The sequence below is a fragment of the Photobacterium sp. Ph5 genome, from assembly GCF_022129445.1.
Taxonomy (GTDB): Bacteria; Pseudomonadota; Gammaproteobacteria; order Enterobacterales; family Vibrionaceae; genus Photobacterium.
On record NZ_JADQAQ010000022.1, the window covers coordinates 1 to 57671 of the forward strand.

The window sequence follows — 57671 nt, forward strand, 5'->3', positions numbered from 1 at the left end:
ACTCGTGACCTCAACCTTGGCAAGGTTGCGCTCTACCAACTGAGCTAGTGTCGCATTATATTCTCACAAGAGAATGGAGGCGCGTCCCGGAGTCGAACCGAGGTACACGGATTTGCAATCCGCTGCATAGCCACTCTGCCAACGCGCCATTTTATTCTACCGAGAAGTGAGTTGCTCATCGGTATGGGGTGCATTCTACGTAATGTAGCTTTTGAGTCAATACTATTTTTTAAAAAATAATGCTAAGCGATTATTTTACAACCAAATTATACAGTTCAGCCTGCGGTTTAGTCATCATGAGATGTAAAAACATCATTACGCTACATCATATCTCGCATTGCTGCTGCTGGTATCACTGCTCTAGAATGGTTCTGTACTTTTAACGTCAACTCTTTCCCGAGATTCAGTGCATAGCGAATACTTTTGCCACTGATCCTTCCGGCAAGATATCCTGCAATAAACGCATTATCAGCAATATAATCAGCTGGCTGTCCTATTGATTGGATCACAGATATCTTCATCGATGTCTGAGGGGCTTTAAGATCACTAATAGGATAGTCCCTATATTGCTTAATGATCAATTCACAACAATTTGAATGACTATAACGTTCAATAAGACCAAGGCTTGAACCCCAAATTCGTTGCTCATCTTTAATCTCAATGAAAGCAATATCTATGTAAGGTAATAACTGACATATCCAGTATCTAGCTTGCTGTGGTGTCCACATATGAGGACGATATCGATTATCAAAATAGACTTTTCCACCATCTATTTTATATTTTTCTAGCAGTACCAATAACGTTGCTTTTGCTTCATCAGTTAATAATGCAAAACTCACAGCACTAATATAAATAGCATGATAATTATATTGACTTAATGCGACTTCAAGCGGTGATGACTCTATTGAAAAGTAATAACGAGCAGCATTATCTTTATTCCAAAAGTGACGATAACAATGCCCACCTCGATCTGTCTCTATATAGCAAAGATCAGGGAATTTAGTCGAAAGATACCGAACTAAACTTGTATCAATACCTTCTTGATGCCAGCTTGCTAATAGTGATAGCGATAACTTATCAGTTCCTACAGCGGTAGCGTAACTCACAGAAATAGCTCGAGACTGCCCAAGCCGAGACAAATACAATGCAGTATTGGGTACATCTCCACCATACGATGCATACTTAGTTGTGTTATTTATTTCAACAAGCGCTTCACCAAAGAAAACAATTCTCACACTGATACCCCATCGTCAGATATCTAAGATTATGCTTCCATTCATACTTATCGTTATGTCGTTTATTAAAGCCTAATACAAATACAACAAATATTGATAATACAATCATCTAGATTTTAAATATTTTCAGCTCATTATATGGAATAAACGTAATCTTCCTCATTGATAAAAATATATAATTAGAGCAAAGGCATTTCTGTCTCATTATTTCAAAGAAACACCTTAAATATGAGCAATTATCAGTGCTGTTTTTTGTAGGTAAGATCTCATCTTGATATATTTGTATTGCAGCACCTAGTACACAAGGTATGATATTTATTCGTTATTACGTTGTTTAACTAAGGGATTTAGTTTACATGGAAGTGTTAGATTTTATTCAAGCAATTTTATTTGGTCTCGGCGTTCTGCTTTTTGCAATGTCTGCCGGTTTTGCTGTTTCATTCCTAACAGTAAAACATGATGAGGTTGACGATGTATCTGAAAGCAAAATTGAAGCGAGTTTTTTCTCTGGTGCATGCCTTATCGGTAGTGGTTTTATCGCTTATCTCTTGATGTAATTCAATTTTCAGAATAATTTTACTCATCTTTAACGCTTGTACCCGTGACAAGCGTTTAATTCCTATTCCGTATGCTTTACCCTCATTTATACGTTAAACTTTCATCTATCTATTGCTCAATAGCTGTCTTAACTTTTAATAAGCAATAGAATATTGAATAGAATAATGCCAACTAAATATTTGCCTTAAATAACGGAAGATGTAATGGAAGCGGAACAAATAGAAATTCTAAATTTTATCTCACAATATCCGCCTTTTGATACTTTGCCAGAAGAGCAACTTCATCATCTTGCTACTGAAATTGAAGTCGCTTATCACCGTGCGAATACTATGATATTAAATACTGGCGATAGCATTCATGATCTGTTTTTAATCCGAAGTGGTGCTGTTGAAATATACCGCCGTAAAGGTGAACTCTACAACCGTCTTGATGAAGGTGATATTTTCGGTCAAATGGGCTTGTTAATGAACAACCGAGTCCGAATGCCAGCAAAGGCGCTTGAAGATACTCTGCTCTACTGTATTCCCAATAATCTGTTTATTGAGCTGTGTGATAAATACGATAGCTTTGCTGATTTTGTTGAAGTAGAAGATGGTGCCCGTTTACGTCATGCTGTATCAAGTCAGCATGATGAAAATGATCTCACCACATCAAAGCTAAGGACTTTAATCACTCGTGATGCCGTCATTATTGATCAAAATGAAACCATTCAAACAGCAGCACAAACAATGGCTGAAGAAGGCGTTTCTGCATTATTGCTCAGTGACAGTAATGCTACTGATGACGATGATGATAACGATTATGTCACTGGTATTATTACCGATAGAGATTTGTGCACTCGAGTATTAGCTGAAGGTGTTTCAACCTCGAACCCTGTTTCCTCTGTCATGACTGCAGAACCAATAACACTCGATCATAATGCTTATGTATTTGAAGCGATGTTGACCATGCTACGCTATAACATCCATCATTTACCGGTGCTTAGAAATAAACAACCTGTGGGGGTGATTAGTGTTTCTGATATTGTTCGTTATGAATCTCAAAATAGCTTACTGCTAGTAAGTAGTATTTATCAGCAGCAGTCTGTTGAAGAACTGATCCAATTATCAGCTCAAGTTAAAGACTGCTTTGTGCGTATGGTTAATGAAGATGCTAATTCGCATATGATTGGTAGTGCAATGGCAGAAATTGGTCGTAGTTTTAAACAGCGTTTATTAGAGTTAGCAGAAGAAAAATTAGGTCCCCCCCCTATCCAATACTGTTTCTTAGCCCTAGGCTCTATGGCTAGAGATGAACAGTTAATTGTTACAGACCAAGATAATGCCATTATTCTCGATAATTCCTTCGATCATGATAAGCATAATGCGTACTTTGAAGCTCTCGCGACTTTTGTTTGTGATGGCCTTGCTGCATGTGGTTATAGCTATTGTACTGGTGGTATTATGGCGACTAACCCTGAATGGCGTAAAACACGTCATGAATGGGAGCAATGCTTTGCTGATTGGATCGATAATCCAAAACCTCAAGCGCTATTAAATAGCTCTATCTTTTTTGACTTAGGTGGTGTTTGGGGAAGATTACGTTGGGCTAAACAACTTAATGGTTTTATTGTTCGTCGTGCTCGTAATAGCCCACGCTTTTTAGCTTGTCTTGCCCGTAATGCGATAAATCGCACCCCACCATTAGGTTTCTTTAAAGATTTCGTGATGGAAAAAGATGGGCGTCATAATAACTCAATTAATCTCAAACGCCGCGGCACAGCGCCATTAGCTGATTTAATCCGTGTGCATGCCCTTGCGGTAGGATCTCGTTCACAAAATTCATTAGAACGTTTAGACGATATTATTGAAAGTGGGATTTTACCACCAGGACGTGCACAAGATCTTCGTGATGCTATGGAATATATTTCATTAGTGCGTATTCGCCACCAAGCGCTTGATGTCGAAGAAGGACAAGAGCCCGATAATAGTATTGAGCCTGAAAATATGTCTGATTTTGAACGTCGTAATCTTAAAGATGCTTTTCAAATTTTAAGTAAAGCCCAAAACTTCGTGAAATATCGCTACCAAGCGACACGATAAGGGTAACTAAGTATGTTTAGAGAAGCATTTAAAAAAGCATCATCAGCACACTTTATTCGTAATACTCCTATTGTGGATTGGCAAAAGAAGTTTACAGAACTTGCCCATGATGCAAACGATCAACGCATTAAACAATATTATCAGCATGGTATTTTTAATGGCGATACCCCATTAAAAGAAATTGAATTTGTTGCTTTAGACTTTGAAACAACAGGGCTTAATGCTAATAAAGATGACATCATTAGTGTTGGGCTTGTTCCCTTCACCATTAATCGTATTTTTTGCAAACAATCACAACATTGGGTAGTAAAGCCAAAAGCAAAATTGGATGAAGATTCAGTTATTATTCACGGTATTACACACTCCGATGTTCAAACTGCACCAGATATACGTCGAATTTTAGAAGCTGTATTAGATTCTTTAGCTGGAAAAGTCGTCGTTGTGCATTACAAAGCCATTGAGCGACAGTTTATGGATAAAGCATTAAGAGTGCGATTAAACGAAGGTATTCAGTTTCCAGTTGTTGATACATTAGCCCTTGAGGCACATATCCAAAATCAGCAATACAGTGGTATATGGGCTCGATTAAAGGGAAAAAAACCAGGATCTGTTCGATTAGGAAAATGTAGAATTCGATATGGATTGCCTGCTTACCAGCCCCATCATGCATTAACAGATGCATTAGCAACCGCTGAGTTATTACAAGCGCAAATTGCCTATCACCTCACCCCTGATACGCCAATTAATCAAATTTGGGAGTAAAAAAACCGCAGTATGAATACTGCGGTTTTCATTATCATTGACGTCTAGATAACCATATACAATTACTTGTATTTCTCTGTTCTAAAGCCAAGTAATAAGCTTACGCACATCAACAATAATATAATAGTGAAAGGCAGTGCCGTTGAAATAGTACCCGCTTGAAGCGCTTGAATAGCCTGAGTACCACCAACCCATAGTAATGCAATGGCGATTAAACCTTCGATAACAGCCCAAAATACACGTTGTGCTACAGGGTTATCAACTTTACCGCCTGCAGTAATACTATCAATAACCAAAGACCCTGAATCTGATGACGTGATAAAGAACACCAATACAAGACAAACGGCAATCACAGATAAGATAGTACCAAATGGTAGTGCATCAAACATCTGGAACATTGCCAGTGGTACTTCAGTAATACCATTTTGACCTAAAGACCCAATACCATCCATCACTTGGTGAATCGCTTGACCACCAAATACTGACATCCAAATAGTTGTAACCACTGTAGGAACAATTAAGACTGCAATTAAGAATTCACGAACAGTACGACCTTTTGAAATACGCGCAATAAATGAGCCTACAAATGGCGACCATGAAATCCACCATGCCCAGTATACAATTGTCCAACCGTGCAACCAGGCTTGGTCTGTACGTCCATATGGATTACTTAGCGAAATGAAATTCTCTACATATCCCATAATTGTTGTTGGGATCGTATGCATAGAAACAGCAAAACCAACAGCACCAACGAAAACAAGAAGCACTAATGCCACCAGCATATTGATATTACTTAGCAATTTAACACCAGAATCAATACCTTGTGCTACTGAGTAAATGGCAATTAAAGTAACAACAACAATAATACCAATCTGTAACCCTAAACCACCGTGTGTACCAAACACATGATTAATACCACTTGCCGCTTGTTGAGCGCCAAGCCCTAATGATGTTGCTAGGCCAAATAACGTCGCAAGCACAGCGAGGATATCAACAATATGTCCAGCCCAGCCCCAAGTACGATCACCAAGGATAGGATAAAACACAGATCGAATAGAAAGAGGTAAGCCTTTATTATAAGCAAAAAATGCCATTGAAAGAGCTACAACGCCATAAATAGCCCATGGGTGTAAACCCCAGTGATACATAGTTGCACCCATTGCAACTTTAAAGGCTTCTGGCGTTTCAGGTGTTACGTTTAGCGGCGTTGAACCACCCCAACCGGTATAATAAGCTGTTGGTTCTGCAACACTCCAAAACATTAAACCAATACCCATACCTGCGGCAAAAAGCATTGATAACCAAGATAAGGTTGAATGTTCAGATTCAGCTTCTTTACCACCAAGTCGAATTCGACCATAAGGAGAAATGATGAGGCCTAAACAGAAGATAACGAAGAAATTACCAGCCAAAAGAAACATGGTATCGAATTTATTAACGATAGCATTTTTGACACTATCTAACGCTGCTTTTGCTGTTGCAGGATCGCTAATAAGAATTGCAGCTAAAAAGAGAACAATTAATCCTGCACTAACGCCAAATACCGCATTATGGACATCAAAGCCCCATTTTTGGACATTATCTTGTCCAATCGTATAATCGGTATTATTAATACTATATTTATCGTGCTTACTCATTTATTAAGTCCCGTTATGATTACAACTCAAACCAACAATACTTAGTCCTGTAAATAAAATTTGAGCCGCAATATATAACCATTTGATCATTATAACTGTCAATAGATAGCTTAATCGTCTAAAAACAATTCATTTATTATAAAAAAACAACCCATCCCATAAAAAATAGTGATAACAGTAAAAAATTTAGTGGCACTTTACATTGTGCTCTAATCACTACCCTATCTACTTTAGACTGTTTTTTTATCATTGACGGATAAATATAGAATTATCATTGCCGTTCTGTTTTTCTTTCGATTCATAAGCTTATAACTTAAGCTATAATTTATAAAACATTCAATCATCAACGTTATGTTACTCCTGTAAATAACTTCCTATTATTAATCACTACATAAGTTAGCAAAATAAAAATAGAGATTGAAAAATACCGATTAAGTAGAAATAGTCTGCGACTTCGTAATGCTATTTATCAATAATGTGAGAATATTTGCTTAAAAAAATAATCCAATGCTGTTTTTTTATACATACTACAATTAAAACACCCCCTCACTACGCGAAGTCTAAATGAATATGAGTACAACCTTTTTTACATGCAATCCCTGGTTGATCGCTTTTTTCAGGGGGAACTAAAAATAATGATTGCCCACATTCATTGCACTTAACCACTTTACCTTGCATGACTTTTTTAATAATAGCTTGTTGGTCACCAAACGATCGTTTAGCCTGTTTATTTAATTGAGAAAAATCGAGCTTCATAATACTGACTCTAATACATGGATATTCATAGATATAAAAAAGGGCTTTTCAGCCCATTTTTATAATTCAAAATCATCAAATTCTGTTGCTTCTACTTGACGCTCTAAAAAAGCAACTAAGTCATCATGACCACCGATATATTTACCATCTAAGATAATTTGAGGTACTGTGCGAACCGTTAGCCCTGTTTTTTGCTCAATAAAATCAACCATCACTAATTTTGATAAGTTTTTCCCCAAAACAAGTGTTGTATAGTCGATGCCACGATCATCAAGTAATACTTTTGCTTTTACACAAAACGGACAATTCGGCTGTGTGATTACTAAATTGTCGTATTGCTCAAGCTGTTCGATCGTTACATTTTTTGCTTCAGTCATAACAATGCCACTTCTTTATATGATATTAGTGAGTCAAGATAATTGAAACTTGCGTGAGAGTAAAACATCTACTTCACACCTGTTTACTATCTAAACAATATGTAATTTTAGTTGCATTGTTCATTTTCTATTCGCAATTACCCACTATAACCAAAAGAATAGAACTTACACTTTAACAATAAACACATAAGCCACTGTTTTATAAAATAAAAACCAATGACTCAAAAAAAATAGCATCGTATAAAAGTTAACAAATTTTAACCTTTAGCATGTTGATCATTCATCCAAAATAGATGATATTGAATACCTCATTACCGTTACCTGTTTACCAATTCCTTTTATATTCAGACACTAGCAACGGACAATCAAAAGCATCAAAACAAACAATAATAAAACGCTTTTTACACGGAATTTAACTACTCTGTAATCACAGAGTTAAGGAGAAAGTTGTGGATATCATCACTACCCCTACCCCACATACATATAATAAAGGTGAGCTAACTCAGTTGCTTGATATTGCTCGTAATGCTATTCAAGACCACTTTTCAGACCATACTATTGATGCACCTAGCCTTAATCACTACACCCGAAAGATGCAACAACATGCTGCATGCTTTGTCACTTTAGAAGTAAATAATGAACTCCAAGGATCTATGGGGACAACTATCGCTTCGCGCCCATTAGTCATTGAAGTACACAATAAAGCGATTGCTAGTGCATATGAGGATCGTCGCTTTATGCCTCTTTCTGAAGAGCAACTTGATCAATTAACAATTGAGGTCGAAGTATTATCACCACTTGAAACACTGGCAATTAACTCTCATCAAGCCTTGGTTGAACATTTACACGCATTCCAAAGCCAACAAGGTATCATGTTAATTGATCGCTACACACAAACAATAATGCTGCCAAGTGCGTGGCGCAGAGGGTTGACACCAGAGCATTTTGTACAACAATTAAAACAAAAAGCAGGTTGGTCACCTACCTACTGGTCTCCTAATATGATTGTTAAAACCTTTACCACCTGCGCACTTAAAGAAAAATACGCCAAAATTCGTAGTAAATATTTCTAATAGCCAAAGCAAGCAGCAGTAATGACTGTTGTTTGCTTATTCAGAACTTTTCAGTACTTTCTTCATCATATTTAGCCCATACTGTTTCAATCTTAATCAACTTTTATATGGATGAATAACTTATGGTTGCAATTTTACGTATATTTTTACTGAGTTCGTTAGTCATATTGACCTTAAATGGATGTAACAGCACGCCGAAAGTTGAGAAAAATGGTTGGGTAAAAATCGCCACAAAAACGGCTAATTTCAAAAATGAAGAAGATATTATTAATCTAAATACTGTTTTCTCTTCTCATAAATACGATGCGATTAAACTAACCTGCATTCAAGGTATCGTAAATATTAAAGATATTAATGTGGGGTATAGCGATGGTAAAACACAAACATTGCAAACACTAGGTGTCCTTACCACCGATAGTTCGACACGCCCTTTGATTCTAAATACCAAAGAACAAAAAATTAACAAGATCACCTTAAGTTATAATAGTTTAGGTAGCACTGCATTAAATGTTGCCGGTATGACTAAAAAAGCAAAAATTGAAATATGGGCTCGTAAGCCAAAAGAAACAAATTAATATCCCCTCATCAAATAGAATGAAGGTGAAAGATCAGGTTACTTGTATAAGTCACGAGACCTTTCACCTTTTATTTTTGCTATTTTGCTATTAAGCCATACGGTATACGTTTGAATATTTGAGGATGTCGACTTAACGTAGGTGCTAAATGCGTTCCTTTCCAATCTAGTAGCATTATCGCAAGCACATTTCTATGCTCTCCAGAGACTAAATCCATATCCCCCGTTACTGATGGGATCATTCCTTGTTGTGTATTTATTGCTTGCTGAATAACGTTGCGCGTTTTAGCTACTATAGGATCGGCGTCTAACCCTGCAAGTAAAAAGTTAATCCCAACCTCAGCAATAACATCTTCTTTTGTTTCGTTAATAATCTTATCTATATTTTTACGATAATAATCAAAAATCCATTGATAATCTTTTTCATGGATCGGCAGTTGATAATATTTTGATGCCGCAAAAATAATATGAGTTAACCCATAAATTTTATTATTGTACTGCTGAGAAGATAATTGATTGTCTTGACTGTCAGGATAGGTTTCACGAAAAGCAGTAATAAATTCATTCACAACTTCTTGTTCACCAAGTTGTCTTAGCCAGTAAACTTGGTTTGCAAGTTGTGCAGCCCAAGCTCGAATCATTTCAGGATCAGTAACGTATTTTTTAAAATCATAACGGCGGAGAGTTTTTCTTAATTGCGTATCATTTTGATGTTTCAAACCATATTCATCGGCTCGCGCCATTGAACCTAGCAACCCAACGCCCAAATATACGTATTCAGGCATCATTTGAGTTGCTTTATATCGACGTTGGCTACGTTCTTTAGGTGATGTTTTATAATTAGCTAATCGTATTACACTGTATTGATGTACTTGCTCAGGTGTTACAACTTCTGTCGAATAGCGATTTAAGTTACTCGCGACTCGTGCCATATCCTGCCATATCGCTGCTGCGTATTTAGGATCTAACGACTGTCGATACATACGTAAGCCGTAATGCCCCGCAGTAAAGGCTGGAAATGTATATAACTTAGGCTCAAACGTTTGGCGGATCTGATCAGCACTTTGTTGATATGACAGATTAAGTTGTAAGCTATTTGCCGCAACAGACCAAAAAAACAAAAGACTAAAAAACCAATAGCGACTCAATACCAAACGCATAATGACTAACACCTGAAGTAATAACGAGCATGAAGAGTAACATTATGCATTACTACCTCGATTAACTTTTGCATCTTAGTCGTTGATAATTAAAATTTGCCAACATGATCACATCGTCATCTAATCTACAAGATGAATATCAACCCACACCATTCGATGATCTGATCCTGCAGCAGGTTTTTCTCTACCTTTACAATCTAGAATAAGTTCACGTAATGGGTCATGTTTATCAGGCCAAAAAACACCGGTCTTTATCACTTCTACATTTTTAGATGGCAACACATAATCTAACCTTAATCCGGCTAAATGCGTCCATTCACTTTTACGCCCTTTACGTTTTTGCCAAGGGTAATAATGCTTCGCGCCTTCACTTTTAGGCGTCTGTTTACCACAACTTACGGTTGTATTGATTTTATCGTGTTTCAGTAAGTGTTTAATCGCGTCTTTAAATCCATCGCCATCATCAATATCAGCATTTAAGTCTCCCATCACAATAAAAGTATCATCACGTTTTAATCCACCTGTTTGATCATTGTCATCAACTAAATATGACGCATTATTAATAATATCAATTAATAGTCGGATTTCATCATGATTACGTTTTGCATTTCGACGTTCATTTCCATCAAACACTGGAGGGGTTGGATGACAGCACAATAAATTAATTGCTTTACCTTCAACGACAACAGGTACAACAACATGATTTTTAGAAGATAAACGTAATATATCCTGCGCTTTTTTTGAATAATAATCACCAGGCATCAAGTTATTCGGCATATCCTTCCAAAGAAAATGCTGCCATGTGCGAATATTATCTTTTTGTAATGGGTATTTAGATAAAATAACAAAGCCAAAATGACCATGAAATTCACCGAAGCCTTGGGCATCTTCTGGTAACGTGCATACACCATCACCGTTTAGATCTATTTCGGTTATTAGTCCGGTATTGGATGAAGGACAATAGCTATAAGGGTAATCGATCGCAGATTGTTGATATTGAGAATGAGATAAATAATGCTGAGAAAAATTATCAAGGCTGCCATCATCGCCCCCGTTACCAGGGTGATCAAATTCACACAGTAACAAAACATCAGCATTAACATGTTGGATAATAGCAGCGAGTCGCTGAAATCTTTTATTAGTTAAACCCGATGTTTGCTGAAAAATACGCCCTTGTTCCGGCTCAGACATCGCGACATTAAACATTGCCACACGTAAGGATTGTTTTGTTTCTAAAACGGTTGGTAAAAAATCTGCCACACGTTATCTCATTATTAATAAATAGAAAGTGGCATTGTAATCATCCAACCCATGTTTACAAATACAAACCATACGTAACTTAATTTTCGCAAATAGAAACTTGATTAAGACGATTTAACTAATGTATCTATCGCCAATCGGATCTGCTTTGCATCATACCCAGCTTGATACTTCATCGATCCTAGGTTATCTAATGCTAATTTAAAATGTACTCGACTTAGCCCATTTTGATGCTTCAGCCAATGACTAACTTCTGTTAAAAAAAAAGATGGGCGCATATGTGCAGCATGATACAAACGTCCGAGCCAAAACAAATCCCATTCGCTGTCACAGAGAACCAGTTCATATTGCCCGAGAATTGTATTCAAATGCTGGCATACATCAATGACTTGCATCCCCTGCTTTTCGAGCATTGAACGAGAGATCTTATGTATATTGCGTTGAACCTCTTGATCCCAATGAGACCATTTATCAGATGCTGATAACGGATTAATTAACATACTATTACTTGTGCCGTCAGGTAATGAATAACCAACCTCTATAGGGTAAGAATGTTCTGACAAACCTGATGCTTCAAAATCGACGATTGCCCACATTACACACTCCCTGTCTCTATATTTATGTTGTTAATCATTACCGTCCTTGCTATGACAACAACGATTTAACAAATATTTAAAATTGCTAACTTATTACTTTTTTAACTTTAGACCGTCTCCCTTAGTGCAACAAAATTTCATCACGAAAGATTACTTTTAAGACACACCGTATATGAGTAATAAGAAGACTACTTTTATTAATCGTTATTAAATACAGAAGCATCACTGCATTTAAGTCATATTTAACGATATAATTACGAGCACTATATTCTGACCTAAAAATGACTATGATTACTTCTCCCACTCCTCTTATTGGCTTTGCGGGCTTTAGTGGCTCAGGAAAAACAACGTTATTAGAAAAGGTAATACCATTACTCAAACAACGTGGTATTCGATTAGGCTTAATAAAACATAGTCATCATGACATTGAACCTGATGTACCAGGTAAAGACTCTTATCGATTACGTCATGCGGGTTGTGGTCAAACCTTACTAGCAACGAAATCACGTCACATGCTTTATTTTGAATACCCAGAAGATGAGCGTAAAGATCCTGAACTCAATGACTGCTTAGCTCAGCTTGATCATAGCAAACTTGATCTTGTCTTGATTGAAGGGTTCAGAGAGCAACCCTTTCCTAAAATTGAAATTCACCGTCCGTCTTATAATAAGCCTTTGTTATACCCTAATGATCCATACGTCATGGCGTTGGCTACCGACGACGATACTCAGGTATGTCCACTTCCACTATTGGACATTAATGATCCCGATGCTATTGCACAATTTATTCTTACTTGGTTAGGAAAAGGTTGTGATTAATAGCTATTCCCTATTTTGTCCACAATGTGGCAAACAATACTTATCCCGAGCTTCGAATAAACAATTTACTTGCAGCGCCTGTGATTTTACTTATTTCCACAACCCAGCAGCTGCTGTCATGGTAGCACTGTCATATAAAGATGAATTATTGATAGCGATAAGAAGTAGAAATCCAGGATTAGGATTATGGGATTTACCAGGGGGATTTGTTGACCCTGATGAATCATTAGAGCAAGCAGCGATACGGGAAATACAAGAAGAACTCAACTTAACGCTTACTGATTTCACATATCAAGGCTCATTCAGTAATACGTATTGCTACAAAAATATTGAATATAAAACCTGTGATAGCTTTTTTAGTCATCAACTTACACATAAGCCAAAGTTAGTCGCGCAAGATGATGTAGCTGAAATCATGTGGGTAAAGAAATGCGACATCAAATTAGAACATTTTGCTTTTCTCTCAACAAAACGTGCTGTTAAGTTATGGTTGAATAATCACTAATGTATAGAGTAAAAAGTATCAGCTAACGCCTGCTAATACTTTTTACTTAATGATTTACAAAAGATAATTAATTATTCAATGGTCGTTTACGGGAAAATATCATAACGCCAAGTCGACCATTCACTTGATATGAAAGCGCCAATTTACCTGCAAAATAAGTAAATTGACTTACTCCGCCTAATTGCTCTAAATATCGCTGTTGTTGCTCTGTGGCGAAAGGATTATTACACTGTTTTTCAGTCACCGAAGTATGTTGTTCAAGTACATTAATAAACCCCGGACGCGGCTCTGATTTAACGGTAACCGTATAATTATTACACGCAACTGAACCGGTAAAGTGCCCATTAATATAACGTAATCGAATGTCGTTTTCGGCACTCACCGGATCGCCATAACGCCAGCTTTCTAGTCTCCATTCAGTATTAGATAAAATATCTGGGGTTAAACGAACAATTTTTCGTGTGTTCGGCTCTTCTACTAATTGATTATTACCATCTAAATGCCATACATGTTGAACAACATCACCAGGACAACAAGCTGAATCGTTTTTACCCGGCTGAATAACATCTAAAATAATTTTCTTATTCAATATTTTTAGATCTTTAACACGAAAACGATCACCAACAAACTGAGTCGCAATATTTTTTAAATGGCCACTTTCTTTGTCAACAACAGCTATATACAAATATTGCCCTGTTCCACCCGGTGAGTAATTTAATAAAACCACTGCCATTTTATTATTACTTTCCGTCAGTGAACCCACAGCTTTAATATCATCAAGCAGTATGACTTGTGGCATGACTGAACCACCAGGTTGATACGGTTCTCCTGCCCATAAACCATGCTGTAATTTAATGGGTGTACCAATATCTTCAATACCGTTATAGCGAGCATCTTTTAAATCATGAAAACTGTATGTGGCAAGTGGTGCCAGAATAGTGGCATTAATAGCGGTAAGGTTATCTAAGCGAGAGTGATAAGTTGACACTAAACAACGTTGAGCATCAGATTGATGTAAACAACCTTTTCTTGTTTCTAACCAGTTTTTCTGTGTTTCCTTTATTACAGAAGCTTCACTTACCATAGACTGGGTTAAAACTTGCTGATACATCTCTAACATCTGCTTATGTAACAGTGATAATTTAGGATCTTTACAAATTAACATATCAACATTAGAGGTCGCGGAATGGCAGTATGAGCCATCATTATTTGCAGCCATCAGCGTTGTACTGAATGTCGCGATAGCTCCTACAAATAAGAGCACCAAACATCTCATTTTCATTCCTCTATTTCCACTTACTGTTATCAGATAAACAGTTACTGGATTAATTCGACCGACATCTTATTAATTAGTTCCTCACACTCTCTAAGTTACTGAATAAATAATAACATCACGAACTGTTACATTAATTGTGAAATCAGTAACCTCATCATCTATGCTTGCATGCTAAAGTAAAAAAAACTTTATTTTGCGGATAATTATAAGGAAATTATATGTTTAAACGCTCTTATCTCAGCTTGGCAATCCCAGCTCTTTTGGCTCTTTCTGGATGCGACCAAAAAACTAAAACTGAAAATATTGAACCACAGCAAGTTACTAAACCTACCTCTGCTGCTGTAACCACTTTACCAGCAAAATTAGTGCATCATGCCGATACGATTTACACCGGCGGCGATATTATTACAATCAATGATAAACAGCCTGAAGTTGAAGCCGTTGCAGTTAAAAATGGAAAAATACTGGCGACAGGTAGTCTTTCTGATATTGAAAAGCACAAGAATGCAGAAACAAACATTGTTGATTTAAAGGGTAATACACTAATTCCAGGGTTTGTTGATGCACACGGTCATGTCTTCAATGTAGGCTTACAAGCATTATCCGCTAACTTACTCCCCCCACCAGATGGTGAAGGTCGTGACATTAATAGCCTGATTGAATTAACCAATCAATGGCATAAAGACTTTCCCGAGCGTAGTGATAAAGTAGGCTGGATTATTGGCTTTGGCTATGATGATTCACAACTAACCGAAAAACGTCACCCTACAGCTGAAGATTTAGATAAAATTTCAACAGAATTACCCGTTATTCTGATCCACCAATCAGGCCACCTTGCAGCAGTAAATAATAAAGCGCTGGAAGTTGCTGGTGTCACGGATAAAACTGAAGATCCTGAAGGTGGTGTTTTTGTACGTAAAAAAGGTTCTCAACAACCTAATGGGACGTTAGAAGAAAATGCGTTCTATTATGTATTAGGTAAAGTACTTGCTAATATGAGTAATGAAGATAATGAAAAAATCTTCAAAGCGGGAATGGAGCTCTATAGTCAATTTGGCTATACCACAGGCCAAGAAGGACGTGCATTTCCTAACATTATGCCGATCATGCAAAAAGTCTCGGAAGAAGGTAACTCCCCAATTGATGTCGTTGCCTATCCAGATATCGTGATCGCAAGCCAAACCATTTCTGGCCCTTACCTAAGTAATGACTACAAGAATAACTTCCGTATCGGTGGTGCAAAACTCACGATTGATGGATCACCACAAGGTAAAACAGCATGGTTAACTCAGCCCTACTTTGAGCCTCCTAAAGGTAAAGATGGCTCTTACGTCGGTTATTCTGCTATTTCAAATAACGATACCTTCAAATACGTCGATCAAGCCTTTGAAAATAACTGGCAAATACTTGCTCACGCCAATGGCGATGCTGCCATTGATGTTTTTATCGCCGCAGTAAAACAAGCTGAAGATAAATACGGCAAGAAAGATCGTCGCCCAGTCCTAATCCATGGACAAACCATTCGTCCAGATCAAATCAATAGCTTAAAAGAGCTAGGAATTTTCCCATCGTTATTCCCAATGCATACTTATTACTGGGGAGACTGGCACCGAGATTCTGTTTTAGGTCCTGAGCGCGCTGAATTTATTTCACCGACCAAATCAGTCTACGATAAAGGAATTAAATTCTCATCACATCATGATGCGCCAGTCGCTCTGCCTGATTCAATGCGCGTACTATCAGCAACTGTGAATCGCCGTTCTCGTTCAGGCGATATTATTGGTCCTACAGAACGTGTAAGTCCATTAATTGGATTGAAAGCGATGACAATTTGGCCTGCATACCAACACTTTGAAGAAGATAAAAAAGGCTCAATTGAAGTAGGGAAAGAAGCTGATTTCGTTATCTTATCAGATAATCCGCTTAAAATTGATCCATTAAAAATCGAAGATATTAAAATCCAAGCTACGATTAACGATGGCAAAACAGTATACCAAATAACTCAGTAATGCATACACACCAGCTTTAATTGAAACTAGAGCTGGTGTCTTCTCTTTGTTCTATATTCCACTTACTTTTTATCCCACCATCATCTATTTTTATAATCAGATGATGATTTATCATTTAATTAATCGTCATCAATTGTCTTACAAATTATTTTCGCTAGAATGTCGCCTCGTTTGCCCTGATGGCAGATCAAACAGGTTCAATATGCGCTCTTTAAATCAAATTTTTATTACATGTCTTTTAGTGATTAGCATGCCAAGCTTAGCAGCAAGCACCGCTACCCCCCCTATTAAAACCTTCAAGCAACTTGCTCAAGTTCAACAGACAAAGCAAGCGATACAAATTATTGATTGCCGAGATAGCAATTACTTCAACGGTTGGCCTAAGGAAAATGCAACCCGAGGTGGTCATATTCCTAATGCCGTCAATATTGATAGCCAATGGCTCACACAGCTAACACCAAACCAACTAGCTAACTTTCTCAAAGAACGTCAGCTATCTTCGACAGTGCCTACCGTTTTGTATGGTGATAAGTCATCAACAATCGCAATGAGTGAAGCCCTCAAACAGCAAGGCTTTAGCGCCATATTTACTATTACTCAACCTGTTACTGACTATGCTGGAAAACTTAAAACACTTAAAAACTTTAAACACTTAATACCAGCACAATGGTTAAATCAGTTAATAAACAACCAACAACCATTGTATGCACCACAGCACGGCTACAAACTGGTTGAAGTTGAATGGGGTCCACCATCAACTTATTTACTTTCACACATTCCAGGATCTTTGTACGTCAATACCAATGATATTGAAAGTAAGCCTTGGTGGAATAAAGTCAGTGATAATGATCTTAAAAAAGTCATTACAAATTTAGGTATTCGTTATAACACCACTGTTATTGTTTATGCCCGAAATAATATGTCAGCAGCACGCTTTGCAAACTTCCTAATGTATGCTGGCGTTGAAGATGTACGACTACTCAACGGCGGTTGGAACGCATGGATAAATGCAAATTACCCAACTCAAGCTTTCATTAATGAAAACCATGATGATGTGAGTTTTGGTAAAACCATGCCAGCTAATCCGCAATATTTAACGGATCTCCAGCAAGCAAAAACATTACTACAGCAACCTCAAGACACCCATTCCCTTGTTAGTATTCGTACATGGAGAGAATATATTGGGCAGACCAGTGGGTATGACTACATAAAACCTAAAGGTCGTATCGAAGGCGCTAAATGGGGACACGCTGGTAGTGACTCTTACCATATGCAAGATTTTAATAACCCAGATGGAACAATGAAAAGCGGTACTCTTATCGCAAAACAATGGGCTACATGGGACATTAAACCTAATCAACACGTTGCTTTTTTCTGTGGTACAGGCTGGCGAGCTTCAGAAGCATTCTTCTATGCTTATGTCATGGGATGGAAAAATATCAGTGTCTTTGATGGTGGTTGGTACCAATGGAGTGCAGATAAAAATAATCCTATCGCAGAAGGCGTTCCCAAATAACGCAATCTATCCTATTAAACGGCAGCCCTTAGCTGCCGTTTACTTATCAAGCGAAAAAACCTCCACCTGATAATCTAAATTGACTTAAATAACAACACACTAATATTCCCCTGACCAACACATGACCATATCCTAACAGTCACACCGTTGAACAACATCTAGCCACCCATTACTCTTTGGCTCATAAAGTAACCTAAGTTGTGAAGGCTATATGTCAATGTTTACTATCTCTCCCGTATATTTAGTGAGTAACAATGCTAAAAAAATGCGTTATGCACAAGCCGAAACACCACTGACTCAACCTCATGTTAATCAAAATAATAACTTAGAGAAAAAAGCCGCGACGGTAATAACTTTCACTGGTTACGATTACCGTGGAGAGGTACAGCCTAAAGTATCAACTAAAGGCCGTACAATTAACATTAGCGTTTGACACAAATATCTGAACGTAAAGGGACTTGCTCGATCTGCGACATAACCTTACTAGGATTCACCTGATACGCTTTACTTATCGAAGACACACCCAACTTATGTTTCAGGTAATTGGTATAATCATTAAACTTATACTGGCTGTACGCTTTTGGATACATGCGACTACAACTGTTATACCACTCAACATAACGCTTAAAGAATAACGTGGCTTGCTGCGCTGTCATTTTTGACATCATAACTGCCATATCTTTAGATAATTGGAAATGCTGATAATCAATTGGTGAATTCCAAAAACCGCCCCAATATAAAAAGCCATTACGCGCAAAAATATCGACGACAGTTTCAGCCATCCCTTTCCTATCCGGCTTACCATAACGATAGATTTCCCGATTGGCATATTTCGTTCCTTCTACAGGACTATATTTTGCCTGACCTGCACGAGCAAAAGTTACAAATGGATTTTGTACCGGATTTAAATCAATCGCCGCACCATAAGCATGTAGCGATAAACTACTAGTACCTTCAACTGGGCGATAGTTAAAAGCAGAGGTATTGTTATCTGTCATCGATGTCGTATCATCACCGCGATATTTTTCAATAGGCACCGCTTTATGGATCGGAAAACCTTGTTGATATAAATCATCGAAAATTTTCCCAACATAAGGTGCAACCGCATCCATCACAATAATTTGACCATTTGTATGAATACGATTAGAAAAATCACGATATTTAAACGTCACTTTTTTCAATCGTTGGCACTGTACTGGTGCCGAGCTCGACATCACGCCAACTTGTGACATTGCCTGACATTCAATTGCCGTTATCGGTGAAACAGTTGCAGCCAACGAGCTTCCACTCAAACAGCTAAAACCAATCACTAGTCCTAACGTAATAAATTGTTTATTCATCATCCCTTCTCATTAATCAGGCAATAAAAAGACGCGTCATTGCGCGCCTTGTTTATCAATACCGTAATATTAAAAACTAATAGGCTTACGACCTGTTGCTGTATCTGGTTTTACATCAGCAGCTTTATTCGCCGCCTTTTTAGTTACAGAGCGATTACCAGCAACATTGGCTTTTGGAGCACTCTTCTTATCTGCAGACTTATTTGCTTTTTTAGGCATAGCTTTCGGAGATGATTTCAGCTCTTCAGCACGAGTCACTTTTTCTTGTACTGGTTGGTCACACAATACAACATAAAACTCACCATTAAACTCAATCACATCACCGTCATACATCTTGCAACGTTTACGTAATTCAAGCTCACCGTTTACTGCAACATAGCCTTCAGAAATGGCATATTTTGCTTCACCGCCACCACTTACTACATTGGCTATCTTTAGTACTTTATATAATTCTATCGGTTGAGTTGAAACTTCAACACCAATTGCTTCAACTTCAATTTCTTCAGACATGTCGATAACTCAAATAAGAGAATAAAAAGGAATATATTTCTAATTCTACCTCACATTACAATATGAAGGAAAAAAATGAACAAATAGAATAGCATTTTGTAAAAAATCGATAAAAATCATTGATAGTAAACAGCTAAATGTTCACAGAACCTGAAACTAAACAGAATAAAGAATACAGTTCTCATCCCCAGAAACATGACAAAAATATAACTTTAGCAACTTACAATTCCTAAAAACCTCGACTAACCTTGTTTTCTATAGCTTGATTTGCTGTGTAAATGGGCAAGATGCCTAATTGCTAGTGTAAAAAGCAAGCGAATGACGATTAAATTACGCATAGCTATGTTCTGATTGACATAAGTAGTGCTATAATCCGCCACCTCACATGTGACAGTAATTGTTTATAGAGAAAAACAATGACAGATTTATCTAAATACAGAAACATTGGTATTTTCGCCCACGTTGATGCGGGTAAAACTACTACTACAGAGCGTATCCTTAAGCTTACTGGTAAAATCCACAAGATCGGTGATACTCACGACGGTTCAACTACAACTGACTTCATGGAGCAGGAAGCTGAGCGTGGTATTACAATCCAGTCTGCAGCAGTTAGCTGTTTCTGGAAAGACCACCGTCTAAACGTTATCGATACTCCTGGACACGTTGACTTCACAGTTGAAGTTTACCGTTCTCTTAAAGTACTTGATGGTGGTATCGGTGTATTCTGTGGTTCTGGTGGTGTTGAGCCTCAGTCAGAAACTAACTGGCGTTACGCTAACGAATCAGAAGTATCTCGTCTGATCTTCGTTAACAAACTAGACCGTATGGGTGCAGACTTCTACCGCGTTGTTGACCAAGTTAAGAACGTACTAGGTGCTACTCCTCTAGTTATGACTCTACCAATCGGCCGCGAAGAAGACTTCGTTGGTGTTGTAGACGTTCTAACTCGTCAAGCTTTCGTATGGGATGACACAGGTCTTCCAGAAAACTACGAAATCCAAGACATCCCAGCTGATATGGTTGACGATGTTGAAGCTTACCGTGAAGAGCTTGTTGAAACTGCTGTAGAGCAAGACGACGACCTAATGGAAGCTTACATGGATGGCCAAGAGCCAACTATCGAAGAGCTTAAGCGTTGTATCCGTAAAGGTACACGTGACCTAGCATTCTTCCCAACTTTCTGTGGTTCTGCATACAAGAACAAGGGTGTTCAAAACATTCTTGACGCTGTTGTAGATTACCTACCAGCACCTGACGAAGTTGATCCACAGCCTCTAACTGATCCAGAAACTGGTGAAGAGACTGGCGAAGTAGCAACTGTATCTGCTGACGAACCATTCCGCGCACTTGCGTTTAAGATCATGGACGACCGTTTCGGCGCCCTAACTTTCGTACGTATCTACTCTGGTAAGCTAAACAAGGGTGACACTATCCTTAACTCAGCTACTGGTAAAACTGAGCGTATCGGCCGTATGGTTGAGATGCAAGCTGATGAGCGTAACGAACTAACATCTGCGCAAGCTGGTGATATCATCGCTATCGTTGGTATGAAGAACGTTCAAACTGGTCACACTCTTTGTGATGTTAAGCACGAGTGTACTCTTGAGCCAATGATCTTCCCAACTCCAGTAATCTCAATCGCTGTAACTCCTAAGGACAAAGGCGGTTCTGAGAAAATGGGTATCGCGATCGGTAAAATGGTTGCAGAAGATCCATCTTTCCAAGTTGAAACTGACGAAGAAACTGGCGAAACAATCCTTAAAGGTATGGGTGAGCTTCACCTAGACATTAAGGTTGATATCCTTAAGCGTACTTACGGTGTAGACCTAATCGTTGGTCAACCTCAGGTTGCTTACCGCGAAACTATCACTAAGCCTGTTGAAGATAGCTACACGCATAAGAAACAGTCTGGTGGTTCAGGTCAGTTCGGTAAGATCGACTACCGTATCAAGCCTGGCGAGCAAGGTTCTGGCTTCACATTCTCATCAACAGTTGTTGGTGGTAACGTGCCTAAAGAATTCTGGCCTGCAGTAGAAAAAGGCTTCGCTGTAATGATGGACAACGGTGTTCTAGCTGGCTTCCCAACGCTAGACGTTGAAGTTGAGCTATTCGACGGTGGCTTCCACGCAGTTGACTCATCAGCAATCGCTTTCGAAATCGCAGCGAAAGGTGCATTCCGTCAGTCTATGCCTAAAGCTGGTCCACAGCTTCTTGAGCCAATCATGCACGTTGACGTGTTCACTCCTGAAGATCACGTTGGTGATGTTATCGGTGACCTTAACCGTCGTCGTGGTATGATCAAAGATCAACAAGCTGGTGTTACTGGCGTACGTATCAAGGGTGATGTTCCACTTTCAGAAATGTTTGGTTACATCGGTACTCTACGTACAATGACTTCTGGTCGTGGTCAGTTCTCTATGGAGTTCGCACACTACGCACCATGTCCTGCAAACGTTGCTGAAAAAGTAATCGCTGAGCAGAAAGAAAAGAACGCTAAGAAGTAATATTTAATTACTCTAAGTAATCTTTTTAACCCCGAGGGCTTTGCTCTCGGGGTTATTTTTTATCTGATAAAATCCATTCCTCATTCCATGATTCCCCTATCATTTCATCTTTTCTAATCTTCAAACTTGATCATCTTGTACATCCAGCTCTAATTATCTGGCAATAAGAACAATAAATCATATTGAAAAAACAAAAACATAGTGACTTTATCTTGATTGAAATAGCTGTTGCTCTTCTCGACATTATTGCGCCAAAGTTAAGCAATATTTCCAGCAGTACTTAACCGTATTGCCGCTAGTATTAAATCAGTACTATCGTTAATACTAAAGCCATCACGAAGCAGTATCTAATATTAGAGAAAACTATCACAACCAATTTAGCCACTATTGATACTTGGTATAAATACTAAGTGCGACTAAACCATTTTGCAGATAATAAAAAGGGACGATATTCGTCCCTCTCACATCTTAATAGCTTGGCTTATTCACTGATAAACGTGGTTTCTAATATCGCGACAGATTGATCAAATATTATTCGTAGCAAACTTGGATCTAAACCATTAATAGAGCCTTCTTTCGCATTTTTTTCAAACTCAGAGCAGATATGATGTAGTTGCATTAACCCCATAGTGCCAGCCGCACCTTTCAATGTATGCGCTTGTTTAGCAACTTCTGATAAATTCTCATCATCAATAGCCTGATGCAGTTTTGATAAGGTTAAACTTGATGATTCTCCAAATAAGTGAATAAGTTGCTTCACCTGCGCTTCCCCCAACACTTGGAGATCACTACCTAATACAGATTCTTTTAACAGTGGAATCGCACTCTCTGTTTGCTGAACTTCCACTATTTCTTCTCCAATACCTTTTTCTATAATCACGCGCTTCTCACCTTTTAAGATACTGCTCATCGTATCAATCAACTGCTTTTCAACTAACGGTTTAGGTAAGAATCCAGCAAAACCAGCATTTAAATATAATTCTACTTCTTCTCGAAAAACATGAGCTGAAAATGCAACCATAGGCGTCGGCTCTTCCCATGCTTCATGATTATTATCTTCTAAACGACGTAAACGACTGAGTAACTTAACACCATCAGTATCGGGTAAGTTGATATCTAATAACGCGATATCAAAACGTTGATTTTTGTATATTTCTTCAGCTTCAGCGCCATCTGCAGCCGTCACTACAGTATGACCTAAACGAGTTAAGAAACCTTCCGCGACCATACTGTTTACCGGATTATCTTCCACCAGCAAAATATGAGCAGATCGCATATTCACTCTTTCATCATCAGTTTCTAAATTCCCTTCTCCATGCTCAAGAGGTAGTGCAAACCAAAAGCAACTTCCTTCACCAACAACAGAGTCTAAACCTATTTCACCATCCATCGCCGCTACAATATGTTTACTAATTGCTAAGCCCAAACCTGTGCCTTCAATTGATTTTCGTCCTGCTTCAGCTTGCTGGAAAGCACTAAATAAAATATTTTGCTCTTCTTCATCAATACCAATTCCCGTATCTTTTACAGAGAACAATAGTTCATCTGGCATATCTGGGTGAGGCTCAACAAAAATTGAAACTTTGCCCATATCAGTAAACTTAATCGCATTACCAACTAAATTCACCAATACTTGACGTATACGACTTTCATCGCCAAACCATATACCTTCAACTTGTGGTGAAATATGACACTCAAGACCAATACGTTTAGCAAGCGCACGTCCTTCCAGCATATTTGACACATCAGCCACCATCCGGGCAACAGAAAAGTTACTTGGTCTAATATCTAAATGCCCTGCTTCAATTTTCGAGTAATCCAAAATGTCATTTAAAATATCAAGTAGCGTTTCACCACTGCGGTTTATCACATCAAGATAGCGTTTCTGCTGTGATGTTAATTGTGTATCCGCTAATAATGATGCCGTCCCTAAGACACCATTCATTGGTGTTCGAATTTCATGGCTCATGGTGGCAAGGAATGAAGACTTCGCGCGGTTTGCTTTTTCCGCTTCATCACGCGCTTTATAATGGTTATACACTTCTTCATTCAAGCGGCTGTTTATTTTCTCAAGCTCGCCAGTACGTTTAGCAACTAGTCGTTCAAGGCTAGCTTTGTGCTCTTGTAACTCCTGCCGAACTTTTGATTCTGCTTGCGCCAAGCGATAACGTTCATTAGCAGTATCACGAGCGACTAAAATAGCCCGCCCCATTTGCGCTAATTCATCATTCCCTTTAACGTTTATTTTGACCCCTAAGTCCCCTCGGGTTAACGCCGATAGTGCACGACTATATTCATTAATACGGCAAATAACCCGTGCATAAACAAATCGCCACATAATGAGCACTAACGCTAATAAACCAATCGCTGAGATCACAATTAACGTATTTCGGGCAAGTGTTAAAGTATGATCAACACGCTTAACCGCTTGCTGTGTATTGATATTTGCCACATCAATAATGTCATCAACGGTATTATTTAATTGTTGGAATAACACCAAATTTTGTTGATCAAGGCGCTCTACATCTTGTTTTGCATATATAAGTTGCTCAATAACCCCAAACAATAAACGGCCACGATTAAGCTGAGTAGTTAGCTCTACTAATTGTTCAGAACGGCTTGGATCTTCTACAGATTTAACACGCTGACTCATGATTCCAACAGCATTGTTATAACGTTTTTTTAGCTCAACAAGGGATTTAATATCTACAATACGATTAGAATCATCAAGCATATTGATCACTTGTAACGATAAGAAGCGAAGTTCAAATAAACGCTCAGATAAGTCCATATCCACTTCGACAAGACTATCTAGTGCTTTATAGACAGCAGGCTTATTATCTTCTGAAACTAAGTCGTAAATACGGGAAACATTAGCAACCGCAATAGTATTAGCGTTAGACACTTGAGACTGAGACAAGTTATCAATTTGATGGGTTGCTTTGGTCATCTCTGTCGTTAGCTTATCTAACTGGCTTTGAAGATCTATCTGGCGCCCTACCAATAAGCCTAACAATGCTAAGTTATCAACAATGCGCTTTACATCCTCTTCTAATTTCACCATTAACGGTTGATCAAAAGAATATTGCTCAAGTGAGTGTAAGCTTCGATTTAATGCCTCAATATGAATAGTTAGCGCACGCCCTTGTCGCATACGTTCAGATTCAACTTTAGATTTTGCTAATACTTGTGCATTAAAAATAATACGAGAACTTAAATCCGATAATTGACGCGCTTCAGCTAACGCAGGCACGGCAGAATTAATTACCGTACGCTCAGTTTTAGCCACTAATGAAAAACCCGCAACGCCAATCATTACAGCAATGATCATCAAGCCAGCCATTGCAGAAAAGGCTAATAGCAATTTCGTTCCGATACCTTTTAGGGTAAACGTCATAAATAATCTCTACATCAAAATGTTTGCAACCCATATATACCCAAGTAACTTCAAACGTAAAAGTAGCGTGTTGTGACTCAATTAAACATCTCAAAGTGACTTGGGTATATAATATCGTATATCTGTCGTTGCTCAGTTATGCTCGCTATTTCACACAAGGAAATAAAGCGGTACTATTTTGCCAGCGATACGGCTTTAAACCTAAAATAATGTTGGTAGAAATGCGCATTTTTTATTTTGTTTTGTTTTTATTTTCCATCCAGACAGCTTCTGCACGAGAAGTGATCTCCTATCAGCCACCTTTTCAGGCTGATAAAAAAGCCACTAAAGTCCAATATGAATTTGTAACTTCCGTCACCAAACCATGGAAAGTCTGTGCAGTTTACCCGCATTTAAAAGATTCATATTGGTTATCGATCAATTATGGAATGGTTAAACAAGCAAAAAAATTAGGTATCACGTTAAAAGTCATGGAGGCCGGCGGCTATCCAAATTTAGACAAGCAAACATTACAGCTAGAAAATTGCCGAAAATGGGGGGCTGATGCCATTATTTTGGGAACAGTCGACAGTGAAGCTTACAATGGCAAATTGTCTACTCTCATCGGTGACACTCCTGTGTTTTTGATGACTAATAATATAGATTTTACCGATCCTGATATTCGCCAACATGTAAAAGCAAAAGTCGGTGTGAACTGGTATGACATGGGGAAAGCTGCAGGAGAATTCTTAGCAAAGCGTCACCCTAAAGGTTCAGGTGTAGTAAAAGTGGCTTGGCTACCTGGCCCTCAACTGCGTGGTGGTACTAAACCGGTTTCAAATGGTTTTAAAGATGCTATCAAGGGCAGTGATGTAAAAATTGTGACAACCTTATGGGGCGATAATAGTAAAGAATTACAACGTAATTTAATTCAGCATATTCTCGCGACGAAAGAAGAAATTAATTACATTGTCGGTGGCGCAGTTGCTGCAGAGGTGGCAATCAGTGAATTACGTACTCATGATATTCACAACATAAAAATTGTATCAACCTACCTGAGTCATGGTGTATACCGTGGTCTAAGACGCAATCGTATTTTATTTGCTCCTACCGATAAAATGGCAGAACAAGCTATGCTATCTATAGACCAAGCCGTTCGTTATCTTGAACATAAGCCAGTTGTACTTGACGTTGCACCTTCAATAGTGGATCTCACACCAAAATATTTACCTGAAAAAGTTATTGCAGAGTCATTATCGCCTGCTGAGTTTCGCCCTTCATTTTATGTTAAAGACCATCAAGTAAAACACTAATTCATTCACCTACGTTAAAGGCTACTTAACGTAGGGAATTTAGTTCTCAAGGAATATTCGTATCACCGCTAAAATTTAGATTTTTATGTTTTACTCATTTATAAGGTTCTGATATTTATTAATTTCATAATGACTATTAGAACGTCTTAGCAAGGAAATATGATGGACAGAACAACCCGTACAATGGCATCGTCTAAACATATCGCCCTCGTTGCACACGATAACTGTAAAGTAGATCTACTTCGCTGGGTTAAAGAACATCAAGATAAACTGGCATCTCACGAGCTTTACGCAACAGGTACAACAGGGCATCTTTTATCAAAAGAAACTGGCTTACCGATCACTTGTTTAATCAGTGGCCCAATGGGAGGAGACCAACAATTAGGCGCTCTGATTTCAGAAGGTAAAATCGATATGATGATTTTCTTTTGGGACCCACTCAACGCCGTTCCTCATGACCCAGATGTAAAAGCGTTACTCCGTATTTCTGCGGTATGGAACATCCCTGTTGCGACTAACCGCGCCAGCGCAAACTTCATGATCACCTCACCGCTTCTTGATCAAGAAGTAAATATTGAAGTTCCTGATTACGATGCTTACCTAGCAGAACGTATAAATTAGTCACCCGTTACTTTAGCCTTTTACATTAATAGTGAAAGGCTTAAATAGCCTCACCTTTGCGAGAAAATAACAATTAATTGAAATCCCTTCCGTTTTAACGCAATTCCCTGAACTTAATTATGAAAAAACATGTAATACGTTATATTGTTAAATACATTATATGTAGTAGAGGAAGTTGCCAATGAAAGCGTGGATGTTAAAACAGCCAAATGGAATAAGCGCACTATCTCTCGAAGAAGCCGATAAACCAATCCCTGCCGTAGACGAAATTTGCATCAAAGTCGCAGCTGTAGGATTAAACCCCATGGATTACAAATTAACTGAATGGGGCTATGCAACATGGAATTATCCTCAAATAATTGGATTAGATGTGGCGGGAACGGTTGAAAATATAGGCGAGAATGTAAAACAATTTTCAATCGGCGACAGAGTCATCTTCTTTGCCGATCCTCGTAATGCAGGTGGTTTTGCCGAATATGCCTGTATAAAAGCCTCTGCCGCAAGTCGTATTCCTATCACATTATCTTTCACTGATGCAGCAGCTTTGCCCTGTGCTGGATATAGTGCATGGATTGCTGTACATGACAAATTACAAATCCAGAAAGGTCAGCGTATCGCTATCACAGGAGCAGGTGGTGGAGTCGGTGGGTTTGCAGCACAACTCGCCAAAAAAGCCGGTGCTACAGTTTATGCCATTGCAGAGCGTCAACATCATCAACGCTTATTAAGTTATGGACTCGATGCGGTACTTTCACCTGAGCAAAATGTTGCCCTTGAAATAATCAACCTAACAGAAGATCAAATGCTACATGGTGTCATTGACTGTGTATCTGCTCGTTCAGGTAGCTTAATGAGCGCATTAATTCGCTATAACGGGCATATCGTCATGGTTGCCGATCAATTCACCCAAGTGCCACTCTTAGCGACAACCAAAGCGCTAAGTATTCATGAAGTCGCATTACATGGCACTTATGCTCATGGCGCACCAGAGCATATAACGCATCTTGCTGATATTGGTAATAAGCTCAGTGAACTTGTGGCTGACGGTGAAATAAAATCTATGGTAGAAAAAATCGTCCCCTTTAACAAACTTCCTGATGCATTAATTAGCATTAAAGATAAAAAACACAGTGGTAAAGTCATTGTGTATGTTGGTGCTTAACTCATCTTTCGAACATTATAAAAACAAAGGACTATAATAGTCCTTTGTTACTTTTCTTTTATCAACCTTCTAATTCATACCTTAATAGACACAAAAAGATATCTGAGACTTTTATTTTCTAACTATCATTCATTTATTCATATAAGAAAAATCAGAAATTCAACAAAATAAGTACATCTTATTTTCATCTAATACTCGAACACGCATTTTTACGTTTCTTTGTTTTCGTAACGTCATATATTGTAGAAAATATGCCGTGCTCTCAACCAATAATCTTCGACCTGAATAATAAGGATAATTATAATAGTTTGAAACAAAGGACAAAAAACATGAACGATCCAAAATACATCGTAGCGTTAGACCAAGGTACCACTAGCTCTCGAGCAGTTATTCTTGACCACGATGCGAATATCATAAGTGTCGCACAAAGAGAATTTACCCAAATTTATCCACAAGCAGGTTGGGTTGAGCACGATCCTCTAGAGATTTATGCCACTCAAAGTTCAACTTTAGTCGAAGTACTTGGTCAATCAGGGGTACGTAGCGATCAAATTGCCGCGATAGGTATTACTAACCAACGTGAAACCACCATTGTTTGGAATAAAGAAACGGGTAAGCCCGTTTATAACGCAATTGTATGGCAGTGTCGTCGTACCGCTGAGATCTGTGAAGAGTTAAAGCAACGTGGTTTAGAAGAATATGTACGTGAGAATACGGGTCTTGTTCTTGACCCTTATTTCTCGGGTACAAAAGTAAAATGGATCTTAGATAATGTTAAAGGTGCACGCGAAGATGCTGAAGAAGGAAAACTACTGTTTGGTACTGTTGATACTTGGTTAGTCTGGAAGATGACCCAAGGCCGTGTTCACGTAACAGACTATACCAATGCCTCTCGTACCATGTTATTTAATATCAACACCTTAACGTGGGATAAAAAGCTACTCGATGAACTAGACATTCCAACCTCTATGATGCCAGAAGTAAAACGCTCATCGGAAGTCTACGGTAAAACTAATATTGGTGGTAAAAGCGGCACACGCATTCCGATTGCAGGTATAGCCGGTGATCAACAAGCAGCCTTATACGGTCAAATGTGTGTCGAGCCAGGTCAAGCAAAAAACACTTATGGAACTGGCTGTTTCTTATTAATGAACACAGGCCAAGAAAAAGTATCATCAACTCATGGCCTACTCACTACATTAGCCTGTGGTCCATCAGGGGAAGCCTCCTATGCACTTGAAGGTGCCGTATTTATGGGTGGCGCATCGATTCAATGGTTACGTGATGAAATGAAGCTATTAGCTGATGCCAAAGACTCTGAATATTTTGCTACAAAAGTTGATACCTCAAACGGTGTTTATGTTGTTCCAGCTTTTACAGGTTTAGGTGCGCCATATTGGGATGCTTATGCGCGCGGTACCATTGTTGGCTTAACCCGTGGTGTGAACTCGAACCATATTATTCGCGCGACGCTTGAAAGTATTGCTTATCAAACCCGTGATGTCATTGACGCCATGAAAGCTGATTCAGGTATTCAGCTTGCCGCATTGAAAGTTGACGGTGGCGCCGTTACCAACAACTTCTTAATGCAATTCCAGTCTGATGTGTTAGATACCGAAGTTCAGCGCCCTGAGGTCACAGAAGTCACCGCATTAGGCGCTGCTTATCTTGCAGGCTTAGCTGTCGGATTCTGGAATAATATTGATGAGCTTAAAGACAAAGCTGTAATTAATCGTACTTTTTATCCTCATGCTTGTAATGATAAGCGTGAGCGACGCTATAAAGGTTGGAAACGCGCAGTTAAATGTGCGCAAACATGGGCTGAAATGCATGATTGCGAAGATTAATTATTCAGAAAATCAGCACTACACCAGAAGCTGTCACACGAACACTATGTGTGCAACACAAACAACTACGAGTTGTGACTAACAACTTAAACGCAGCCACATTTACTGGACACCCCAGAAATTAAAGTCATTCTCGCTGATGGTGAAGTCCGTGATCATGATGGCGGTATCATTGGTGAAACCACGCTCGATTTCATCCAACAATTTCGCTTTGATTTTGACATTTTAGGGTTCAGTAGTATCGATAATGACAGTTCTTTGCTTGACTTTGATTACCATGACGTGCAAGTGAAGAAAGTCATTATTGAAAATACTCTTTCAATTATCAATGCGCATCAATTACAAGTTGAAGTGGTATCAAAGCATGACGTAAATGAATAAAACATGCTAACAATCACAAAAAAAACTTAAGTTATGCTTAAATTATGTCTCCTTATGTTCGTTTGCTCATTTAAGGTCGTTTATGGATACCACTAAAAACAATAGCGCAACCCCTCTTCTCGATATCATCATAATAGGTGGCGGTATTAATGGTGCTGGTATTGCAGCAGATGCGGCTGGTCGTGGCTTAAATGTCGCTTTATATGAAGCAAATGATTTTGCTTCTGCCACATCATCTGCCAGCTCGAAACTTATTCATGGTGGTCTACGCTACCTTGAACACTACGAGTTCCGTCTTGTTTCAGAAGCACTTGCTGAACGTGAAATCTTATTAAAAAAAGCACCTCATGTTGCTGAAGCAATGCGATTCCGTCTTCCTCATCGTCCTTTTTTACGTCCAGCTTGGATGATCCGCTGTGGCCTATTCCTTTATGATAATTTAGGCAAACGAACTACCTTACCTGCGAGTAAGAAAATTAATCTTGCGCAATCTGGTTTACTTAAACCCGAAATAAAAATTGGTTTTGAGTATTCTGATTGTTGGGTTGATGACGCGCGTTTAGTGTTATTAAACATTATCGCAATCGAAGAAAATGGTGGCGAAGTTGCTAACTACTGCAAAGTTGAAAGCGCAGTAAGAGAAGGTGATATTTGGCACGTTACCATGATTGATCAACGTACAGGTGAGCGTTTTGAGCGACGAACTAAAGCCCTAGTAAATGCGGCAGGCCCTTGGGTTAAACAGTTTTTTGATAACGGTTTAGAAACACCATCGCCTCGTAACATTCGTTTGATCAAAGGTTCTCACATTGTAGTACCAAAAATTCATAATGAAGAACAAGCCTATATTCTTCAGAACAAAGATAACCGAATTGTTTTTGTTATTCCCTATCTTGATGATTTCTCAATCATTGGCACCACAGATCTGGAATACAAAGGCGATCCTCGTCATGTAGCGATTGATGAGACTGAAATCGACTACCTCATTGATATTGTAAACCAACACTTTGTTGATCAACTCGACCGAGAAGATGTGGTGTGGACATTTAGTGGCGTTCGTCCACTATGTGATGATGAATCAAATTCACCACAAGCAATCACACGTGATTATACATTAGAACTTGAACAAGAACTCGACCAAGCACCTTTGCTTTCAATTTTTGGTGGCAAATTGACCACCTACAGAAAGCTATCAGAATCGGCGATGAAACACCTAGAACCTTTCTTCCCACAAATGGGCAAATCATGGACAGCCAATCAAGCCCTACCAGGTGGAAACTTTAGCTGTTCACGAAAACAACTCGCAGAAAGCTTACAAAGCCGTTACCCATGGCTAAGTGATAAACAAGCACTACGTTATGTAAAACAATTCGGAAGTTACTGCTTTAGGATGCTGGCTGATGTTACTTGTATTGACGATATGGGCATTCAATTTGCTGATGGTGTTTACCAAAAAGAAATTGATTATGTTATCGAAAATGAACATGTGAAAACGGTCGAAGACTTCTTATGGCGCCGAACTAAATTAGGGTTATATCTAACCGATGAGCAGCAATTACAAGTCAAAGAGTATATCGATGCCAATGCTCCATCAAACAATATCGTGAGTTTTCATAAAGTCGGCTAATAACGATAAAAGCCCATAACTTACTTTGACAGAAATAAAAAAACCGACCTTTAATAGGTCGGTTTTTTAATAATCACATAATTACTTAATGCGTTTAATCTTATTATTTACAGGGTACTTATCTTCGATTAACTCATTGATAAAAGAAGATGTATTATGTGAACCAGCACATACCCATACATGTTTACGCGCACGTGTTAACGCAACATAGAACAAACGGCGTTCTTCAGCATCAGTATAGTTTTCAGTACGTGGTTGCATCACAGCAGCTAAACCTGTTTCACGATCTGGAGACGGGAAAATACCTTTGTTAACATCAACAATAAATACATAATCCGCTTCACGCCCTTTACTCGCATGACATGTCATGTATTCCAAGTTAAGTTGTGGCCACTGTGCTTTCCAGTCATCAAACTTAGCTGGTTTCTGCTTATTATTACGACCTAAGATCATCACGCTCGTTTCTTTATTATCATAAAGTTTGGCTAAACGAGTTAAATCTTGCAGCATTAAATCACTATCAAGCAAAGTCACCGCTTTCTTACTTTGTTTCGTAAAGCTGGTTAACTGCTTTTTAATTTGGCTTGGGTTTTGTTGAATAAACAAGTTTGCCACTTCACCAATCATGCTATTAAAGCGATACGTCGTTGATAACTCAGTAATATGAGATGAACCAAAACGCCCTTCAAAGTCAGTCGTAAGGTTTACATCAGCTCCCGCAAAACGGTAAATAGCCTGCCAATCATCACCAACGGCAAACAAGGTTGGCGTCGACTTACCTTCTATTTTCTGACCGCATAATGCTTCAATCAGCGCTAAACGTTGTGGCGAAATATCTTGATATTCGTCCACCATAATAAAGCGCCAAGGTGATACGAACTTACCGTCTTTAACATATTGAGTTGCCAAATCAATCATGCTGTTAAAGTCGATTTGTTTCTTTGATTTTAAGTACTGCTGATAAGCTTGATAGCAAGGCCACAATAACTCTAACTCACTCTTCATACGCGGGCGCATCGCTGGGTTATTGTTATTTTGAATTTCTTCTATTAAGGCATCTTTCGACAATGTCGATTGACCTAATAATTCAATATGACGCCAAACCCAAGCTTGTAATTGCTCATTTTCAGCCTGTTGTTCCATCGAGTTTTCTTTGCTAAAACCCGGAACTCGCCATTGCGTAAGGTGACGTTGCCATTTGCTCGCTGATGCTGATTTGTTCCACTGTTCAATCAACATACGGGCAATCCATGCTGAACGAACACGGGCATCAATCGCGACACCCGCTACATTCGGCTTTTCTTTTTCAACGTCTGCGATGATTTGCGAACCTAAGCTATGGAAGGTAGCAACTTTAACGCGATCGCTGACTTTCTCCCCCATACGCTCCGACATTTCTTCTGCCGCTTTTCGTCCAAACGCCAGCATCAAAATATCTTCAGGTACGGCTAACTGACTGGCAATTAAGTAACCTGCGCGAGCCACTAAAACACTCGTTTTACCCGTACCTGCACCAGCGAGAACTAAGTTATGATCTTGGTTGATTAACGCAGCTTCTCGTTGAGAGGCATTCAATGGTGAACGCTCAAAGCTATCAAACCATGAGCTCCATTTTTCAGATTGTTGTTTAATCCAATTTTTATTGTGCTCTTCAACCCAATCTTGGTGCTCTTCTAGCCACGGCGAAATTTTTTCAAAGCTACGAGGGCGAAATGATGCCGCTAACTCTGGGGTTAAATCTGTATCGGCAAGCGATTGATGAAGGAAGGTATGTAGCGATTCATGCTCTGAACCACGTAAATAGCCAGGCTGTGATGAAAATTTACCAATACGCTGTAGGATTTCAGGTAAAACAGCATCTAATTTATCAACGCGGTTTCTTGCCCAGTCTTGATAAGTGCGGATAAGAAATGCAGCGAACGGTTTACATTCACTCCAAGGCAAACCATGAATAGTCCAACAATACTGCTGATCAGAAGAGGTTAGCTCTAACGCTCCCCATAATACACCGCGATGTATTTCAATTGATCCATCCCAATCATCAAACGAGATCACTTCTGAGCCCACTTGGCTATCTAAAACCAACGAATTATCATCTAAAGCGATACTGTAATAATCACCCTGCACTAACCATTGTGCTAACCAACTGGCACTTAATTGCATTGTCTCACCAACTTTTCCATATTCTTATATGGGTGTAATATTGAATATAGCCGCATAAAAACGCGCCGCTAAAATAGAAAAAGTCCAATCATCCTTATGATCGGATGTATCCCCAAGCCACTTGGGTTTATATCGCTATAGAGTACCAATAACTCCTGTTATGCCATAGCGTTCTAAGATTTATTTGCTCATTAATTCCGCTAGCAGAACAAACAGATGTATATTTGGGTTCAGCATCAACCGTAAAGTTCAATCACTGGATAAAACTTACTCACTTTTTTCAAACGAATATTCTCTCATTAAGGTCGATGCAGTATCTATAACTAAATTCTGTTATTGTTAAGCCGATTTATAAGCTAGATCACCCTATAATTTAAGTCTTTATATAACCTTACTTGGATCAAGTTTATTTCACGGTTATTCTAGTCGTTTCTCTGTAATTATTTATCAGAAGATTGTTAATATCTATATGCAAACTAACAGGTTACATCTAAATTTTCGCCGTTACTGGGTGAACGATAGAATAAACTACTCAATTCGTGTTCTCATTGCGTTAGTTGGCGTCGTACTACCTTGCTGGTATTACAATTCAAATAGCGAAGTGACACCGTTAGTACTGGGTGTTATTGCTGCCGCGTTAGCAGAAACCGATGATAATTTGATTGGTAGGATTAAAGCCCTTACGCTCACCTTACTTTGTTTCTTAATTGCATCTGTTTCAATTGAAGTCCTATTCCCTTATCCTCTCTTTTTTGCATTAGGACTGTTCACGTCAACATTTTGTTTCATCATGTTAGGTGCAATGGGATCACGCTACGCAAGTATTGCATTTGCATCATTATTGCTGGCGGTTTACACCATGTTAGGTGCTGATCATAGTGTCGATTTATGGTCCCAGCCGATGTTGTTACTTGGCGGTGCATTTTGGTATGGCTGTTTATCCTTAACATGGCATATCCTTTGGCCTAACCAACCCGTGCAACGTAGCCTTGCTAATGTGTTTAGTGAATTTGCTGATTATTTAGATCATAAAAGCCAACTCTTTGAGCCTGTTGCCGACTTAGTGCCGCAACCTCTTCGCTTAAAAGCAGCAAGCCAAAACGCACGCGTGGTTAACGCGCTAAATTCAGCAAAAGCAACATTGTTACATCGCGCAAGACGCGGACAACCCAACACCACTGGCGATAAATTCTTAACCATTTATTTTATGGCACAAGATATTCACGAACGTGCCAGTTCTTCGCATTATCGTTACCAAGATTTAGCCGCCAACTTTAACCGCAGTGATGTACTTTTCCGTTTCCAACGTTTATTACGTTCTCAAGCCGTTGCTTGCCGTGATATTTCAACGGCATTAGCAATGGGTAAATCGTATACCCACGATGAAAAAAGCATGAAAGCCTTAAATGAATTACAAGATTCATTACAGTACCTTCATAGCCAAAATAAACCAGAATGGAAAATGCTATTAATCCAGCTCGACTTCTTATTCAACAACCTTGCAACAGTTGAGCGTCAGCTTATGAACATCAACAACCCTGACGCAACCCACAATGAAGACAGTGACGACATTCAATTATCAGATAACGAAGCACATGGCTTTAAAGAACTAGGCAAACGCATCAGTGCCCAGTTCAATACTGACTCTATGCTTTTTCGCCACGCAATACGTATGGCAATAGCATTAACTGTGGGCTATGGCTGTATTCAAGCACTCGACCTGCAGCGCGGTTACTGGATATTGCTGACTACCCTTTTTGTCTGTCAGCCAAACTACAGCGCGACCCGCCAAAAACTACGACAACGTGTTATTGGCACTTTAGCAGGTATTTTTGCTGGTATTCCGCTGCTTTATTTATTCCCAGGGCAGGAAGGTCAGCTGGTACTCATGGTTATTGCAGGTGTACTTTTCTTTGCTTTTAGAATGGTGAAATACGGCTGGGCAACGGCATTCATTACCTTACTCGTCTTATTCTGTTTTAACCAATTAGGTGAAGGCTATGCAGTTATTCTGCCGCGTTTAGGCGATACCTTAATTGGCTGTTTATTAGCTGTTTTAGCCGTTACCTTTATTTTGCCAGATTGGGAATCTAAGCGATTACACAAATCGATGTCAGGCGCTATCAATGCCAATAAAGATTACTTAGCACAAATTATTGGTCAGTACCGAATCGGTAAAAAAGACAGTTTAAGCTATCGTATCGCCCGTCGTGACGCCCACAATACTGATGCCCATTTAAATACGGCGATCAGTAATATGTTGGCAGAGCCTGAGCGCTACCAAATTGATGCTAATGAAAGTTTCCGATTCTTAACCTTAAACCATGCCATGCTCAGTTATATCTCGGCATTAGGTGCACACCGAACACAGCTCGATGATGATAAAACCCATCAGTTAGTGTCTGAAGCACACCGTATTATTCACGCCCACTTAGAATGTTTAGCTGCACAACTGACGGGTAACACATGTCAAAAGGCACCTGCATTAGATCTCGATTTGGATCAACGATTAGGTCAATGGCGAGATGAAGACTGCACCTCAGTACGTATGGTGTTACAGCAACTTCACTTGATCCACCGTATGCTCCCTGAAATGCACAAACTGGCGGAGCAGCTAGCACCTAAAGAGAAAAAACAAGAAGTGACTGCGTAATATTTAATATTGTGAAAAACACAAAAAGGACTGAATAATATTCAGTCCTTTGTTTAACTAATTTTTATTTTGATTCAAATAATGATCACGATGATATTCAAGAAACTGTTTTCCAATTTCATGTTTGGTTGTTGTTCTAAGCTCACCTTCTATACCAATTAGCGTGAAATTATTCGAAATAGAAAAAACACCGTTATCGAACATCACATGATGATTAGGACATAAACAAAGAATATTATCTGCGGTCAGTGTGGTTTTCCTAATGGCTGTATATGTGCTGCTTCTGCATATAAACCAGCGAGAGTATTTATTGCAATTCCACATACTTGGCATTGATAGTTGTGCCATTGCTTCACTTTTTTCGCTATAGCTGAATCACGAATAATTCTTTGTACTATGATTTCAGTTCGTTTAGTCGAGCCATATTTTGCTGATACTTCTTGTACTTTATCTAATGCCGGCAGTACAGAATCAATCAAAATTAATTTATATCTCCAAACTTTAAAGCCAGATCGCCCTTTCTCATACCAATAATCAACTACATTGTATAACCCTGCATACTCATAACCTGTTTTTGGAGAATACGGACTTTTATGTTTATAGCTACGAGTTACTCTAACAGGTAATCCTTCTAATCTATTTTTAGCTAAAGCTAAATTAGTTCTAATTAATTGCTGATCTGCAATTTGCTTTCCCGTATTTTCATCACGACCACCAGCTCCTGTATAAATAATTTCATTACCAAAGTCTTCATCATCTTCATAACCACCAGATAAAACTATAGAATCAGCACCTTCTTTTGAACCACCACTAATTCCAGCCTGCGTCGGAGGATGGATACCTGATTTAGCTAATGCAACTCGATTATCAAAAATATCACCAATAAACGTCCCATCAATATGACCAAAAGTTCTCATAACTCTCCACGTATAAATAAGATCTCCGCATTTTTCGATCTTATTAACCTGTACATACATGTCTAGCTATAGATACATTTAATATTAGCAACTTCAAAAACTTTCATTTATAAAACAAAAAAGGGGACCTGATTTCTCAGGTCCCCTTTCGATGTTGCGTTACCGCAAGCTATCTATTTTTTAGCAAGTGATCTTACTCAGTTGCTTGCTCTGCTGCAGTTTCTGCTGGTGCATCTTTTGCGTGAGCTTGTAAATATTTAAGTAGTACACGCTCTTCGTTCTTATCAAGCTTGTAGTACTGTTGCATTGCTTTTAGACCATCAACCCATGCGTTTGCAGTTAGGTGCTTTGGATCTGGCGTTGCGTGACACTGGTTACAACTTGCATCTAGGATTTCTTTACCGTAGCCCCAAATAGGCTTGATGCTTGCTAGCATGTCACGTTGTGTCATCCACGCTGCAACTTGTACTTGTTGCCAAACTTGACCATCAGTTGCGGTTTGGGTGTTAAGTACTTTTTGTGTTTTCTGTAGTTCAGGATCAATCGAAGCGATTTGAATTTGCTTCGCCATATCTTGAACTAGCATACCTGTTGTTGAACCTTTGATTTCCCAACCCGTTAGTTCAACTTTTAGCATGTCACCACTTTGACCTACAACTTTTACTTCTGATGCTGGGTATAATTGACCTTGTGCATCGTCAGAAGCTGCATCTTTCACAAACAACTGCTTAGATGTTAGTGAGTAAAGCGTTGTCGCTTCAGGCGCTTTCGCCGCATTAATACTTAGCTGCTTAAACGTTGCTTGGAAATCGTTGTTGATATGTGGCAACTGGTGAGCAATACCTTTGTGACATTCGATACAGTTCATATCTTTCGCTGCAGCACCTGTCATTGCAGCCGCTGCTGCTGGTGATTGCTTAGCGTGATCCATCGCAGAATAAGAGTGACAGCTCTTACACGTCGCTGAATTGGTTTCTTTCATCATCTTCCAAACATTTTGAGCCATGCGTAGACGATTTTCTTCGAACTTCTTCGGCGTATCGATATCTTTACCAATGAACTCGCTGTAGATATCACCAATACCGCCCATTTTGGCTTTCATGAAGTCAATTGGGTTGTTCTCAGGGATATGACAATCACGACACTGTGCACGAACACCGTAAGCGTTCTTAAAGTGAATGCTTGTTTTATATTCGTTGTAATTTTCCTTCATCGAGTGACAAGCCGTACAAAACTCGTTAGTAGAAGTGAATTCAATCGATTTGTGGAAAGTAAATACGCCTGCAAGTGTAATTAATACACAAACAACAGCAATTGCTAAAACGGAGTAGCGACTGCTTGGCTTTATAAGAAAGTGCCAGAGCTTCTTCATTGATGGTCCAAAATGAATTAAACGTCAAAGTGACGTTAAAAGAAAATGTTACGTACAAAAATAGCAGTCGAATATGAATACGGCAATGTGAGTTATTAATAAAAAAAAATTTATTATTAATATAATTTATTACCTCAAATTAATGCTTACTTATTCAACAAATTTAGTTAGAGCTCTAAATGGTTTTTATCTGTCAATAGACTTTTACCATCTGTTACATAATCAATACCACCTGAAACACTTGGTTATTTTTTAATTAAAAATCAAAATGTTATATTAATTACATTTATCATAATTGCTTTTATTTGATATGAATCAAACTGTTACTGATAATGACTCTCAATTAAACTTTGCTTAATACGCTAAATATTCTAGGATTTATATCGAACATTAAACATCTTAACTTTTGGTGATCTTTTTTGAAAACTTACTTTCCATTTGACCCTATAATATATTTCTTATTTCCGTGTAGCCTATCAAGAATTATTAAAAAAATAGGCATCAATACCGAATAAATATTAGGCACTTATCTTGCCTTGATTTATTTATTGTTCGGACTGTCTTCGGAATATAATTATGACCCTATCACGTCGAAACTTTTTAAAAGGTTCGGTAGCAACCGCAATTGCTGCTAACGGACTCACCCTTTTCCCTGCAGGAAAGGTATTTGCGGCTGACACGCAAGTTATTCCTTCTGCATCCCACTATGGTCCTTTTAAAGCAGTTGTTAAAGAAGGTAAGTTAATTGGTGTTCAACCTCTCAACGACGTTGACCCATTCCCTACTGAAATGCTAACCAAAGGTGTACTAAGCCGTACTTACGACGATACCCGTATTAAATACCCTATGGTACGTAAGTCTCTGCTTGAAGATCCATTAGGCGATCACAACCCTCACCTACGTGGTAAAGAACCGTTTGTTCGTGTTGATTGGGATACTGCAATCGCACTAACGGCTTTCTGCATTGCACGTACCATTGAAAAACATGGTAACGAAGCGGTATTCAGTTCTTCTTACGGTGGTTGGTCTCACAGTGGTTTAAACCGCCCACAAACACTGCAAGGTCGTTTCTTTAACCTTATTGGTGGTCAAAGTATCTGTGCTGGCGACTACTCTGCAGGCGCATCTGAAGTGATCCTTCCTCACGTTATTGGTGATATGGAAGTGTACTCACCACAAACAGCATGGAAGATCGTAGAAGAGAATACTGAAGCGGTACTGTTCATTGGTTGTGATCCTTGGAAAACAAACCGTATTGAATTCCGTGTTGCTGACCACTCAATGCAAAAGCACTGGGAAGCGTTTAAAGAGAAAGGCATTAAGTTTATCTCTATTAACCCTCAGAAGACGCAAACTGATAAAGCTTTAGACAGTGAAATGATCAATATCCGTCCAAATACGGATACTGCGCTATTTACTGCTATGTCTTACCACTTATGTAAAACAGGTAAGAACGATAAAGCTTACTTAGATAAGTACACAGTTGGTTTTGATAAGTACCTTGATTACCTAATGGGTAAAGAAGACGGTATTGAAAAAACGCCTGAGTGGGCTGAAGAAATTACTGGTCTTCCTGCTGCTAAAATCGTTGAAATTGCAGAACTTTGTGTAACTAAGCGCACACAAATTGCAGCGGGTTGGGCATTGCAACGTGCTGACCACGGTGAAATGATCCACTGGTCTATCATCAACTTTGCAGCGATTGCAGGTAAAATTGGTAAGCCAGGTGAAGGTGCAGGCTTTAGCTGGCACTACGGTAACGGCGGTATGCCAACATCTGGTAAGCGTATGCCTATCGGCTTATCGCAAGGTCGCAACCCAATTACTAAAACATGTCCAGTTGTTATGATTTCAGACATGTTGAACAATCCAGGTAAGGAATACACCCGTGATGGTTCAAACCTTACGTTACCAAAAGCGAAATTAATCTATAACGCAGGTAACAACTTATTATCGCACCAACAAGATACTAACGAGTTAATTGAAGCACTGAACAAGAATATTGACACTATTATCTGTCAAGACCCTTGGTGGTGTGCAACTGCAAAGTACTCAGATATCGTCTTACCAACAACCACAACACTAGAGCGTGATGACATCACATCTGGCGGTACTTACAGTAACAACAAGATTTATGCGATGCGTAAAGTTGTTGAACCTCTAGGTGAAAGTCTAGATGATTACGAAATCTTCTCTCGTTTAGCCTTTATGTTTAACGTACATAAAGAATATACCGACGGTAAGACAATGTACCAACACATCAAAGCCTCTTACGAAGCTTCTGATGCAACAGATGATTTCAAAACATTCTGGCAAAATGGTATTACGCACCTATCAACACCTGAAGATGCTAATAGCTTTGTTCGTCATGGTGATTTCTATGCTGATCCTGAAAAGAACCCACTTCACACACCAAGTGGTAAGATCGAGCTTTATAGTGAAACACTTGCGAAGTTTAAAGCAAATGAGTGTCCAGCAATGCCGCAATGGATGCCTCCATTTGAGTGGTTAGGTAACGCGAAAAAAGATCAAGTTCACGTACTAAGCCCACACCCATGGATGCGTCTACACTCACAAATGGCGAATGCTGATGTGAATAGCTATGAGTCTGTTGATGGTCGCCAAATCGTACTTATCAACAAAGATGACGCTGCTGCACGTGGCGTGAAAGATGGCGATGTGGTTGAAGTATACAATGACCGTGGTGCATTGCTTGCAGGCGCACGTATTACTGATGAAGCAATGCCAGGTGTTATCTACATTCACGAAGGCGCATGGCTACAGCTTGATGAAAAAGGCCGTTGTAACTCAGGCTCTATCAACATGCTGACAAGCAGTAAAACAACCAGTGGTTTAGCGCAAGCAACCAGTGCGAATACCTGTTTGGCTTACTTTAAGAAATGTACTGATGTACTAACACCAAACAAAGCATATGAGCCACCACAAATTGTTAAGTCTAAATTCCAAGTAGATATTTGGTCACTACAATTAGGTAAGCGCTTAAAAGCTGTTGCTGCAGAGCAAGGTCCTGAGCAATCACCGGGCGAGAAGTTATTCTACGGTAGCTGTACATTATGTCACGCTGCACCGCACCCAAGTGATTTCACTTACAAGCAGTGGAAAGGTATTACTACCTCGATGTTCCCACGTGCTGGTCTAAACGAGAAAGACCGTAAGCTTGTGCTTGATTTCTTAAAAGAGAGTGCAAAAAAAGAGTGATTGTTTAGCTTAAAAAGCAAATAACAAAACGCAGCTATTTGCTGCGTTTTTGTTTATATTAAAAGCTGTTTTTGTAACTTAAAGCTCGATGACTTTCGCTTTATTCTTGCACTTTAACTTTTGCACCATCAAATATACGCTTGGCACCACAAATAGCGGATCAACAATACCCAGTGCCATACCAGCAATAATAATGATCCCCAACGAACCCATCGCATTCGCTCCCGGCCCAGTTTCCCATAGCAATGGTAATGAACCTAAAATCATCGTTAATGATGTCATCAGTATTGGACGAAGGCGTGTTTTGGTCGCAGTGAGGATCGCTTCTCTCGGTGCTAACCCTTCGGCTTGTAACTCATTAGCAAATTCGGTGATTAATATACCGTGTTTACAAATCAAACCAATCAAGGTCACCAGTCCTATTTGTGAATACACATTTAAAGTGAAATCACTAAAATACAGCGCCCATAGCGCCACTGATAATGTAATTGGTAGTGACAGCATGACCACTAACGCATCGACGACACTCTCAAACTGAGCACTCAGTACCATATAGATGAAGATTAATGCCGCGATAAATACAAACAGCATTTGTTGGTTTGCATCAAGGTACTGTTTAGCTTCATCCACATAGGTATAATTAGCATTCGCGGGTAAAATATCTGGCAACATACGATTTAAGGCATCAATGCCCTCGCCCATGCTGACACCATCAGCCAACCGAATAGAAAGCGAGGCAGAGGTCGCTCTATCATATTGCTCAAGTGAGCGTGGCCCCACTTCATTCTCTATACTAATCAACGCAGACATCGGCACTAATTGCCCTTGCTTATTGGCAATCATCAGCTGTTTTAATGAGTCTGGCGTCAGAGTAAACAAGGACTCCAACTGTACATGAAGCTGGTAATTGGTTCCTTGGTAGCTCATATCATTACTGAAACTCTTACCACTCATTGCCAACTTGAGGATTTGCTGAATATTACGTAACGGCACATCATATTGTGAAGCCAGTACGCGATTAATATTGATCTTAAATTGGTTCTGATCGAACTTAAGATTACTTCGCGCATTAGAAAATAACGGTGACTGTTGGATTTTATAAGTCACTTCGGTCAGCTCTTTCGCCAGCTTTTGCTCATCAACACTACTACTGACATTAAGGTCGATACCGCCACTGTTACCACGACGACCACCACCAGTTTCTATTGCCGGAATAACACCGGTATAAACACGGTTGCCACCTTCTTTTAATCGCGCATTGATCATTTCACTGATTTTCTGTGCCGATAAATTTCGATCTTCCCACGGTTTTAAGGTCACAAAACCACGGATAAAGTCAGTACTCGCTAGAATTGCAACATGAGCTATATCAGGGATTTGCTTGAGCTGAGTGTTCATGTTGTCGATCATTTTCTGCTGACTGGCTTCGTCGCTACTTCCCACTAAGGGCTGAAATAAAAAGATTTGCCCTGAATCCTCATCTGGGAGCATTTTTGATGGCGTTTTAGTCAATGGCCAATAGCTACTAGCCAAAACAACCACCATCACTAATAAAGTCGTTTTACGCCAATCAATGGTGGCTGATAGCATTCGATGATAAGCATTAGATAGGCGATCTAATTGTTTATTCACTCCATTTTCAAAACGTCCAGCTGGTTTATGATTCATCATTTTGCTGCACATCATGGGTGATAATGTCAGCGCTACAATACCTGAAATAATCACCGTTCCCGCTAAAGTAAAAGCGAACTGCTGGAACAATTGCCCAGTAATTCCATCAACTAAACCTACCGGTATATAAACCGCAGCCAGAGTTAAGGTTGTCGCAATAATAGCGAAACCAATTTGGCGACAAGCTATGGCTGTTGCCTTAAATACGGAGTCATGAAAACGCAATTGTCGATGGACATTTTCGACCACTACGATAGCGTCATCCACCACTAATCCTACTGCCAATAACATCGCAAGTAGTGTCAAAGAATTAATGCTAAAGCCTGCCAGTTTAAGGATGATGAACGAACAGGATAAACAGACAGGAATAGTCACAATTGGAATCAGTGCAATACGCAAATTACCAAGAAATAACCAGATAACGCCTGCAACAAGTATCACCGCTAAACCAATTGCGACATAAACATCGTTTAACGCCGTAATAATAAACGTTGATTTATCCAACAAGACCTTGGCTTTCATGCCGCTTGGTAAGGTCATTGAATCTAACAAGTCGTGAACTTGTTCAGAGAGTATCAGTGGGTTTGCTGTTGCGGTGTACTGAGGGTTTAACACAAACAACATGGCATTTTTCTTCGAGAAATCCACCAGTGGTTTCACTTCACGTTGGCTACTTGGCGTACCAATCGTGATATCTGCCACTTGATCTAATCGAATAGGTTGCTGCTGATAAGTCGCAACAATCGTTTTTTTAATGTCATCAAGGCTTGAAATCGCCCCAGTTGAAACCAACTGATACTGGCTTTCCGTACCGGATGTTTTTCCGCTGATCGCTGTGATGCTGTTTACGTCAGTGATTTTGTTAATCACATTATTCAACGTCAAACCATAGTAATACACTTTATCGGGATTTAGGGTGATCAACACTGATTGACTAGAACTTGGCGCAACACTCACCGCACCTGCAGCTGGTAACTGTTCTAACTGTGGTAATAACGTATCAATACCATACTGGTGAAATTCATATTCCGCTTGATGAGGACCCGGTGTTAAACCAATCAACATGGCAGGCATTCCCTGATCATCTGATTTGGTTACTTTCGGCGAAATATCATCAGGTAACTTGTTTTCAATATTACCAATATCATTATGAATTTCACTTACCAAGGTATCGATTTCACTGTCATTAACACTCGATGCGACATCAATAATGATATTGCCTCGCCCTTGACGTGCAGTCGCTGATAAATGGCTGATTCCCTCTGTACCTGCAATGGCATTTTGAATAGGGATCAACACTTCAGTCATCATATTTTGTGCCGCTAGTGCACTATCATGGACGGTAATTTGAATTTTTGATTGGCTAATTTGTGGGGTATAACGCCAAGGCAATTTTTGACAAAAAATCAGACCAATGAATACAGGGATCAACCACAATACAGTACATAACACCGGACGGCGTAAACACAGTTCCGTTAATTTCATTTTGTACCTGCCGTTGCTGGCTGTGATGATTGTGTCGTGGGCTGTTGTGCTAACGTGGCTTCCACTTTTTGGTCGGTACGAAGGTAGTTTTGTCCATTAATCACTAATTGATCCCCTACCGCTAACCCAGACAAAATCTGTACATAACCGTCATAGTACTGACCGACTTTGACATCGCGTAATCTGGCTTTATTGTTCACAACAATAAATACCTGTGCGCCTTGAATATTGGTGATAAGTGATGAGGTTGGGATCGTAACTTGTTGAAGTAATTGTCGCGTTTGCTGAACAACTTTCACATTCTGCCCAGGTGAAAACTTTTTCGCATCAGGCAGTTTCGCTTTTAAAGTCACTAGACCCATTGCAATATTAGGAGACACGTAACTTACCGTACCTTGAGCATGCTCGGAAGGTGTAAGCTCTGAATAAACAGTCACGGTTTGATCAAGATGGTAATTTTGTTTTTGTGCTGCTGGCAGTTGATATTCAATCGACAATTGATCTGGGGTATACAAGGTTGCAAGGGTATTACCCACAGTCACTACGTCGCCAACATGAAAATCAGTTTGGCTGATCACACCATCAAATGGCGCTTTGATTGCCAACTCTGTAAGTTGAGACTCATCTTGCTCTAGTTGTGCTAATGCCTGTTTGTAATCACTTTCGCTTTCATCATACGTGCTACGAGCCACCACTCCTTTATTCACCAATTCTTTTTGACGTAACCATGCTTGTTTCGTGGCGTTAAGCTGCGCCTGATCTCGTGCAACTTTTGCTTTAGCTGCCGCAGGATCAAACTGCACTAATAGTTGACCTTTCTTTACCGCTTGCCCTGCTTCGAAATAAATCGCTGTAATTTGACTCGTCTGTAAACTTTTTAGCGCAACCGAATTATGGCTTTTCACCACTCCATAGCCCGTTACCTGCTCCGTCAAGGTTCGTGCTGTTACAGGTCGGGTTTCTACTTGAACGACCTTCGATAAATGCTGTTTGTGAGAGGATGAATCTGACTGGTTTTCTTGATTACAGCCAACAAGCGTGAGGGTCACAGCAGCGAAAACTATCGCCGAAATACATTTTTCTTTCATCACAATCAACTTATCTGGAAATTAAACAATATAAGTAAGGCACTTATCTTAATTACCAGCACCTCATAACATACCTTTTAAGAATTATATCTTAACAAGACCGTTTATGAGGTTAAGTCAGAGCTATGTTGGTTTACAGTTATTTACATTTAGCATTCATCAGTAAATGCAAAATAACAATTATTTACAGTGTATTTTTTTATACGTGTCGAATTTATAAACAATGAGGGTTAAAAGTTACGACGCGGCTATCAACATGTAAATGGTAAATATTTACTTGTAACTTGAAACCTTTATTTTATCCAAACTATTAAGTTAATAAGGGTACGCCATGTTCAGTAAGCGTGATAAATACGCTCTCATCTTATCGACTTTGTTGCTCGTAGGTTGTAATGGTTCAAATTCTGAATCCACAACCACTATACCAACCGAGACACCAGTTGAAGTCCCAGTTGAAAAAGATAAGACATTCTCTTCTGTTGAAAGCTTTGACAAATTCATAGCTGAAAATGGAGAGATAACAGAAGATCAAACAATAACACTAGATCTTGCCGATGGTGAGACATTCGTTTTAAACAAGGATTTAACGATTAAAGGCAATTTAATCATCAAATAAGGACATTGATAATGACTAAACTTTTTCCTCTTTCTGTTATTGCACTACTAACGGGTCTGTCTACAGCAGCCTCTGCAGCTTCACTTGATGTTCATGGCGAAATCAAAGTTAATGGTAAAACCGTTATCGATGCTAAAGGCAATCTAATTCAAGACCAAAGTGATCTTATTAACATTGATGATTATGCTAACGCCGTACCAAATCGTATTGTGACTTTAGCTGCACCTGTAGGTGAAGATGGTGCCGTTAAAGTATATAAAATTACCTACGACGAAACAGGAAGATCATACAAAGAAGAAGACTTCTACAATAATAAACTCGGTTGGTCTATTAAGTGGGAAGATCGTACAACAACGCCTCCTACTCATAAACGTACCGTCACTAATGGATGGGGTGATACAACCACAACCACAAGCTATAAAGATGAATTTACGACTTCATCTTCTTACCCATTAGCTCAAATTGGTATAAGTATGGCTCGTAGTGATATTTATACGAGTACCGTAATTGACAGTAACCAACCAGATCTTGTTGTCGGTAGCAAAATAAACAATATGGATTACCAAACATTAACGGTTGTTGATAAAACACCTTTTAATATGGGTGAAACCATAATTGAAGACTGTATTATTGTTACTTATAACGCTTCATGGATGATTGATTACGAAACTGGAGCTAAAAAGCCAGATCAAATCCGTACTTTCTGTAAAGGCTACGGTTTGGTGCAGTTTGGTGATTACAAAGCAACTTCAGCTGAGTAATTCATACATATTTGTAAAAACGACCTTAAATTAAGGTCGTTTTTATTTTCCAAACAAAACATTAAAGCATCTGAGCCTTAGTTAAGCTCTAACCTCTGCTCCATTGCCTGATGAGGAATATTGGCTTCCATAAATTCATCACCGTATGGGGTGAAACCCAGTTTACGGTAAAAGTCGACAGCATGGGTTTGCGCGCCTAAGTCCACACGGGGATAGCCTTGTTGTTTAGCATACTCCACTAATGCTTGGACGACTTTGACACCTAAGCCTTGCCCACGTGCAGCTTTGATGATTGCAATACGACCTATATGGCCATCAGCAAGAATGCGCCCTGTGCCTAATGGCTGTTCGCCATCGACAACAAGTACATGCACTGCTTGTGAATCTAAACCATCAAACTCGATTTCAGGATCAATGTGTTGCTCTTTAATAAACACCTGCTCGCGTACTAAGCGAATACTCTCTTTATTCGCACCATCAAAAGCAACAATTTTTACATCTACCATGACATATCCTATTTATCTGAATCACAGACCTTTTTTATATTGCTGAGAAATAGTGCCAATAATGGTTTGCTCTAATGTTGTTTTCGCGGTGATATCACCATGAATATACGCATTAAACAAAGAGACTAACATTGCTTTATCAGCATTTACTTCTGTTTCCGTTTTAATATCACGAAGATCGATCATAAAGCGAGTAAACTTATCAGGGAAATCTGTCACCGCCTGTAAATTCATATAATTCTGCTGGCTATATAGCGCATTATGCGCGCCTCTTTGTTTATCTAATACAAACGACGCATCTTTTAAGCTCAAGATAGACGCTGACTTATCACACTTACGTAGGCACTTATTATCAAAATGCTTTTTCTTACAGCCTACTGTTTGATGGAATAAACACTGGCGGCTCATTAACATCATTAATGGATGATAAATACTGTAATGTAATTCAAAATTTTCAGGGCATACCATTGGGTTAATTTGCTTACGATTGATCTCGTTAGAAACGAATGCGCCCTTCGCATTAAATTCATCAGCGATGCACTGTAGGCTAAATGAATTAGTTAAGTTCAAGTAAGGTCCCGCAATCCAATCAATTCCTTGCTGATAAGCCACATGCGCAATACCACTGTTATTCGTCACAATACAATTAGGTTTCACGCGCTCAATAAATGCAATTGCAGCTTGGTAGTTTTCACCAATTAAAATCGCTGGAAACCATGGCACAAGATGAGGATGCGCTTCAAATAATGCTACCGTTTTTTCCAATTCCATCGATAAGCCTTCAGGAATGGTGTAATACAGCACAGCATTATTATCTTGATTTAATGCCACATCACTTGGGTCAGAAATTAATATCGCCAGCTCTGGCGTGATCCCTGTTGGCTTACGGTGATTGATACTATTACGTGGTTTTGGCGTATCAATCGGCGCTACTAGCGCTTTTTCACCATTTAACTGATAACCAATTTGTTCTTTTAATTGTGCTAATTCCGTAAAAGGAACTGACGTATTTTCGGCGAGTCCTGAAATATCAACGTGGGTGATCTGATACTCACCTTCATTAGCCAAACTTTGAAAACGTTTTTCTAATAACTCATGAGTTAATACGTGTTTTTGTGCACGAATAAGTACTGACTCTGATTGTAACTCTATCGTTTGATCCGGCGTTGTCACTATCACAGTTAAATATTGACCTTCTTCACCGCTAAAGATCATAGTCATGGGTAGCGAGCTAACATCCATGGCTTTCGTGACATCTTCAACGGTATTAATAATCGCTGTTTTGTCATCGTACAATTTCTGTTTTACACCATTTACTGCATCAATTGTGGTTGCTTGATAGACCTGAGTAAAATGACTCACTGAGTTATCACGAGGGTTATCAATGAACATGCTCTTATTGATATCACCTTGGAGATACGAGTTAGAAAAGTCGCGGTTAAAGACCGTAAACAGTGACGTTGTATCGCTTAGTAACGGCTTTTGCTCACAGTAACGATCGATCTGCTGACGCCATTGATCGACCACGGTATACACGTAGTGTGATTTCTTAATTCGCCCTTCCACTTTCAGCGAATATACCCCAGCATCAGCCAACTCAACCATATTAGAAAAAGCTGAGTTATCTTTCATGTTTAATGGAAAATCTTTACCAGCAGCGGTAGTTTGGTATTGATCACGGCATGGCTGACTACAACGACCACGGTTACCCGAGTTACCATTTTTCACCGAACTGATGTAACACAAACCAGAGAAGCCGATACAGTATGAACCATGAACAAACACTTCCATAAGTACATTGTGTTGATGTCCAAATTGAGCCAAATGCTTAATTTCACGAATGTTCAACTCACGGGATAAGTTAACACGGCTTGCTTGAAGCTGTTTTAAAAATAGGATTTGACCGTCGTTATGGGTATTGATCTGCGTTGAAGCATGAACATCCAAGGTTGGGAAATGTTCTTTAATGATGTGGAACAAGCCTAAATCTTGCAAAATCACACCATCAACTTTGGTGTTAACCAACTTATTCAATAAGCGAATAACCGCAGGAATTTCACTATCTAATACGACGATATTTAAGGTAAGAAAAATCTTACAATTGTTCTGATGTGCTAAACGAATAATGCCACTTAATACATCAAAGGTAAGGTTAGTGGCTCGATTTCGAGCGTTGAAGCTATCTAAACCACAATAAATTGCATCAGCGCCAGCAGCAATGGCAGCTTTAATCGATTCGATATCGCCACCGGGTGCCAATAACTCAAAATTCTTAGTTTTCGCAACATTGCTCATCAACAATTGTACCTTGTATAACCGCATTAAATGTGAGGACGGCTATTTTACGCGCAAGCTTTCAATAAAGTCCAATAGTGAGAGTTAAATCACACAATGGATTGAGAGAATATTGAAATATCGACTAATAGAAATATTCAGATAAGCAATTTCTGATTACAGTTATTCCAACCCCAGAACAATATCGCTATTATAAATAAAATTTGGCAGCTTAGCCCTTCTGCTATTGCTCTATCGAGCTATAACTAGGATAAAAAATAATGACAAATGCAAACCCAGTAGAACTAACAGATGCGCAAAAAGAAGCGATTGAAGCCATGGTGACTGATCGTATTAATGCAATGAATAACGATAAAGTATTGTGTGATGCGATTGATGCAAAAGTGCATGAAATGGAAGAACACCTAAAAGAATATTTTCACCAACGTTTTCATTTTCACAGCAATAAAGCATAAGACATCTATTTCTTATTTAATTTAAAAAAGATCACTCACTTAATAGTGGTCTTTTTCTTTTTTAAACTAAGAGAACAGGATTGTCTTTTACGTTGTAGTAAACCCTGATTGGTTAAATAATTCCGTGATCAATTGAGTACTTGATGCCGAGCTAGCTAAACCCAGATCCGCGGCTTGAATATTATCTAAGGTAATTGTTTGCGTATTACTGTTAGATGCGGTGATATTTAATTCAAGTTTTCCACTTGAAGCATCAGCATTAATACCTGCTAATAAGTCGTCGAGTTTTAATCCATCACCTGCACTATCATTCAGTACATCTGTTAAATCTATTTTATCTTCGCCTAATGCAAAATCAGTGATGACATCGGTACTGCCATCAATATGATCTAACTCCCATATGAACAAATCATCTCCTGCATTACCGGTTAAAATATCATTACCGCCACCAGCATAGAAAATATCGTCATCATCACTGCCGATAAGCGTTCGATCTTGATCATCATCAACAATTAATTCGCCGCTACCACTCGGTGAAGTACTTGCATCTATTTCCGTTGTTGTATCTTCACCAACATTGATATTAAGTGTAATAGAGGTTGCTGATAAAACACTCTCACTGCCAATGGTCGATTCTGCTTCAACAATTAAACTGGTGCTACCCGTTGCTAATCCTGTGAGATATAAATCATCTAATTGGCTAACTGCCACACGGTAAGTACCTGCTGCAATTTGATCACCAACAATGGCACCATTGCTATCAACAAGATCGCCATCATTTAAGCCACTAACCACTATAGATAGTTCATTGGGCGCAGGGTTAACCACCGATGCCATAATGCCAATTAATGGCAACAAGGTTCCTAGTACGGTATGAATAGAGGCTGTTTGCGGCCTATCAAGCTCAATAATTGGTACATCCGGTTTAGGCGCAACTGTAATACTGGTTTGGGTACTGTCTGTTTTAGCCCCTCCCGAGCCTGAATTACCGTTATCGTTGGTTAACATACGTAACGTATCATCGCCGTAAAAATTAGGATCACTTTGATAATGGATCCCTGCCGCTAATGCCGCATTAAGATCATCTAGTTTACCCGTTAGAATAACATTCGATGTATTGTTATTATCAACGGTGATCCCTGTGGTACTCAATACATTCAATGCACCATGATCAACCGATAAATTCACAGTCATATTGCCATTATCTTCCGTTGCATCGACATCTTTTACACTGATCCCCGCAATAATAACGCCGATGTCTTCTTCAGCGCTAATATCAGCAGGCATAGTATTAATAGGCGCATCATTAACAGCAGCAACATCAAATGACAGGGTTTTAATCACAGCAAGACTATTGGTTGCAAGTACACCATTATCTGATGAGCGCATGTCAAAGTTCATGGTGAAATTACCGTTCGCGTCACCAGGGTGAAATGCCAAGGTATCTAACGTTGTGCCGCCTGAAATAATAATCCATGAACCATCAGGTTGTTTTTCTGCACTACCGCCGACTGGCGCATCAAAACGACTAGAATCAGGCACATCAGTGACGACAACATACAGTTTTTCTGGGGCATTTTCTGTCGCACTGGGATGAGACGGTACAATACTATCCGTATTATCTCGCACCACTAAATCAAGCGTCAGTGTAATAGGCTGATCTTCTTGTCCTGTATAGGTAGTGATGACATCGGAATCAATTTTGTCACCTACGGGTAGAATATCAACATTAATGGTTGCAGTATTTTGTGCAATATCATCCAATAAATCTTCTTTGGTAAAGACCAATACGCCTAATGCTAATGTGCCACTGTAATTTTCAGCAGGAACAATATTAACCCCAGTAAGGCTACCTGTCTGCATACCGACAGGTAACGTAACACTCCACTCGCCATCTCCTAAATTACTGACAGGCCCCGTTAATACAAAGCCATCAGGTACGTTAGTTATCTTGGCTGAAATAATTTGCTCTGAACCATCAGTGTCACCGACCTCAAAACTAATTTCTCCTAAACTGATCCCACCTGATTGATCTTCATCTCCACTAATTGTCGTTTCAGTACCAGTAAACTTAACGGGGTCATCGACAGGAATAACGTCAAATTCAACAGTGGCAGTAAAGTCGCCTGTTGCTTGGGCTGTTGCTGGGGTCGTTACGGTATAAGTCACATCATCTTCAACAGTAGCAACGGCTGACATACTGACATGACCACTAAAATCTTTTACGGGTTGAAATTGAATATTATCTAACTCAGTTTTGTCGACAGTGATCGCCTGTACTGTCATCCCATCCGTTTGAATAAAAGCACCTTGGCTGGCATCAACGGTTAACTCGACCTGCTTTAGGCTTTCAAGTCCTGAGGTCAGTGATGTACTGATATCTTTTAATGACGCTGATATTCCTAGAATAACGATACCATCTTCATAGGCATGATTATTTTTAATGACTTCTGGTTTACCTGTATCGGCAATGGGTTGATTGTCACCGTCAAGTTTTTCTGTACGTAGCACTTCTAGTGATAATGTCGGATCGCCATGAGGTGGAACATCGACTACCGGTTCTATACGAACTGTAACGGGCTTAATCAGATTTTTCGTATTACCACTAGTGGTATCGGTGTTGACAATGTGAAGATTAAATTGAAAGTCACCCGCGAAGTCGGTTGCAGGATTTAATGAGATACCACTGATATCGACTTTTCCTGCCCCATCAACAGGTACAATCATGACGTATTCACCATCGATAAAGTCAAAATCAGTTCCAGATATGGTGACTCCGCTAGGCAAATCAGCAGCCTTAATCACTATTGTCACTGAATCATGATTTTGTTCACCATTAACAGAGCCAATAACAATATCATCTTCAATTTGGTCGCCAAGATTAATGACATTATCTTCAGTGCCGGTAACTACGTCAGGATTGAAAACAATATCCCCTGCCAGCTCGGTGATCATGCTGGTATTCGGGGTAAAATCTAATGTGATAGGCGTAGTAAATGGCACGAGTGTACTGACATCATTTTCACCGTTATCACCCAAATCTTGTACTTCAGCGCTAATGGTAATATCAATCGTAGAGTTAAAGCCCATTGGTGCGGTGATTTTCAAGTTATCAAGTTGCGATTCAGGGACTGTCCATGCTCCAGCCCCATCACTAATACCACCTATCACAACAAAGTCACCGGGCTCGGCTACTGATTCAGGAAACTTCACTACAATACGACGGATCACTTCATCGCTATGATCAATGGCAACAGGAGCGCCTTCATCTGTAAATGATACCCGGCCTATTGATGCCGCATCCGTAGATAGATCAATAATCCCCCCCGTTGTACTGGTTAACGTGGTTAAGACAACATCACTTGAATCACGAACAGCAAGAATACCATCGGGCTCAACCACGGCTTGAATGTCAACAACGAGCTGTCCTGTGATTTCTTTAATCGCAGTATCTTCACCATCACTATCCGTCTGCTCTACCGTTAAATAAGACTGAAACGTTAAATCACGATCAGAATCTTGTGGCGCTCTGAGTTGTAACGGTTTTCCAGCTAATAGTTCATCACGCTGCTCATCTGTTAGCGTGATCTCTCCAGCAACCAATGTTAAAGGAATACCATCAATCAATAAGGTGTAATCAGAAGGAATACCACCAAAACGTATTTGAGTAATGGTTTCACTATTATCCGTAAAACCTTGAGCAGCAGTTGGTCGCCACTGAACCGTATTATTCTGATCTTCTAATATGTTGTTATCACTGACTAAAGTATAATTATCTGCATCAATAACAGGCTGAATATTAATTAATATTTCTCTATCAAAAGTTCTGACATCACCATCGTTTTCAGTGACTAATATTCTGGCGTTTAACTTTATATCTTGAGTACTATTTAAAGGTGGAATGACTTCAATATCTTTTAAAGAAGAAAGCTCAACTTCATAAATCGGATCACCATTTTCATCGTAGCCTGCAAATATTAAACTTTGCTCATTGCCTTCAGAATCTTTCAGTGTCACCCCTTCGGGAATACCGGATAACACTAAGCTTAAACTTTCTGAATTATCATCGGGTTGTTTTAACGGATTTTCACCACTCTCAAGCGTAAAATCAAAAACAGCAGCACTGTCTTCATTTATTAAGGTTTCTATACCAACGGTAGGATCATCATTGATATATGCCCACTCACCAACATCTAAAACACCGTTACCATTACTATCAATATCGATATCAAATATCGGTACATCAGCCACCCCTTTTAAGCTCACTTCAAGTTGTTGAGTTGCCGTTACATATTCATCATTTGCGTTAACAATTACATTACTACTATTAGTCAAACTCGCGCTATCTTTGATAACACCTTGCACTGTAATTTCAAAATTAACATTACTCTCAGGGGTCGGTTTTAATTGGGCGTTCGCAATATCGGCATAGTTAACTTCATACACCCCTGAGCCAGATGCATTTTCAACTACAACAGCACCATTGAGTAATACCTGAGCGCCTACCGGCAAATTAGAAAAGCGTACACATTCTATTTCTGAGCCATCTTTATCAACGGTTTCTGTTAACGTGACGTGATCACTTAAATTGATTAAGACATCTTCATCAGAGACAACCCGAGTCACTTTTAAGGTGGTTTCATCCGCAATCGGTTCAACGTTAATAATGATCTCACGCTCAACAGAATCAGCTGTTTGTTTACCCGTGACAAAAACCACTTCTTCTTTACTTTGCGCCACAGCCGTGAGTTTTATGTCACCACTGTAATTCGCTGTCGGTGTTACAGATAAACTCCCTACATCTGCCGCTGATACTTGATATTTATTGCCACCAAGATCAACAAGGTTGGTTCCTTTTAACTCACCATTTATTTTGCCATCAGCATCAGGTTCTAGCGTAATAATATAAGATAATGTTTCTGAGCCATCGGTATCATTAAGAACGGCTTTAAGCTGTAGATCAATACCGTTTGAGTCTTCATCAATAGTGTAATGAACTTGCGTTTGAGCATCATCCCACGTTGGAATATCAGCAATACCTTCCACAATGATTTCAAACGACGTGACCGCTTCAGGCAGTGGTGTACCACTTGTCACACCTACTTGTGCTTTAACTTCAAATACCAAGTTACTGTCTGCCGTTGAGAAATCAGCATCGGGAATAAAAGTGAGCCCAACTAACTCATGCACTATATTATCGGTAGTGGTGAAATCACCGACAGGCACAACGTAAGATAACCCATCACCACTGGTCGCAAGTGCGGTACCGTTTAAATAAAATGAACCATGTATCTCTGTCGGAATGGTGATCAATACTTGTTGTAAAAACTCACCGCGATCATCATCACCAATATCTACTTTCAGTGATACTGGCGCACCACTTGGGGGAGCGATGATCGTTTCATCAGGATCTTCTACTCGTCCAACATCTTCATAAGTCACAATGGGATTAGGTTCAATAATGATCTTGGCTTCCTGATCATCTATTTGCAACGTAATCGTACGCAACTCAGTATCATCATCGCCATCTGTTACCCGATAATTAAACGTATATTCCAGTAACTCATCTGTTTGCGTTATCTCTGTTGCAGCCGAG

The 57671-nt window shown here is 39.2% G+C and carries 41 protein-coding genes, 1 tRNA gene and 1 pseudogene (1 of these 43 running past the window's edge); 22 read left to right on the plus strand and 21 right to left on the minus strand.

All coding sequences use genetic code 11. The features are described 5' to 3' along the window. Nucleotides 1-74: 74 nt before the first annotated feature. Together I3259_RS10285 and I3259_RS10290 are read right to left on the minus strand one after the other, a co-directional pair. Nucleotides 75-148 (minus strand) — tRNA-Cys (locus tag I3259_RS10285). Nucleotides 149-320: 172 nt separating this feature from the next. After that, nucleotides 321-1235, minus strand: a complete 915-nt coding sequence (locus I3259_RS10290; protein WP_238029527.1) for a PfkB family carbohydrate kinase — start codon at nucleotides 1233-1235, stop codon at nucleotides 321-323. A gap of 356 nt (nucleotides 1236-1591) precedes the next feature. Between I3259_RS10290 and I3259_RS10295 the strand changes: the two genes are divergently transcribed. From I3259_RS10295 to I3259_RS10305, 3 genes are all read left to right on the plus strand, one after another. After that, the gene (locus I3259_RS10295; protein WP_238029528.1) at nucleotides 1592-1792 is read left to right on the plus strand and encodes a hypothetical protein; all 201 of its coding nucleotides are present in this window, start codon (nucleotides 1592-1594) and stop codon (nucleotides 1790-1792) included. 204 nt (nucleotides 1793-1996) lie between these two features. Then, the gene (locus tag I3259_RS10300; protein WP_238029529.1) at nucleotides 1997-3874 is read left to right on the plus strand and encodes a DUF294 nucleotidyltransferase-like domain-containing protein; all 1878 of its coding nucleotides are present in this window, start codon (nucleotides 1997-1999) and stop codon (nucleotides 3872-3874) included. Nucleotides 3875-3886: 12 nt separating this feature from the next. Continuing rightward, the gene (locus tag I3259_RS10305) at nucleotides 3887-4636 is read left to right on the plus strand and encodes a 3'-5' exonuclease (RefSeq protein WP_238029530.1); all 750 of its coding nucleotides are present in this window, start codon (nucleotides 3887-3889) and stop codon (nucleotides 4634-4636) included. Between the two features lie 62 nt (nucleotides 4637-4698). On the opposite strand, the gene I3259_RS10310 is transcribed toward I3259_RS10305, so the two are convergent. The 3 genes from I3259_RS10310 to I3259_RS10320 all read right to left on the minus strand — a co-directional run bounded on the left by I3259_RS10310 (nucleotide 4699) and on the right by I3259_RS10320 (nucleotide 7406). Next, nucleotides 4699-6273: a BCCT family transporter gene (locus I3259_RS10310; protein ID WP_238029531.1), complete on the minus strand. Its 1575-nt coding sequence runs from the start codon at nucleotides 6271-6273 to the stop codon at nucleotides 4699-4701. A 549-nt stretch (nucleotides 6274-6822) separates the two neighbouring features. Next, complete coding sequence (locus tag I3259_RS10315; RefSeq protein ID WP_238029532.1) at nucleotides 6823-7029, minus strand: hypothetical protein; 207 nt, start codon at nucleotides 7027-7029, stop codon at nucleotides 6823-6825. Between the two features lie 59 nt (nucleotides 7030-7088). Continuing rightward, nucleotides 7089-7406: a glutaredoxin domain-containing protein gene (locus tag I3259_RS10320; protein ID WP_238029533.1), complete on the minus strand. Its 318-nt coding sequence runs from the start codon at nucleotides 7404-7406 to the stop codon at nucleotides 7089-7091. Between the two features lie 449 nt (nucleotides 7407-7855). Between I3259_RS10320 and amrA the strand changes: the two genes are divergently transcribed. Together amrA and I3259_RS10330 are read left to right on the plus strand one after the other, a co-directional pair. Further along, nucleotides 7856-8479: an AmmeMemoRadiSam system protein A gene (gene amrA / locus I3259_RS10325; protein ID WP_238029534.1), complete on the plus strand. Its 624-nt coding sequence runs from the start codon at nucleotides 7856-7858 to the stop codon at nucleotides 8477-8479. 122 nt (nucleotides 8480-8601) lie between these two features. Next, entirely contained in the window at nucleotides 8602-9054 is a 453-nt protein-coding gene (locus I3259_RS10330) for a hypothetical protein (protein ID WP_238029535.1), read from the plus strand. A gap of 79 nt (nucleotides 9055-9133) precedes the next feature. Here the strand turns inward: I3259_RS10330 and I3259_RS10335 are convergent, their stop codons facing one another. From I3259_RS10335 to I3259_RS10345, 3 genes are all read right to left on the minus strand, one after another. Next, nucleotides 9134-10213, minus strand: coding sequence for a DUF3541 domain-containing protein (locus tag I3259_RS10335; protein WP_238029536.1), 1080 nt, complete (start codon nucleotides 10211-10213; stop codon nucleotides 9134-9136). A gap of 120 nt (nucleotides 10214-10333) precedes the next feature. Then, the gene (locus tag I3259_RS10340; protein WP_238029537.1) at nucleotides 10334-11473 is read right to left on the minus strand and encodes an endonuclease/exonuclease/phosphatase family protein; all 1140 of its coding nucleotides are present in this window, start codon (nucleotides 11471-11473) and stop codon (nucleotides 10334-10336) included. 104 nt (nucleotides 11474-11577) lie between these two features. Then, nucleotides 11578-12069: a hypothetical protein gene (locus I3259_RS10345; RefSeq protein ID WP_238029538.1), complete on the minus strand. Its 492-nt coding sequence runs from the start codon at nucleotides 12067-12069 to the stop codon at nucleotides 11578-11580. A gap of 287 nt (nucleotides 12070-12356) precedes the next feature. Between I3259_RS10345 and mobB the strand changes: the two genes are divergently transcribed. Both mobB and I3259_RS10355 read left to right on the plus strand, forming a co-directional pair. Then, entirely contained in the window at nucleotides 12357-12887 is a 531-nt protein-coding gene (gene mobB / locus I3259_RS10350) for a molybdopterin-guanine dinucleotide biosynthesis protein B (RefSeq protein WP_238029572.1), read from the plus strand. Further along, complete coding sequence (locus I3259_RS10355; RefSeq protein WP_238029539.1) at nucleotides 12880-13392, plus strand: NUDIX domain-containing protein; 513 nt, start codon at nucleotides 12880-12882, stop codon at nucleotides 13390-13392. The genes mobB and I3259_RS10355 overlap by 8 nt, the downstream gene beginning before the upstream one ends. A gap of 67 nt (nucleotides 13393-13459) precedes the next feature. Here I3259_RS10355 and I3259_RS10360 read toward each other — a convergent pair whose 3' ends face one another. Then, nucleotides 13460-14656 (minus strand): META domain-containing protein, encoded by a 1197-nt coding sequence (locus tag I3259_RS10360; RefSeq protein WP_238029540.1) that lies wholly within the window; start codon nucleotides 14654-14656, stop codon nucleotides 13460-13462. Between the two features lie 230 nt (nucleotides 14657-14886). Between I3259_RS10360 and I3259_RS10365 the strand changes: the two genes are divergently transcribed. The 3 genes from I3259_RS10365 (at nucleotide 14887) to I3259_RS10375 (ending at nucleotide 18626) form a co-directional block, all read left to right on the plus strand. Next, entirely contained in the window at nucleotides 14887-16677 is a 1791-nt protein-coding gene (locus I3259_RS10365; protein WP_238029541.1) for an amidohydrolase, read from the plus strand. Between the two features lie 250 nt (nucleotides 16678-16927). After that, nucleotides 16928-18193 (plus strand): rhodanese-like domain-containing protein, encoded by a 1266-nt coding sequence (locus I3259_RS10370; protein ID WP_238029542.1) that lies wholly within the window; start codon nucleotides 16928-16930, stop codon nucleotides 18191-18193. 217 nt (nucleotides 18194-18410) lie between these two features. Continuing rightward, nucleotides 18411-18626: a hypothetical protein gene (locus I3259_RS10375; RefSeq protein ID WP_238029543.1), complete on the plus strand. Its 216-nt coding sequence runs from the start codon at nucleotides 18411-18413 to the stop codon at nucleotides 18624-18626. Here the strand turns inward: I3259_RS10375 and I3259_RS10380 are convergent. Together I3259_RS10380 and I3259_RS10385 are read right to left on the minus strand one after the other, a co-directional pair. Then, nucleotides 18616-19536 (minus strand): M15 family metallopeptidase, encoded by a 921-nt coding sequence (locus I3259_RS10380; RefSeq protein ID WP_238029544.1) that lies wholly within the window; start codon nucleotides 19534-19536, stop codon nucleotides 18616-18618. The two genes, I3259_RS10375 and I3259_RS10380, sit on opposite strands and share 11 nt — an antisense overlap. Before the next feature lie 66 nt (nucleotides 19537-19602). Further along, complete coding sequence (locus tag I3259_RS10385; RefSeq protein ID WP_238029545.1) at nucleotides 19603-20043, minus strand: RNA-binding S4 domain-containing protein; 441 nt, start codon at nucleotides 20041-20043, stop codon at nucleotides 19603-19605. A gap of 416 nt (nucleotides 20044-20459) precedes the next feature. Between I3259_RS10385 and fusA the strand changes: the two genes are divergently transcribed. Beyond that, a complete protein-coding gene (gene fusA, locus I3259_RS10390; protein ID WP_238029546.1) occupies nucleotides 20460-22547 on the plus strand; it encodes an elongation factor G in 2088 nt (695 codons plus the stop codon). A gap of 481 nt (nucleotides 22548-23028) precedes the next feature. On the opposite strand, the gene torS is transcribed toward fusA, so the two are convergent. After that, entirely contained in the window at nucleotides 23029-25944 is a 2916-nt protein-coding gene (gene torS, locus I3259_RS10395; protein ID WP_238029547.1) for a TMAO reductase system sensor histidine kinase/response regulator TorS, read from the minus strand. Between the two features lie 221 nt (nucleotides 25945-26165). Between torS and torT the strand changes: the two genes are divergently transcribed. The 6 genes and pseudogenes from torT (at nucleotide 26166) to glpD (ending at nucleotide 32874) form a co-directional block, all read left to right on the plus strand. Then, the gene (gene torT, locus I3259_RS10400; RefSeq protein WP_238029548.1) at nucleotides 26166-27236 is read left to right on the plus strand and encodes a TMAO reductase system periplasmic protein TorT; all 1071 of its coding nucleotides are present in this window, start codon (nucleotides 26166-26168) and stop codon (nucleotides 27234-27236) included. A 162-nt stretch (nucleotides 27237-27398) separates the two neighbouring features. Continuing rightward, entirely contained in the window at nucleotides 27399-27857 is a 459-nt protein-coding gene (locus I3259_RS10405) for a methylglyoxal synthase (protein ID WP_238029549.1), read from the plus strand. A gap of 181 nt (nucleotides 27858-28038) precedes the next feature. After that, nucleotides 28039-29019, plus strand: coding sequence for a zinc-binding dehydrogenase (locus I3259_RS10410; protein WP_238029550.1), 981 nt, complete (start codon nucleotides 28039-28041; stop codon nucleotides 29017-29019). A gap of 329 nt (nucleotides 29020-29348) precedes the next feature. Then, the gene (glpK, locus tag I3259_RS10415) at nucleotides 29349-30866 is read left to right on the plus strand and encodes a glycerol kinase GlpK (protein ID WP_238029551.1); all 1518 of its coding nucleotides are present in this window, start codon (nucleotides 29349-29351) and stop codon (nucleotides 30864-30866) included. Between the two features lie 11 nt (nucleotides 30867-30877). Next, a pseudogene (locus I3259_RS10420) lies at nucleotides 30878-31247 on the plus strand (DeoR/GlpR family transcriptional regulator); the annotation flags it as partial. An 82-nt stretch (nucleotides 31248-31329) separates the two neighbouring features. After that, nucleotides 31330-32874, plus strand: a complete 1545-nt coding sequence (gene glpD, locus I3259_RS10425; protein ID WP_238029552.1) for a glycerol-3-phosphate dehydrogenase — start codon at nucleotides 31330-31332, stop codon at nucleotides 32872-32874. 81 nt (nucleotides 32875-32955) lie between these two features. On the opposite strand, the gene helD is transcribed toward glpD, so the two are convergent. Continuing rightward, a complete protein-coding gene (helD, locus tag I3259_RS10430) occupies nucleotides 32956-35037 on the minus strand; it encodes a DNA helicase IV (RefSeq protein WP_238029553.1) in 2082 nt (693 codons plus the stop codon). Between the two features lie 469 nt (nucleotides 35038-35506). On the opposite strand from helD, the gene yccS reads away from it, so the two are divergent. Further along, entirely contained in the window at nucleotides 35507-37690 is a 2184-nt protein-coding gene (gene yccS, locus I3259_RS10435) for a YccS family putative transporter (protein ID WP_238029554.1), read from the plus strand. Between the two features lie 57 nt (nucleotides 37691-37747). Here yccS and I3259_RS10440 read toward each other — a convergent pair whose 3' ends face one another. The 3 genes from I3259_RS10440 to torC form a co-directional block, all read right to left on the minus strand. After that, the gene (locus tag I3259_RS10440) at nucleotides 37748-38038 is read right to left on the minus strand and encodes an HNH endonuclease (RefSeq protein ID WP_346769452.1); all 291 of its coding nucleotides are present in this window, start codon (nucleotides 38036-38038) and stop codon (nucleotides 37748-37750) included. Then, the gene (locus I3259_RS10445) at nucleotides 37936-38607 is read right to left on the minus strand and encodes a YDG/SRA domain-containing protein (protein WP_238029555.1); all 672 of its coding nucleotides are present in this window, start codon (nucleotides 38605-38607) and stop codon (nucleotides 37936-37938) included. The genes I3259_RS10440 and I3259_RS10445 overlap by 103 nt, the downstream gene beginning before the upstream one ends. Nucleotides 38608-38800: 193 nt before the next feature. After that, entirely contained in the window at nucleotides 38801-39979 is a 1179-nt protein-coding gene (torC, locus tag I3259_RS10450) for a pentaheme c-type cytochrome TorC (protein WP_238029556.1), read from the minus strand. A 576-nt stretch (nucleotides 39980-40555) separates the two neighbouring features. On the opposite strand from torC, the gene I3259_RS10455 reads away from it, so the two are divergent. Next, complete coding sequence (locus tag I3259_RS10455) at nucleotides 40556-43198, plus strand: molybdopterin-dependent oxidoreductase (protein WP_238029557.1); 2643 nt, start codon at nucleotides 40556-40558, stop codon at nucleotides 43196-43198. A gap of 78 nt (nucleotides 43199-43276) precedes the next feature. Here I3259_RS10455 and I3259_RS10460 read toward each other — a convergent pair whose 3' ends face one another. Beyond that, nucleotides 43277-46354: an efflux RND transporter permease subunit gene (locus I3259_RS10460; protein WP_238029558.1), complete on the minus strand. Its 3078-nt coding sequence runs from the start codon at nucleotides 46352-46354 to the stop codon at nucleotides 43277-43279. Then, the gene (locus tag I3259_RS10465) at nucleotides 46351-47442 is read right to left on the minus strand and encodes an efflux RND transporter periplasmic adaptor subunit (RefSeq protein ID WP_238029559.1); all 1092 of its coding nucleotides are present in this window, start codon (nucleotides 47440-47442) and stop codon (nucleotides 46351-46353) included. Before I3259_RS10465 ends, I3259_RS10460 begins: the two co-directional genes overlap by 4 nt. Nucleotides 47443-47773: 331 nt before the next feature. Here I3259_RS10465 and I3259_RS10470 point away from each other — a divergent pair, with 331 nt between their 5' ends. Both I3259_RS10470 and I3259_RS10475 read left to right on the plus strand, forming a co-directional pair. Next, the gene (locus I3259_RS10470; RefSeq protein ID WP_238029560.1) at nucleotides 47774-48058 is read left to right on the plus strand and encodes a hypothetical protein; all 285 of its coding nucleotides are present in this window, start codon (nucleotides 47774-47776) and stop codon (nucleotides 48056-48058) included. A gap of 11 nt (nucleotides 48059-48069) precedes the next feature. After that, nucleotides 48070-48819, plus strand: a complete 750-nt coding sequence (locus I3259_RS10475; RefSeq protein ID WP_238029561.1) for a hypothetical protein — start codon at nucleotides 48070-48072, stop codon at nucleotides 48817-48819. 77 nt (nucleotides 48820-48896) lie between these two features. On the opposite strand, the gene I3259_RS10480 is transcribed toward I3259_RS10475, so the two are convergent. Further along, the gene (locus I3259_RS10480) at nucleotides 48897-49325 is read right to left on the minus strand and encodes a GNAT family N-acetyltransferase (protein WP_238029562.1); all 429 of its coding nucleotides are present in this window, start codon (nucleotides 49323-49325) and stop codon (nucleotides 48897-48899) included. Nucleotides 49326-49346: 21 nt separating this feature from the next. Next, nucleotides 49347-51620: a peptidase U32 family protein gene (locus I3259_RS10485; protein WP_238029563.1), complete on the minus strand. Its 2274-nt coding sequence runs from the start codon at nucleotides 51618-51620 to the stop codon at nucleotides 49347-49349. A gap of 260 nt (nucleotides 51621-51880) precedes the next feature. Here I3259_RS10485 and I3259_RS10490 point away from each other — a divergent pair, with 260 nt between their 5' ends. Further along, nucleotides 51881-52075 (plus strand): hypothetical protein, encoded by a 195-nt coding sequence (locus tag I3259_RS10490; protein WP_238029564.1) that lies wholly within the window; start codon nucleotides 51881-51883, stop codon nucleotides 52073-52075. Nucleotides 52076-52162: 87 nt separating this feature from the next. Here I3259_RS10490 and I3259_RS10495 read toward each other — a convergent pair whose 3' ends face one another. Continuing rightward, nucleotides 52163-57671: the 3' portion of a retention module-containing protein gene (locus I3259_RS10495; RefSeq protein ID WP_238029565.1), read on the minus strand. Its footprint extends 7571 nt past the window's final position; the window shows 5509 of its 13080 coding nt (coding positions 7572-13080); its start codon lies beyond the right edge, outside the window; its stop codon occupies nucleotides 52163-52165.

Bases quoted from the DNA above. Each gene is read 5' to 3' on its own strand.
- I3259_RS10295 (WP_238029528.1), top strand. From the start codon at position 1,592: ATGGAAGTGTTAGATTTTATTCAAGCAATTTTATTTGGTCTCGGCGTT.
- I3259_RS10300 (WP_238029529.1), top strand. From the start codon at position 1,997: ATGGAAGCGGAACAAATAGAAATTCTAAATTTTATCTCACAATATCCG.
- I3259_RS10305 (WP_238029530.1), top strand. From the start codon at position 3,887: ATGTTTAGAGAAGCATTTAAAAAAGCATCATCAGCACACTTTATTCGT.
- I3259_RS10310 (WP_238029531.1), bottom strand. From the start codon at position 6,273: ATGAGTAAGCACGATAAATATAGTATTAATAATACCGATTATACGATT.
- I3259_RS10315 (WP_238029532.1), bottom strand. From the start codon at position 7,029: ATGAAGCTCGATTTTTCTCAATTAAATAAACAGGCTAAACGATCGTTT.
- I3259_RS10320 (WP_238029533.1), bottom strand. From the start codon at position 7,406: ATGACTGAAGCAAAAAATGTAACGATCGAACAGCTTGAGCAATACGAC.
- I3259_RS10330 (WP_238029535.1), top strand. From the start codon at position 8,602: ATGGTTGCAATTTTACGTATATTTTTACTGAGTTCGTTAGTCATATTG.
- I3259_RS10335 (WP_238029536.1), bottom strand. From the start codon at position 10,213: ATGCGTTTGGTATTGAGTCGCTATTGGTTTTTTAGTCTTTTGTTTTTT.
- I3259_RS10345 (WP_238029538.1), bottom strand. From the start codon at position 12,069: ATGTGGGCAATCGTCGATTTTGAAGCATCAGGTTTGTCAGAACATTCT.
- mobB (WP_238029572.1), top strand. From the start codon at position 12,357: ATGATTACTTCTCCCACTCCTCTTATTGGCTTTGCGGGCTTTAGTGGC.
- I3259_RS10365 (WP_238029541.1), top strand. From the start codon at position 14,887: ATGTTTAAACGCTCTTATCTCAGCTTGGCAATCCCAGCTCTTTTGGCT.
- I3259_RS10370 (WP_238029542.1), top strand. From the start codon at position 16,928: ATGCCAAGCTTAGCAGCAAGCACCGCTACCCCCCCTATTAAAACCTTC.
- I3259_RS10375 (WP_238029543.1), top strand. From the start codon at position 18,411: ATGTTTACTATCTCTCCCGTATATTTAGTGAGTAACAATGCTAAAAAA.
- I3259_RS10380 (WP_238029544.1), bottom strand. From the start codon at position 19,536: ATGATGAATAAACAATTTATTACGTTAGGACTAGTGATTGGTTTTAGC.
- I3259_RS10385 (WP_238029545.1), bottom strand. From the start codon at position 20,043: ATGTCTGAAGAAATTGAAGTTGAAGCAATTGGTGTTGAAGTTTCAACT.
- fusA (WP_238029546.1), top strand. From the start codon at position 20,460: ATGACAGATTTATCTAAATACAGAAACATTGGTATTTTCGCCCACGTT.
- torS (WP_238029547.1), bottom strand. From the start codon at position 25,944: ATGACGTTTACCCTAAAAGGTATCGGAACGAAATTGCTATTAGCCTTT.
- torT (WP_238029548.1), top strand. From the start codon at position 26,166: ATGCGCATTTTTTATTTTGTTTTGTTTTTATTTTCCATCCAGACAGCT.
- I3259_RS10405 (WP_238029549.1), top strand. From the start codon at position 27,399: ATGGACAGAACAACCCGTACAATGGCATCGTCTAAACATATCGCCCTC.
- I3259_RS10410 (WP_238029550.1), top strand. From the start codon at position 28,039: ATGAAAGCGTGGATGTTAAAACAGCCAAATGGAATAAGCGCACTATCT.
- glpK (WP_238029551.1), top strand. From the start codon at position 29,349: ATGAACGATCCAAAATACATCGTAGCGTTAGACCAAGGTACCACTAGC.
- glpD (WP_238029552.1), top strand. From the start codon at position 31,330: ATGGATACCACTAAAAACAATAGCGCAACCCCTCTTCTCGATATCATC.
- helD (WP_238029553.1), bottom strand. From the start codon at position 35,037: ATGCAATTAAGTGCCAGTTGGTTAGCACAATGGTTAGTGCAGGGTGAT.
- yccS (WP_238029554.1), top strand. From the start codon at position 35,507: ATGCAAACTAACAGGTTACATCTAAATTTTCGCCGTTACTGGGTGAAC.
- I3259_RS10440 (WP_346769452.1), bottom strand. From the start codon at position 38,038: ATGGCACAACTATCAATGCCAAGTATGTGGAATTGCAATAAATACTCT.
- I3259_RS10445 (WP_238029555.1), bottom strand. From the start codon at position 38,607: ATGAGAACTTTTGGTCATATTGATGGGACGTTTATTGGTGATATTTTT.
- torC (WP_238029556.1), bottom strand. From the start codon at position 39,979: ATGAAGAAGCTCTGGCACTTTCTTATAAAGCCAAGCAGTCGCTACTCC.
- I3259_RS10455 (WP_238029557.1), top strand. From the start codon at position 40,556: ATGACCCTATCACGTCGAAACTTTTTAAAAGGTTCGGTAGCAACCGCA.
- I3259_RS10460 (WP_238029558.1), bottom strand. From the start codon at position 46,354: ATGAAATTAACGGAACTGTGTTTACGCCGTCCGGTGTTATGTACTGTA.
- I3259_RS10465 (WP_238029559.1), bottom strand. From the start codon at position 47,442: ATGAAAGAAAAATGTATTTCGGCGATAGTTTTCGCTGCTGTGACCCTC.
- I3259_RS10470 (WP_238029560.1), top strand. From the start codon at position 47,774: ATGTTCAGTAAGCGTGATAAATACGCTCTCATCTTATCGACTTTGTTG.
- I3259_RS10475 (WP_238029561.1), top strand. From the start codon at position 48,070: ATGACTAAACTTTTTCCTCTTTCTGTTATTGCACTACTAACGGGTCTG.
- I3259_RS10480 (WP_238029562.1), bottom strand. From the start codon at position 49,325: ATGGTAGATGTAAAAATTGTTGCTTTTGATGGTGCGAATAAAGAGAGT.
- I3259_RS10485 (WP_238029563.1), bottom strand. From the start codon at position 51,620: ATGAGCAATGTTGCGAAAACTAAGAATTTTGAGTTATTGGCACCCGGT.
- I3259_RS10490 (WP_238029564.1), top strand. From the start codon at position 51,881: ATGACAAATGCAAACCCAGTAGAACTAACAGATGCGCAAAAAGAAGCG.